Origin of the sequence: Rhodococcus yunnanensis NBRC 103083, assembly GCF_001895005.1 — a bacterium.
Lineage (GTDB): Bacteria > Actinomycetota > Actinomycetes > Mycobacteriales > Mycobacteriaceae > Rhodococcoides > Rhodococcoides yunnanense.
Genome location: NZ_BCXH01000001.1, coordinates 57,672 through 115,342, shown reverse-complemented (window position 1 = coordinate 115,342; position 57,671 = coordinate 57,672). Strand labels below are relative to the sequence as shown.

At 62.9% G+C, this 57,671-nt stretch carries 55 protein-coding genes and 2 pseudogenes (2 of these 57 cut by a window edge); 27 read left to right on the top strand and 30 right to left on the bottom strand.

All coding sequences use genetic code 11. The annotated features are described in order from the left end of the window. Nucleotides 1–759: the 3' portion of a FadR/GntR family transcriptional regulator gene (locus RY1_RS00585; RefSeq protein WP_072801590.1), read on the top strand. It extends 21 nt beyond the left edge of the window; 759 of the gene's 780 nt are visible here — the last part of the coding sequence; the start codon falls outside the window, past its left edge; it ends in the stop codon at nt 757–759. A gap of 3 nt (nt 760–762) precedes the next feature. On the opposite strand, the pseudogene RY1_RS00580 reads toward RY1_RS00585, so the two are convergent. Beyond that, nucleotides 763–2,028: pseudogene (locus RY1_RS00580) on the bottom strand (DUF3500 domain-containing protein). A gap of 93 nt (nt 2,029–2,121) precedes the next feature. Next, nucleotides 2,122–3,264 (bottom strand): helix-turn-helix transcriptional regulator, encoded by a 1,143-nt coding sequence (locus tag RY1_RS00575; protein ID WP_072802200.1) that lies wholly within the window; start codon nt 3,262–3,264, stop codon nt 2,122–2,124. 211 nt (nt 3,265–3,475) lie between these two features. On the opposite strand from RY1_RS00575, the gene RY1_RS00570 reads away from it, so the two are divergent. Further along, a complete protein-coding gene (locus tag RY1_RS00570) occupies nt 3,476–4,282 on the top strand; it encodes an MBL fold metallo-hydrolase (RefSeq protein ID WP_072801589.1) in 807 nt (268 codons plus the stop codon). Here the strand turns inward: RY1_RS00570 and RY1_RS00565 are convergent. After that, a complete protein-coding gene (locus RY1_RS00565) occupies nt 4,272–4,877 on the bottom strand; it encodes a DUF4232 domain-containing protein (protein WP_072802199.1) in 606 nt (201 codons plus the stop codon). The genes RY1_RS00570 and RY1_RS00565 overlap by 11 nt on opposite strands. Before the next feature lie 197 nt (nt 4,878–5,074). Between RY1_RS00565 and RY1_RS00560 the strand changes: the two genes are divergently transcribed. Further along, on the top strand, nt 5,075–5,506 hold the full coding sequence (locus RY1_RS00560) for a VOC family protein (RefSeq protein ID WP_072802198.1): 432 nt from the start codon (nt 5,075–5,077) through the stop codon (nt 5,504–5,506). 55 nt (nt 5,507–5,561) lie between these two features. Here the strand turns inward: RY1_RS00560 and pcaDC are convergent, their stop codons facing one another. From pcaDC to RY1_RS00520, 8 genes are all read right to left on the bottom strand, one after another. After that, the gene (gene pcaDC, locus RY1_RS00555; RefSeq protein ID WP_072801588.1) at nt 5,562–6,725 is read right to left on the bottom strand and encodes a bifunctional 3-oxoadipate enol-lactonase/4-carboxymuconolactone decarboxylase PcaDC; all 1,164 of its coding nucleotides are present in this window, start codon (nt 6,723–6,725) and stop codon (nt 5,562–5,564) included. Then, nucleotides 6,722–8,053, bottom strand: coding sequence for a lyase family protein (locus RY1_RS00550; protein WP_072801587.1), 1,332 nt, complete (start codon nt 8,051–8,053; stop codon nt 6,722–6,724). The genes pcaDC and RY1_RS00550 overlap by 4 nt, the downstream gene beginning before the upstream one ends. Before the next feature lie 16 nt (nt 8,054–8,069). Continuing rightward, nucleotides 8,070–8,858, bottom strand: a complete 789-nt coding sequence (pcaG, locus tag RY1_RS00545; RefSeq protein WP_084727051.1) for a protocatechuate 3,4-dioxygenase subunit alpha — start codon at nt 8,856–8,858, stop codon at nt 8,070–8,072. Next, nucleotides 8,851–9,573 carry a protocatechuate 3,4-dioxygenase subunit beta gene (gene pcaH, locus RY1_RS00540; protein WP_072801585.1) on the bottom strand — a complete coding sequence of 241 codons (723 nt, stop codon included), beginning with the start codon at nt 9,571–9,573 and terminating at the stop codon, nt 8,851–8,853. The genes pcaG and pcaH overlap by 8 nt, the downstream gene beginning before the upstream one ends. 45 nt (nt 9,574–9,618) lie before the next feature. Next, nucleotides 9,619–10,794, bottom strand: coding sequence for a 4-hydroxybenzoate 3-monooxygenase (locus RY1_RS00535; protein WP_072801584.1), 1,176 nt, complete (start codon nt 10,792–10,794; stop codon nt 9,619–9,621). Nucleotides 10,795–10,854: 60 nt separating this feature from the next. After that, a complete protein-coding gene (locus RY1_RS00530; RefSeq protein ID WP_072801583.1) occupies nt 10,855–11,607 on the bottom strand; it encodes an IclR family transcriptional regulator in 753 nt (250 codons plus the stop codon). A 95-nt stretch (nt 11,608–11,702) separates the two neighbouring features. After that, complete coding sequence (locus RY1_RS00525; RefSeq protein ID WP_072801582.1) at nt 11,703–12,137, bottom strand: hypothetical protein; 435 nt, start codon at nt 12,135–12,137, stop codon at nt 11,703–11,705. 142 nt (nt 12,138–12,279) lie between these two features. Then, nucleotides 12,280–12,747, bottom strand: coding sequence for a MarR family winged helix-turn-helix transcriptional regulator (locus RY1_RS00520; protein ID WP_072801581.1), 468 nt, complete (start codon nt 12,745–12,747; stop codon nt 12,280–12,282). A gap of 112 nt (nt 12,748–12,859) precedes the next feature. On the opposite strand from RY1_RS00520, the gene couN reads away from it, so the two are divergent. The 5 genes from couN to RY1_RS00495 all read left to right on the top strand — a co-directional run bounded on the left by couN (nt 12,860) and on the right by RY1_RS00495 (nt 18,580). After that, nucleotides 12,860–13,771 carry a 4-hydroxyphenyl-beta-hydroxyacyl-CoA dehydrogenase gene (gene couN, locus RY1_RS00515; RefSeq protein WP_084727050.1) on the top strand — a complete coding sequence of 304 codons (912 nt, stop codon included), beginning with the start codon at nt 12,860–12,862 and terminating at the stop codon, nt 13,769–13,771. Next, the gene (couO, locus tag RY1_RS00510; RefSeq protein WP_072801579.1) at nt 13,768–14,661 is read left to right on the top strand and encodes a 4-hydroxyphenyl-beta-ketoacyl-CoA hydrolase; all 894 of its coding nucleotides are present in this window, start codon (nt 13,768–13,770) and stop codon (nt 14,659–14,661) included. Before couN ends, couO begins: the two co-directional genes overlap by 4 nt. A gap of 8 nt (nt 14,662–14,669) precedes the next feature. Beyond that, nucleotides 14,670–15,140, top strand: coding sequence for a MaoC family dehydratase (locus tag RY1_RS00505; RefSeq protein ID WP_072801578.1), 471 nt, complete (start codon nt 14,670–14,672; stop codon nt 15,138–15,140). A 39-nt stretch (nt 15,141–15,179) separates the two neighbouring features. Then, nucleotides 15,180–16,712 carry an acyl-CoA synthetase gene (locus RY1_RS00500; protein ID WP_072801577.1) on the top strand — a complete coding sequence of 511 codons (1,533 nt, stop codon included), beginning with the start codon at nt 15,180–15,182 and terminating at the stop codon, nt 16,710–16,712. Between the two features lie 116 nt (nt 16,713–16,828). Then, nucleotides 16,829–18,580, top strand: a complete 1,752-nt coding sequence (locus tag RY1_RS00495) for a hypothetical protein (RefSeq protein WP_072801576.1) — start codon at nt 16,829–16,831, stop codon at nt 18,578–18,580. A 1-nt stretch (nt 18,581) separates the two neighbouring features. Here RY1_RS00495 and RY1_RS00490 read toward each other — a convergent pair whose 3' ends face one another. Further along, complete coding sequence (locus RY1_RS00490; RefSeq protein ID WP_072802197.1) at nt 18,582–19,046, bottom strand: MarR family winged helix-turn-helix transcriptional regulator; 465 nt, start codon at nt 19,044–19,046, stop codon at nt 18,582–18,584. A gap of 50 nt (nt 19,047–19,096) precedes the next feature. Between RY1_RS00490 and RY1_RS00485 the strand changes: the two genes are divergently transcribed. From RY1_RS00485 to RY1_RS00465, 5 genes are all read left to right on the top strand, one after another. Next, the gene (locus RY1_RS00485) at nt 19,097–19,861 is read left to right on the top strand and encodes an alpha/beta fold hydrolase (RefSeq protein ID WP_072801575.1); all 765 of its coding nucleotides are present in this window, start codon (nt 19,097–19,099) and stop codon (nt 19,859–19,861) included. Then, entirely contained in the window at nt 19,858–20,325 is a 468-nt protein-coding gene (locus RY1_RS00480) for a DUF3237 domain-containing protein (protein ID WP_072801574.1), read from the top strand. The genes RY1_RS00485 and RY1_RS00480 overlap by 4 nt, the downstream gene beginning before the upstream one ends. A gap of 141 nt (nt 20,326–20,466) precedes the next feature. Next, nucleotides 20,467–22,104, top strand: coding sequence for a flavin-containing monooxygenase (locus RY1_RS00475; protein WP_072801573.1), 1,638 nt, complete (start codon nt 20,467–20,469; stop codon nt 22,102–22,104). A 46-nt stretch (nt 22,105–22,150) separates the two neighbouring features. Beyond that, a complete protein-coding gene (locus RY1_RS00470) occupies nt 22,151–23,086 on the top strand; it encodes an SDR family NAD(P)-dependent oxidoreductase (protein ID WP_072801572.1) in 936 nt (311 codons plus the stop codon). 46 nt (nt 23,087–23,132) lie between these two features. After that, nucleotides 23,133–23,462 carry a carboxymuconolactone decarboxylase family protein gene (locus tag RY1_RS00465; protein ID WP_072801571.1) on the top strand — a complete coding sequence of 110 codons (330 nt, stop codon included), beginning with the start codon at nt 23,133–23,135 and terminating at the stop codon, nt 23,460–23,462. Nucleotides 23,463–23,472: 10 nt separating this feature from the next. Here the strand turns inward: RY1_RS00465 and RY1_RS00460 are convergent, their stop codons facing one another. From RY1_RS00460 to RY1_RS00450, 3 genes are read right to left on the bottom strand one after another with little or no spacing between them, the layout of a single operon-like run. Continuing rightward, nucleotides 23,473–24,540 (bottom strand): hypothetical protein, encoded by a 1,068-nt coding sequence (locus RY1_RS00460; RefSeq protein WP_072801570.1) that lies wholly within the window; start codon nt 24,538–24,540, stop codon nt 23,473–23,475. Continuing rightward, complete coding sequence (locus tag RY1_RS00455) at nt 24,504–25,187, bottom strand: hypothetical protein (RefSeq protein WP_072801569.1); 684 nt, start codon at nt 25,185–25,187, stop codon at nt 24,504–24,506. Before RY1_RS00455 ends, RY1_RS00460 begins: the two co-directional genes overlap by 37 nt. A gap of 35 nt (nt 25,188–25,222) precedes the next feature. Beyond that, entirely contained in the window at nt 25,223–27,205 is a 1,983-nt protein-coding gene (locus RY1_RS00450; protein ID WP_072801568.1) for a TerD family protein, read from the bottom strand. 176 nt (nt 27,206–27,381) lie between these two features. On the opposite strand from RY1_RS00450, the gene RY1_RS00445 reads away from it, so the two are divergent. The 3 genes from RY1_RS00445 to RY1_RS00430 all read left to right on the top strand — a co-directional run bounded on the left by RY1_RS00445 (nt 27,382) and on the right by RY1_RS00430 (nt 29,467). After that, nucleotides 27,382–28,167 (top strand): potassium channel family protein, encoded by a 786-nt coding sequence (locus RY1_RS00445; RefSeq protein ID WP_072801567.1) that lies wholly within the window; start codon nt 27,382–27,384, stop codon nt 28,165–28,167. A gap of 410 nt (nt 28,168–28,577) precedes the next feature. After that, nucleotides 28,578–29,054 (top strand): helix-turn-helix domain-containing protein, encoded by a 477-nt coding sequence (locus RY1_RS00435; RefSeq protein ID WP_306305342.1) that lies wholly within the window; start codon nt 28,578–28,580, stop codon nt 29,052–29,054. Then, complete coding sequence (locus RY1_RS00430) at nt 29,051–29,467, top strand: VOC family protein (protein WP_072801564.1); 417 nt, start codon at nt 29,051–29,053, stop codon at nt 29,465–29,467. Before RY1_RS00435 ends, RY1_RS00430 begins: the two co-directional genes overlap by 4 nt. Nucleotides 29,468–29,714: 247 nt before the next feature. Here the strand turns inward: RY1_RS00430 and fabG are convergent, their stop codons facing one another. Genes fabG through RY1_RS00415 form a run of 3 tightly spaced genes read right to left on the bottom strand, consistent with a single transcriptional unit; the run spans nt 29,715 to nt 32,872 of the window. Next, a complete protein-coding gene (fabG, locus tag RY1_RS00425) occupies nt 29,715–30,443 on the bottom strand; it encodes a 3-oxoacyl-ACP reductase FabG (protein ID WP_072801563.1) in 729 nt (242 codons plus the stop codon). A 33-nt stretch (nt 30,444–30,476) separates the two neighbouring features. Further along, the gene (locus RY1_RS00420) at nt 30,477–31,697 is read right to left on the bottom strand and encodes a CaiB/BaiF CoA transferase family protein (protein WP_072801562.1); all 1,221 of its coding nucleotides are present in this window, start codon (nt 31,695–31,697) and stop codon (nt 30,477–30,479) included. Then, nucleotides 31,694–32,872, bottom strand: a complete 1,179-nt coding sequence (locus RY1_RS00415) for an acyl-CoA dehydrogenase family protein (RefSeq protein ID WP_072801561.1) — start codon at nt 32,870–32,872, stop codon at nt 31,694–31,696. The genes RY1_RS00420 and RY1_RS00415 overlap by 4 nt, the downstream gene beginning before the upstream one ends. A gap of 86 nt (nt 32,873–32,958) precedes the next feature. Here RY1_RS00415 and RY1_RS00410 point away from each other — a divergent pair, with 86 nt between their 5' ends. Then, on the top strand, nt 32,959–33,852 hold the full coding sequence (locus RY1_RS00410) for a LysR family transcriptional regulator (RefSeq protein ID WP_072801560.1): 894 nt from the start codon (nt 32,959–32,961) through the stop codon (nt 33,850–33,852). Nucleotides 33,853–33,862: 10 nt separating this feature from the next. Here RY1_RS00410 and RY1_RS00405 read toward each other — a convergent pair whose 3' ends face one another. Beyond that, complete coding sequence (locus tag RY1_RS00405; RefSeq protein WP_442972248.1) at nt 33,863–34,312, bottom strand: helix-turn-helix domain-containing protein; 450 nt, start codon at nt 34,310–34,312, stop codon at nt 33,863–33,865. Nucleotides 34,313–34,474: 162 nt separating this feature from the next. Then, on the bottom strand, nt 34,475–35,581 hold the full coding sequence (locus RY1_RS00400; RefSeq protein ID WP_072801558.1) for a sigma-54-dependent transcriptional regulator family protein: 1,107 nt from the start codon (nt 35,579–35,581) through the stop codon (nt 34,475–34,477). 225 nt (nt 35,582–35,806) lie between these two features. Here RY1_RS00400 and RY1_RS00395 point away from each other — a divergent pair, with 225 nt between their 5' ends. From RY1_RS00395 to RY1_RS00380, 4 genes are all read left to right on the top strand, one after another. Continuing rightward, a complete protein-coding gene (locus tag RY1_RS00395) occupies nt 35,807–37,438 on the top strand; it encodes a flavin-containing monooxygenase (protein ID WP_072801557.1) in 1,632 nt (543 codons plus the stop codon). Between the two features lie 84 nt (nt 37,439–37,522). After that, complete coding sequence (locus RY1_RS00390; protein WP_072802196.1) at nt 37,523–38,893, top strand: NAD-dependent succinate-semialdehyde dehydrogenase; 1,371 nt, start codon at nt 37,523–37,525, stop codon at nt 38,891–38,893. Nucleotides 38,894–38,938: 45 nt separating this feature from the next. Then, entirely contained in the window at nt 38,939–39,988 is a 1,050-nt protein-coding gene (locus RY1_RS00385; RefSeq protein ID WP_072801556.1) for a 2,3-butanediol dehydrogenase, read from the top strand. Between the two features lie 48 nt (nt 39,989–40,036). Continuing rightward, nucleotides 40,037–40,810 (top strand): SDR family oxidoreductase, encoded by a 774-nt coding sequence (locus RY1_RS00380; protein ID WP_072801555.1) that lies wholly within the window; start codon nt 40,037–40,039, stop codon nt 40,808–40,810. Between the two features lie 330 nt (nt 40,811–41,140). Here the strand turns inward: RY1_RS00380 and RY1_RS00370 are convergent, their stop codons facing one another. The 3 genes from RY1_RS00370 to RY1_RS00360 form a co-directional block, all read right to left on the bottom strand. Continuing rightward, nucleotides 41,141–41,560 (bottom strand): ABC transporter permease, encoded by a 420-nt coding sequence (locus RY1_RS00370; RefSeq protein ID WP_139279684.1) that lies wholly within the window; start codon nt 41,558–41,560, stop codon nt 41,141–41,143. A 3-nt stretch (nt 41,561–41,563) separates the two neighbouring features. Next, the gene (locus RY1_RS00365) at nt 41,564–41,899 is read right to left on the bottom strand and encodes a DoxX family protein (protein WP_072802195.1); all 336 of its coding nucleotides are present in this window, start codon (nt 41,897–41,899) and stop codon (nt 41,564–41,566) included. 313 nt (nt 41,900–42,212) lie between these two features. Then, on the bottom strand, nt 42,213–42,425 hold the full coding sequence (locus RY1_RS00360) for a hypothetical protein (protein WP_072801552.1): 213 nt from the start codon (nt 42,423–42,425) through the stop codon (nt 42,213–42,215). A gap of 99 nt (nt 42,426–42,524) precedes the next feature. Between RY1_RS00360 and pcaD the strand changes: the two are divergent. Next, nucleotides 42,525–43,274 (top strand): annotated as a pseudogene (pcaD, locus tag RY1_RS00355) (3-oxoadipate enol-lactonase); the annotation flags it as partial. Between the two features lie 117 nt (nt 43,275–43,391). Here the strand turns inward: pcaD and RY1_RS00350 are convergent. The 4 genes from RY1_RS00350 to benA are packed head-to-tail and all read right to left on the bottom strand — an operon-like array spanning nt 43,392 to nt 50,717. Then, nucleotides 43,392–46,085, bottom strand: coding sequence for a helix-turn-helix transcriptional regulator (locus tag RY1_RS00350; RefSeq protein ID WP_218019759.1), 2,694 nt, complete (start codon nt 46,083–46,085; stop codon nt 43,392–43,394). Between the two features lie 39 nt (nt 46,086–46,124). After that, nucleotides 46,125–48,815 carry a benzoate 1,2-dioxygenase electron transfer component BenC gene (gene benC / locus RY1_RS00345; RefSeq protein WP_072801549.1) on the bottom strand — a complete coding sequence of 897 codons (2,691 nt, stop codon included), beginning with the start codon at nt 48,813–48,815 and terminating at the stop codon, nt 46,125–46,127. A gap of 40 nt (nt 48,816–48,855) precedes the next feature. Then, on the bottom strand, nt 48,856–49,362 hold the full coding sequence (gene benB, locus RY1_RS00340; protein ID WP_072801548.1) for a benzoate 1,2-dioxygenase small subunit: 507 nt from the start codon (nt 49,360–49,362) through the stop codon (nt 48,856–48,858). Then, entirely contained in the window at nt 49,359–50,717 is a 1,359-nt protein-coding gene (gene benA / locus RY1_RS00335; protein ID WP_072801547.1) for a benzoate 1,2-dioxygenase large subunit, read from the bottom strand. Before benA ends, benB begins: the two co-directional genes overlap by 4 nt. Nucleotides 50,718–50,920: 203 nt before the next feature. Between benA and RY1_RS00330 the strand changes: the two genes are divergently transcribed. Genes RY1_RS00330 through catC form a run of 4 tightly spaced genes read left to right on the top strand, consistent with a single transcriptional unit; the run spans nt 50,921 to nt 54,128 of the window. Beyond that, a complete protein-coding gene (locus tag RY1_RS00330) occupies nt 50,921–51,838 on the top strand; it encodes a LysR family transcriptional regulator (protein ID WP_072802194.1) in 918 nt (305 codons plus the stop codon). Then, complete coding sequence (locus tag RY1_RS00325) at nt 51,835–52,938, top strand: mandelate racemase/muconate lactonizing enzyme family protein (RefSeq protein WP_072801546.1); 1,104 nt, start codon at nt 51,835–51,837, stop codon at nt 52,936–52,938. Before RY1_RS00330 ends, RY1_RS00325 begins: the two co-directional genes overlap by 4 nt. 44 nt (nt 52,939–52,982) lie before the next feature. After that, complete coding sequence (catA, locus tag RY1_RS00320; protein WP_072801545.1) at nt 52,983–53,831, top strand: catechol 1,2-dioxygenase; 849 nt, start codon at nt 52,983–52,985, stop codon at nt 53,829–53,831. A gap of 12 nt (nt 53,832–53,843) precedes the next feature. Further along, nucleotides 53,844–54,128 carry a muconolactone Delta-isomerase gene (catC, locus tag RY1_RS00315; RefSeq protein WP_072801544.1) on the top strand — a complete coding sequence of 95 codons (285 nt, stop codon included), beginning with the start codon at nt 53,844–53,846 and terminating at the stop codon, nt 54,126–54,128. A 132-nt stretch (nt 54,129–54,260) separates the two neighbouring features. Here catC and catA (RY1_RS00310) read toward each other — a convergent pair whose 3' ends face one another. The 3 genes from catA (RY1_RS00310) to RY1_RS00300 are packed head-to-tail and all read right to left on the bottom strand — an operon-like array spanning nt 54,261 to nt 57,323. Continuing rightward, nucleotides 54,261–55,109 (bottom strand): catechol 1,2-dioxygenase, encoded by an 849-nt coding sequence (gene catA / locus RY1_RS00310; RefSeq protein ID WP_072801543.1) that lies wholly within the window; start codon nt 55,107–55,109, stop codon nt 54,261–54,263. Between the two features lie 14 nt (nt 55,110–55,123). After that, entirely contained in the window at nt 55,124–56,728 is a 1,605-nt protein-coding gene (locus RY1_RS00305; protein ID WP_072801542.1) for a 4-hydroxyphenylacetate 3-hydroxylase family protein, read from the bottom strand. A gap of 22 nt (nt 56,729–56,750) precedes the next feature. Then, nucleotides 56,751–57,323 (bottom strand): flavin reductase family protein, encoded by a 573-nt coding sequence (locus tag RY1_RS00300; protein ID WP_072802193.1) that lies wholly within the window; start codon nt 57,321–57,323, stop codon nt 56,751–56,753. A gap of 225 nt (nt 57,324–57,548) precedes the next feature. Between RY1_RS00300 and RY1_RS00295 the strand changes: the two genes are divergently transcribed. Further along, nucleotides 57,549–57,671: the start of an AraC family transcriptional regulator gene (locus RY1_RS00295; protein WP_072801541.1), read on the top strand. 831 nt of this gene lie beyond the right edge of the window; 123 of the gene's 954 nt are visible here — the first part of the coding sequence; its start codon is at nt 57,549–57,551; its stop codon lies off the right edge, out of view.

The window sequence follows — 57,671 nt, the reverse complement described above, 5'->3', positions numbered from 1 at the left end:
TTCGAACCAGCGGTACTGACCCGACGAGACGCCTCGGGTCAGATCGCGAGTCAGATCAGGCGGGGCATCGTCGACGGTGTGTGGCTGCCGGGTGAACGGCTACCCACGGAAATGGAACTGGCCGAGGCGTTCGACGTGGCACGCCCGACGGCCCGCGAAGCAGTGAAGTTGCTCGGTGCGACCGGAATGGTCGCCTCCACTCGCGGCGCCGGCGGCGGCACGTACGTCACCAGCCCGCACACCGACTTGGTGCGCGACCAATTGAGCGACTCGATGCGGCTGTGGTATCGATCCGGTGACGTGTCGGTCCGTGAGGTCGACGAAGCCCGGCGCATACTCGAGCTTCAATGCATCGAACTCGCAGCCGAGCGTCGAACGACCCTTGATCTACACGCGATTCGGACGCCCGTCGAGCTCTCCCGGGATCCCGCACTGACGTGGGGTGAATTTCTCGATCTCGACATCGACTTCCACACGGCCATCACCCGAGCTGCACGGAATCGGATCCTCGAACTCGCCATGACCTCGATCCATCTCTCCCGGCCTGCCACGAACACCGTCTTCCTCGAACACCTCGAGCGAGAGCGTGTCATCGACCAGCACTCCGATATATACGACGCCATAGCATCGGGCGACGTGACGGCCGCGCTGCGTGCGTTCACAACTCACGTGGACTATCTGGACGCCGTGCGGGATCGGGCTTTCGCCGCAGTCGATCTCGGTGACGTACCGGTGAATGTGCTCGGCCTCGAGCCGTGACGGTCAGGCAGGCGGCTGCATTCCGCCGGGACCGCCGCTACCCCCTGCTCCGCCACCGAACCCTGCGGCCTCCTGCTGCTCCACGCTGTTCGCGTAGTCGTTCGTCGGGTCACGGTAGATCGTGTGGATATGGCCCCACCCTGCCGTGACATATCCGGGGACGTCGGTGCCGGTCGAGGACTGCTGGTTCGCGAGCTCGATGTACACGTCGGGACCGGATATCTGGAAGTAGATGCCACTCCCCTGCGTCATGTCGTACGTCGTCGCGCCGGACCAGTTCACATATGTCTCGTCCAGTGTCGCTTCGATCGCGTCCAGCGCCGCGGACGTCGTCTCTGCGTCCGACATACCCGCCCACTTCGCAATCAGCTCCAGGAGAAGCTGCTTCTGCTCGTCGTTCAGATCTGACCCGGCGATGCCCGTTCCGGTGGGAAAATCACAGCTACCACCGGGCGCACAGACCAGGTCTCCGACGGCCTCACCCTGGTACAACGTGGTTCTCTGATCGTCGGTCAGGCTGTCGTAGAAGGCGAAAGCAGCCTGTTAGATCCCGTCGAACGGCTGAACCTCGTTGCCGTCGACGTCGGTGTACACCGCGGGCTGCGCGCCCAGATGTGTCGGGGCGAAGGTGATCGAATCGTCGGTCCCGCTCAACGTTGCATTGATACCGAGGTGATGTCCGCCGAATTGGACCTCCCATGCGCTGGTGTCCGACGGGTCACCGAAAAACGCAATGTAGTACTGCCCCAGCGCAATTTGTTCGGTGTTCGCGGCGTTCTCGCGCAAGAATTCGTCACCTCCCATGATGCCGGTGACGCGGGAGTATGCTTCGTCGCTCAGCAGCCCTTCGAGCACGGCCAGTGCCGCGGTCTTCTGCTCCTCGCTCAGGTCGGCCAAGTTCAGTCCAGCGCGATCGACGATGGTCACGGGGAAATTCGACCAGGAGGTCGTCTTGGTCTCGTCGTCGTAGCCGTACACCACTTGTTCACGCTGCTCGTCCGACAGAGTCTGCAGGAAAGCCTCGGCAGCAGCATCGGTGTCGGCGATGGTCTGGGCTGTGGTCGTCGAATCCGTGCCGGCACCGGAGTCGGAGTCGGAGTCGGATGAAGATTGTGAGGTCGCCGTTGCGGTCGACGTCGTAGAAGGTTGGCCGGCAGAGTCAGCCGAGCATCCGCTGAGCAGAAGACTTCCGACCAGAGCCAGGGAAGTCAGGCCGACACGTGCCCGATTGGATACGCGTGCTTTTCTTTTCAGAGGAGAGATCGTCATGTTCGCAAGAGTAGGAAGACAACCTGTACCTCCCCTGCAAGAACCCTGGGCAGTTCCTGGGAGGATTCCGCGGTCCTCGGACCGTGCGTTCGGCTACCGACCTACGTCTCCAGGGAAATCCGTCGGCCATGGACCGCCCCGGACCGGCCGGTCGGCAACCGTTCGTTTTTCGTTGTCGCGCAACCGTGGTTCGCAATGACGAAAGAACACAGTGCTGACCAGGTCGCGTCGGCTGCGAACACCTGTCTTGGCGAAGATGCTGTCGAGATGTTTCTGGACGGTGTATGCAGATACCGACAGTGCTGCCGAGATCTGCGACGTCGACGAACCCTGCAACACCATCGCGGTGACCTCCTTCTCGCGCTCGGTCAACCCGTACGCCGACATCAACAGGGGGTAGAGCCTGCTGGGGTGTGCAGGTTCGATGATGACGGCGACCCGTCGACGTCGTGTCGACGACAGGCACGCGCCATGTAACGCCAACCACGCACCCGACCTGGACAGCACTCGTGACAGCGCTATCTCACCGGGCTGATGACACTCCACCGAATGCAGCACTCGCGCAGCGAGAGCGATCACGGAGACAGGTAGCTCCCCGCTCGCCCAATCTCCGCCGGGAAGGTCCGCCATCCACCGGTCGACTCCCGGGGTAGCGGATTCGATGTTCCACTCGTCGTCGAGAACGAGCAGACCCGGTGAATCGGCATACTCCGGCTCCGTTGCCTGCCCGTACAGCAGCGCACGTCGCGCACCGCCTGCGAGAACCGGTGAAATCTCGTGGAGAAACGCTTTCTCCTTGTCGGTGAACAGTTGCGCGCCCTCCTCCCGGTACAGCGTCAGCGCTCCCCAGGTCTCACCGGATCGGGTGCACAGCCGGGTGATCAACTCCTGATCGCCGCCGAGTGTGCGGTTGCGCTGCCAACGCGGGCTGCGCGATGGATCACCGTCGGCCGCCTCATGAAGCGTGGAAAGGCCCGTGCGCGAACGAATCACAGCGGGCACCGACTGGACATCGTCCTCGCAGTACTCCGCGGCCAGCCATGCACTGGGGAACTCGTCCATGCCGAAGTGATAGTGACTGGTCATCAACAACGACGCCGGGTCGACCGTGAACCAACACGGCGTTCGGTAGTACGGGACCACCTCCGCCAGAACTGCCGACGCATCCTGCCACAACGCGACGACGCCGCGCGGTGCGGCGCACATTCGCGCGATCTTGTCGGCCGCGCACTGCACGGAATCCGTGCTCACCGATCAATCCTAGAAGCCCGGATCGGCCCCGTAAATACCAGAAATCTGCAATGGCATCTCGCCCCTTCCGCGCCTAGCGTCGAGAAGACGTCCACGATCGATACCGCGATCGTCGCTCGGATATCCACCTCACATCGGTGTCCGATCGCGCCGCTGCCGCTCGGTCGCCGATTCGGATGACCCAGGAGAATTTCCCATGCGCATCAACCGAACAAGCCCCGATATCGCGGTCCTCAGCGATGAACTCGAAGTGCCCGGTATCGGACACCTCCCGGTGAACGCCTATGTGCTGCTCGCCGCCGAACCCGTGGTCGTCGACACCGGACTGAGCCTGCCCGGCCGAGGCTTCATGGATGCACTCGAATCCGTAGTCGACCCGATCGACGTCGAATGGGTGTGGCTGACCCACCCGGACCGCGATCACACCGGCTCACTGTTCGAACTGCTGGACCGAGCGCCGCGCGCACGGCTGATCACTACCTTCGCGGCAGTCGGCATCCTGTCGTGCGAACGACAGGTCCCGTTGGACCGTGTGTATCTACTCAACCCGGGGCAATCCCTCGACGTCGGCGACCGTCGGCTGACGGCTTTTCGGCCGCCGCTGTTCGACAATCCCAGCACAGTCGGTTGTTTCGACGACCGCAGCAGTTCCTATTTCTCCTCCGACTGCTTCGGGGCTCCGATGGATACTGCCGAGCTCGCTACCTCCGATGACATCGGCTACTGCGGGTCCGCCTCGGTGCGTTCCGCCCAACATCTGTGGGCCACGGTGGACAGCCCATGGGTACACACCGTCGATCAGAGCAAATTTCTGACAACCGTCTCGGCTCTGCGTGCTCTCGAACCGCAGCGCATCCTCAGCACCCACCTCCCGCCTGCGGAGGGCCGCACCGAGGAGTATCTCGACATGCTCGCGTGTGCCCCGCACGCCGACCCCTTCGTCGGCCCCGACCAGGCCGCACTCGAACAGATGTTGACGGGTTTCGAGCCTGTCAGTCCGTGACCGGCTGCACGGCCAGTTGAGTGATCGAGCTGTCGTTCGTTCCGCACCCGGTCGTGGGGTAGGGAAGGTAGATTGCATCGGTTGTATTGGGCGAGTACACAGTCAAGCCGGACACCGCTGTTGGCTGGCATTGATCGGCCGGATAGTTGGCTACCACCGACGCTTTCACGGTGGCCGTCGCCGAAGTTCCGGGCGCCAGCTCGACCGGCGACATCGCGGTTCCGGTTCGCACGGCAGCCTGCCCCACCTGCGCACCACCTGGACTCGCTACATACGAGACGCCGGGATACCCGTCCAACGTGCAACTCGTGTTGCCCACGTTCGAGAACTGGATGGGTATCTCCGTCGAGCCCGCTGCCCCGCTTGGCGCTCCCAACGTCACCGACAGCTCTGCCGCAAGACAGTTCGATTCGCTCACGGCGGAAGACGGCGCACCGTGGCCGGTCGAGGTGCTCACGCCACTCGTCGGTCCTGCAGCAGTGGATGTAGTAGGCGCGGAAGCAGCAGTCGTGGTACCAGCAGAGGCTGACGGTGTCTCCGGCTGCGTCGCGACAGTGACCTCGTCCGATGCGCACGCGGCAATGGCTGCGATCATTCCGAAAGCCAGCGCGGCCCCGAAGATTCTGGTTCGTTTCACAATAAAAGAAGTTACCCCGATCACCCGTATTCAGGAGCCACAAGGCGGCCGAGTGCGCGCGGCGCCGTGCGACCGATGAGTTTCGGTCCCACTCGATGTCTACACGGTGTGCACCACTGTGAAGCCGATGCCGTACCCAACAGAGAGTGACCACCATGCCTGCAAAGATTTCCGTCAGTTTCCCGTCCGCCGACCTCGAGCGCAGTAAGAACTTCTACACCGCGATCGGCGCGACCATCGATCCGCTGTTCACCAGCGACGCTGTCGCGTGCCTGGTCTGGGACGACGACCTCCAGTTCATGCTGCTCGCACGCGAATTCTTCGCCACGTTCACCGACAAGCCGATCGCCGACCCCGCCAAGAGCGCACAGGTTCAGATCGCTTTGGCACTGGACTCGAGAGAGGCCGTCGACGCCGTTGTCCACGCAGGTCTGCACGCCGGTGGTTCCGAACCTCGGCCCGCCCAGGATCACGGATTCATGTACGACCGCGACCTCGAAGATCCGGACGGAAACAATCTGGCCTTCGTACACATGGCACTCCCTGCCGCCGAGCACTCCCAGGAAGAGACCATCGCTGCGTCGTAAGGCCGTCGGCTTCCTCCGCGTTGCACCATTTCGAGTGTCGCACAACAGTTTCAGATCATGTCGTGCGACCCTCGGCCAGCGCCGAATCGGCCATGGCGAATGCAGCGTTGCTGTTCGGAACTCCGGCGTAGACGGCGGTGTGAAGGAACACCTCGGCCAGCTCGTCGGGGTCGAGGCCTGCACGCAGAGCAGCCCGGATGTGCATGTCCAGCTCGTGCTGATTGCCCACCGCGGTCAGGATCGCCAAGGTGAGCAGTCTTCTCGTACGGTGGTCCAAGCCGTCCCTAGTCCAGATGTCACCCCACGCGGTGCGAGTGATGAAGTCCTGGAACGGCGCGGTGAAGTCACTGGTCCGCTCGATGCTGCGGTCCACGTGCGCATCACCGAGCACTTCTCGGCGCACCCTCATTCCCGCCGCGTACGCGGCGCGTCTGCCGCCGTCGTACGCACCTCCGCAGATGTGTTGGACGATCAACCGCGTCACCTCACCCGCCTGCTCCACGTTCGCCAGATGGGCAGCTGTCTCCACCACATGGAAACTCGATCCAACGATGCCGTCCGCGAGGGTGCGCATCTCCGACGGCGGCGTCGACGGATCCTGTGCACCCGCGATCACTATCGTCGGCGCCGCGATGCGACCGAGGTCGGCTGTGCCGTCCCAGCCGGCCAGCGCGTCGCAACAGGCAGCATAGCCCTCGTCCGACGTCGAGGCGATCATCGTCCGATACTGCTGCGCCAGTTCGGGATCGCGCGACAGAAGTTCGGGAGTGAACCACCGCGCCAGCACGGTGTCGGCGAGCGATTCGGTCCCGTCGCCGCGTACGGCAGCAGCCCGCTCTTGCCATGACTGCGCTGCCCCGAACCTCGCCGACGTACACAGCAACGTCAGACTCACCACCCGCGCTGGGCGATGCACCGCTATCCACTGGGCGATGGCCCCACCGAGGGACAGTCCCACCAGATGCACGCGGCGCCGATCCAACGAATCGAGAACGGCCAGAACATCGTCGGCCAGTTCGCTGATCGAATACGGCCCCGGTACCACCGGTGATTTTCCGTGCCCTCGGACGTCGAGGGCGATCACATCGGCTGTGTCGGCCAGGGCCCCGATCTGCGAATCCCACATCGACCGATCCGAGCCGAGCGAGCCGATGAGAACTACCGTCGGCGCTCCGCCCGCCGGTCCGGCAACGAGTTCATAGGACAATTCGACGGTCATGATTCTCTTTCGCTTCGAGCGTGGACATCGGCGAGCACCCGGTCGACGATATCGCCGGAATGCCCCAGATAGGCTGCGGGGTCGAGTAGTTCGCGAACCTGACCCGGCTCTAGATGTTCGATGATCGCTGGGTCCTCGTCGAGGCTGCGCCCCGACGCGCACGCGGCCGTGACGATCTCACGCGCCTCGCCGGAGTGCGGTGCCAGAGCTATGGTGACACGTTCGGCCAGCAGAAAACCATGCATGGAATCGAGATTGCGTTCCATTGCATCGGTGTGCACGAGCAATCCGGTCAGACTGGCCACCAGTCGGTTGGTTCCCCCTTCGACCAGACGAGCCGCATCGGCCAGGGATTCCCATTCGGCATGCCACGCTCCTGCAGCCCTTTGATGTTCGTGCTCCATCGATGAGAGCACCGTCGCAACCAACCCTGGCACTCGCCGCATCGCGGCCCGCGCGGTCACCGCCGCAACAGGATTGCGCTTGTGCGGCATCGAAGAGGAGCCACCGGACACCGATTCCTCCACCTCCCCCACCTCTGTCGAGGCGAGCAAGGTGAGGTCGAGGGCAGGTTTGGCGACGGCACCGGCCACCACCCCGAAAGCGCAGGCGATCTCGGCGATCCGAGTGCGATCGGTGTGCCACGGAATACCTTGGCGGGCAAGACCCAACTCGTCGGCGAGAGCATCGGCGATCGCCACACCGTGAGGGTATGTCGCCGCCGATGTTCCAGCGGCGCCGCCGAACTGGACAGCGATCACATCTCTCAGTCGGTCCAGGCCGGCGTCGGCTCGCAGCAACCCGGACGTCCATCCCGCTGCAACCGCACCGAACGTCGTCGGCAATGCTTGCTGCCCCAGCGTGCGTCCCGCCATCGGGGTGTCGCGGTAGTCTCGCGCGTGTTGTGCACCGGCGTCGACTGCAGCTCGCACCGAGGTTCGAATCCGCCTGACGGCGCCGCGCATCTGCAGCATCAGTGCAGTGTCGAGGATGTCCTGGCTCGTCGCCCCCGGATGCACCGCCGATCGCGGAACACCGTGCGGTGCAACCGCGTCACGCAACAGCGTCACCAGCGGGATCACCGGGTTGCCACCCGACGCGGCGGCAAGCCCCAACGACACGATATCGACGCCGCCGCTGCGACCGAGTTCGGCGGCAACGTCCGTCACTATTGTGGCGTGAACCGGGTCGACGACGCCGCAACGCGACGCCGCACGGCTCAGCGCCGACTCGACGTCGAGCAACGCGCTCACCCACGCCTGATCCGACATCAGCGCATCGTCGCCCCCACCGCCGAAGATCGGATCGAACAAGGCGCCGCGGGTCATAGCTCTCCTTCGCGCATCACAGTTCGAAGAACGGTGTCTCGTCACCGTTGGGGTCACTGTCCTGGAGGACCACATCGAGGTGGTAACCAGAGGTGGTGCGGTGAGCAATCAGTTTGGCACGCTCCTTGCCGTTCAGTGAGGACAACACCGGATCGGCAGCGTTCGCATCCTCCTCATCAGGGAAGTAGATCCGTGTGACCAGGCGCTCCAGCATGCCGCGAGCGAAAATGCCGAGGTCGATGTGGGGCGCTTCGACGAGATCGTCCTCGGCGGGCAGGGCCCCGGGTTTGACGGTATGTACCACCGCGGTTCCCGACGCGTCGGCCACGGCCCTGCCGAATCCACGTAATCCTTCCGGGACGGCGACGGCGGGACCACGCGGATCGTCAGGATGCTCGAACCGGCCTACCGCGTCGGCCTGCCAGGTTTCGATCATCGCATCGGTGACCGGGGTTCTGTTGCCGTCGACGATGGTGACGGTCACGTCGATGACGCCGTCGCTCCCCGCCGGGACGACGTCGGGGCCATCGGCCCATGGCAGCCCGATATGCAGGTATGGTCCGACCGTCTGCGACGGTGTCTGCCCGAACGGTGCCGTGGTGAAATCGCTCCCCACCGAAACCGGGTACCGCGGCGCGAAGACAGGGGCAAGCGAAGCGCCGGGAGAATTGACAGGGGCAAGCGAAGCGCCGGGAGAATTGACAGGGGCAAGCGAAGCGCCGGGAGAATTGACAGGGGCAAGCGGAGCGCCGGGGGAATTGACAGGGGCAAGTGGAGCGCCGGGGGAATTGGTGCCGTCAGTCATCGTGGTCTTCGCCTTCGAACGGTGTTGCGTTTCGGCCGCGCAGAACGATGTCGAATCGGAATCCGAGAGCCCAGTTGTCTTGTGTCGCTGCATAGTCGAAGGTGCTGACCATTCGCGCTCTGGAATCTTCGGGCGCGGAATTGTAGATCGGATCCTGGAAGAACATCGGATCGTCCGGGAAATACATCTGTGTGACCAGGCGCTGAGTGAATGCCCTACCGAACAGTGAGAAGTGAATGTGCGCTGGACGCCATGCGTTGTGGTGGTTGCCCCAGGGATAGGCGCCGGGCTTGATCGTGGTGAAGCTGTAGTTGCCGTGTGTGTCGGTCAGCACGCGTCCGACGCCGTCGAAATGGGGGTCGAGCGGGGCGGGCCAATTGTCGCCCGCATGCCGGTACCGGCCGCCCGCGTTGGCCTGCCAGACCTCCACGAGGGTATTCGGCACTGCGCGGCCGTCACTGTCGAGAACCCGCCCGTGCACGATGATGCGCTGTCCCTGGGCCTCACCACCGTTCACCACGGTCAGATCCGCGTCGGCCGCGGACACCCGGCCCTCCCCGAGCACCGGTCCGGTGATCTCCGTGAGGCGTTGCGGCAAGAGCAGCAACGGCTGCTTCGGATGACGCAGCGTCGTGGTGCGGTAGTCTCCGAAATCACGTGGCGCGTTGACACCCGTCTGGTCGCGGTAGGTAGGTGTGCGGAGGATGTGAACCATGTCTGCGATCCTTGATCTATCGAAAGGCGTTGTCCGGCAGCGTGCTCAGAATCCGATGGGCAATCCTGCGTAGTTCTCGGCCAATCCGGTCGCGCCTGCTTCGCTGCCGGCGACCCAACGCAGTTGCGAGAGCTGAAGTTGCGCGTCGAACGGGTCGTCGCTGGTGTGGAGCATCGTGGTCATCCACCACGAGAAGTGCGTGCATCTCCACACGCGGCGGAGCGCGTCATCGCTGTAGGAATCGGCCAAGGAGCCGTCGTTCTTGCGTAACAGTGCCGTCAGAGCCGGCGCCAGGGTCGCCACGTCTGCCACTGCAAGGTTGAGTCCTTTGGCACCTGTCGGTGGAACGATGTGCGCGGCGTCGCCTGCGAGAAACAGCCGACCGTGACGCATCGGTGTCTGCACGTAGCTGCGCATGGGCAAGACGCTCTTGTCGGTGATGGGGCCGGGCTGGAGTGTCCACCCGTTCTGACCGTGACCGAGCCGCGTCGAGAGTGCATCCCAGATCCGGTCGTCGGACCAGGTGTTCACGTCGGTGCCGTTCGGCACCTGAAGGTACAACCTGCTGACCGTGGCCGATCGCATGGAGTGCATCGCGAAACCGTCCGAGTGCCAGGCGTAGATGAGCTCGTCCGTCGAGGGTGCGACGTCGGCGAGTACGCCGAGCCACGAGTACGGATACGTCCGCTCCCAGGTCTGCCGGACTCGGTCCGGCACGGCCGCGCGAGATGGGCCGAAGGACCCGTCGCATCCGGCGATCACTGCGGCGTCGATTCGTACGTGCCGGCCCGAAGAGTCGACGAAACTCACGTAGGGAGATTCGGTGTCGACCTCGTGCACGGCGGTGTCGGTCACCTCGTAGAAGATCTGCTGACCTGCAGCTTCTCGTGCCGCCGCCAGGTCTTTGGTGACCTCGGTCTGGCCGTACACCCATACGCTGCGATCGACCAGCTCGGTGAAGTCGATGTGGTGCCGCTCCTCCGGCCACTGCAGATAGATTCCGCGGTGCTGCTGACCCTCGGCGCGTAACCGCGTACCGAGCCCTATGTCGTCGAGGAGCTGAACGGTGGAGTGTTCGAGGATCCCTGCTCGAATCCGAGACAGGACGTAGTCCTGGCTTCGCGTCTCGATGACCACCGAATCGATTCCCTGCTCGGCGAGCAGATGTGACAGCAGTAGTCCGGCCGGGCCGGCGCCGATGATGGCGACCTCAGTGCGCATGAGGAGCAGTACACACCGTGATTGGGGCCACCACCACGCAGTTCTTTCACTCAGTGAAAGTCAGCTGCGAAAACTTCGGCCGATGCCCTGCGATGCAACATGGAGGGCTGCACCCAATCTCGCCCGGTCTCGACCCAAACTGGGAACGACGATCCCGAGCGCCGCGATCACGGTGCCCGTCGTCGACCGCACAGGTACCGCCACCGAGCAGGCGCCGAGCGACATTTCTTCCACCGTCTGAGCGAAACCCTCGCGGTGAACCCTGCGCAATTCGCTGCCCAACTTGCCTGCATGAGTGATCGTGTACGGGGTGACCCTCGTCAACGATCCGAAGACTCGGTCTCGGACGTCCGCGGGAGCGAATGCGAGCAGCACCTTACCGACGCCCGTCGCGTGCAACGGCAGACGGGAGCCGACGCGACTGACCACCGGCACCGATGCGTGCCCGGCAAGGCGATCGAGGTACAGCACTTGATCCCCGTCGCGGATCGCCAGGTGGACCGTCGCGAGCGTGGCCCCGTAGAGGTCGTGCAGAAAAGGCGACGCGACCTCGCGCAGGTCGGACTGGTCCGGGGCCAGCATGCCCAGCTCCCACAATCGTCGACCGACGACGTACTCGCCGGTGCCGGCTCGCACCAACGCACCCCACGCGGACAGCTCGGCAACGAGCCGATGTGCCGTGGGAACGGCGAGTCCCGCCCGTCGTGCGATGTCGGTCAACGTCATCGAGCGATGGCTCTCGTCGAACACCGCCAGCACCGCGAGCAGCCGCGACGAGACCGACTGCCCTGGCACCGAGGTGTTTCCCGCCATTCACACACTCCACCACACCCAGGCACGATCGACGCCTACGCGATGCGCGCACGTGAGAATGTCATCGCCGACCGCCTACGCGCGAAGGGACCTGTCTAGCAGGAACGAGCCGGTATCTGACCCGGCCGGACGTGTGGGCGACTCCGCGGTCCGGCAGTGCCGGCTCGGTGGTTCAGCGCCGACGGCCTCCCCGAGGACACCGCAGATTTCGGCCGCTCAGCTCGTTCGCTCACCACGTCGGTCTGCATGTCGATCGCGGGTGCGACGGTTCCGTCGACGCGGAGCGATAGTTCGTAGCGTCCCGGCGCAAGGGCGAAGGTAGGGATCGTAATGCTGGTGCGCCCCTCGGGTACCGACACTCGATGGCTCAGGGAGAACACACCCCCGTGCAGGACCTCACAGACCTGACCTGGACGCACATTGTCGATATGAACGGTGATCACGTTCGCGACATTGTCTGGTTCGAGGATCGAAGCAGAGATGTCGGCTCGATGTCCGACAAGCCTCAGATGGTTCCTGTCGCCCCGCATGAACTCGCTCCTCGCTGCCTACCTGCACCCACGGCGTCGACCGAACGCCTCTGTGTATGCATTCGGCACCCACTGCTGGAGGTATTGGTTTGCGGTGATCATTGCCGTCGCCGGTATCACCAGGGCACGCAGAGCCGACCGATCAAGCCTGCCGGACAGTGCGTGTGCCGATGGGTGCCGCCTCCGGAAATGCCAGCCCCGAGAGCACTGTCCGCATCTGGTCGAGAAGTTCTGCATCCACATCCGCGAACAGCCGGGTGGACACTGCTGCGACGAGTTCGCGTGCCTGCTCGCACAACGCGCGTCCGTCGGCGGTGGCGACGATGAGTTTGTTGCGTCGATCGCCGGAATCAGGGGTCCGAACAACCAGATCCCGAGATTCCAGATCGTCGATGAGCCCGACGATCTGACTGGGATCGAGACCCATGTCGGCCGCGATCCGGCGCTGCGCGACGCCGCCGCCGTCCTCGCACGCCAGAGAAAGCACCGTATACGGGCGCACTTTGAGATCGACCGCTGCCAACGCGGTGTTGGCCTCACGCACCATGGTGGCTCCGGCGCGGGTGAGCAGGAAACCCAGGTCGTCCTCGAGCACTGGCCGATGATTCATGTCTCTGCCTTTCATCGACCACGAATGTTACCATTTCGTCAATCATTGACTTTGTCAATTATAGATGATTCCATGGGCCCGGCTTACATCGATGCAACAACGGGGGTCATTCGTGGATCTGAGCAACAAAGTCGCCGTCGTCACCGGTAGCGGGCAGGGACTGGGGCTCGCGTACGCACGCGACCTCGCCGCCCATGGAGCCGCAGTAGTGATCAACGACGTCAACAAGACCACCGCGGACTCCGCCGTCGCCGACATCGTCGACGCAGGCGGGCGCGCAGTTGCGGTCGTCGCACCCGTCGGGAGCACCGAGACCGCCCGAGCCCTCGTCCGCGGAGCTGTCGAGGCCTTCGGCCGTCTCGACATCATGGTCACCAACGCAGGAATTCTGCGTGACAAGGTCTTGTGGAAAATGACCGACGACGACTTCGATGCCGTGATCGACGTCCATCTGCGAGGGACGTTCACCTGCGTCCGCGAAGCCGTGCTGACGATGCGCGAGCAAGGAGACGGCGGCCGAATCATCTGCATAGGCTCGCCTGCCGGACAGCGCGGCAACTTCGGCCAGACCAACTACTCCGGCGCGAAGGCCGCGATCGTCGGCATGGTCCGAACCTGGGCCATGGAACTCGTCCGCGCAGGAATCACCGCCAATGCCGTCTGCCCGGTTGCGGTCACTGCGATGACCGAGACCGTGCCCATTTTCGCCCCGTACATCGAGGCGGCCAGGACCACCGGCGCCCTCCCCCCGATCATGCGACGCGAAGTCGGCATGGGTTCACCGGAGGATGCAGCAGGCATCGTCTCGTTCCTCGCCTCCGAATCGGCATCGGGGATCACCGGGCAAGCCTTTTCCGTCGGCGGTGACCGCCTCGCACTGTGGTCACACCCGGAGCTGACTGCGCAGTCGTTCCACGACAACGGGTGGTCGGCGGACGACATCGCAGGCCGGTGGACCGCCGATTTCGACGCCGCACTCCAGACCGTCGGCGAGCAATTCCCAGCAGAGTTGACGGCGAAGTGACCGACAAATACGACTACGCAATCGATTTCGATTCCATCGCGGCGATCGATATTCACACTCACGTGGAGATCGACGGATGCGGGCATCGATCGCTCGACGACGAGCTGATGGACGCCTCTGCCAAGTACTTCAAGTCCGGCGAGGACCGCACACCGACCGCGCAGGCGATCGCCGATCATTACCGTGCGCGGAACATGGCCGCGGTGGTCTTCACCGTCGACGCACAATCGGCCACCGGGCACCCGTCCAATTCAGTGGAGGAAATCGCCGAACTCGCCGCCGCCAACAACGACGTGTTGATTCCGTTCGGTTCCGTCGACCCCCTGCAAGGCAAAGCTGCGATCACGCGCGCCCGACGTCTGGTCGACGAATACGGAGTCAAGGGATTCAAGTTTCATCCGAGCATGCAGGGATTCGAACCGAACGACCGCAGGTACTACCCGCTGTACGACGCGATCACCGAAGCCGGCGTTCCAGCGCTCTTCCACACCGGTCAGACCGGAATCGGAGCCGGCCTTCCGGGCGGCCATGGAATCAAACTCCGCTACTCCGACCCGATGCTCATCGACGACGTCGCGGCCGATTTCCCCGATCTGACCATCGTGCTGGCTCACCCGTCGGTGCCGTGGGTGGACTCCCAGATCGCCATCGCCACCCACAAGTCGAACGTCTACATCGATCTGTCCGGTTGGTCACCGAAGTACTTTCCGCCCCAGCTGGTTCGCGCAGCGAGCGGCATGCTTCGACACAAGGTTCTGTTCGGATCCGACTTTCCCGTCATCCAGGTCGACCGATGGATGAAGGACTTCGCCGATCTCGACATCAAAGCCGAAGCAGTACCGCTCATCTTCAAGCAGAACGCGATGCGCGTTCTCGGCATCACTCGATAGGAACCCACATGCCATTGCAGACAACAGCAGTCGCTACGCTGGCCGACCTCGAGCCCCTCGTCGGAACCGTCCTCGGCACCAGCGACTGGATCGAGGTCGCTCAAGACCGAATCAACACCTTCGCCGACGCCACCGACGATCACCAGTGGATTCACACCGATCCGGAGCGAGCGAAGAAGGAAAGCCCGTTCGGTGGCCCGGTCGCGCACGGTTACCTCAGCTTGTCGCTGATCATTCCCATGTGGGAACAAGTGCTCGAAGTGCGCAGTGTCACCACCGCGGTCAACTACGGCCTGAACAAGGTCCGCTTCACCAGCCCGGTGCCGGCAGACGGTCGCGTTCGACTTCAGGCCACACTCAAGGCTCTCGAGCAACTCCCCAAGGGCGGCGCCCAGCTGACCGTCGATGGCCTCATCGAACTCGAGGGCAGTGAACGCCCCGCCGTCGTAGTCGAAGCCATCTACCGTTTCTTCGAGTGACGACTTCCGCCGAGCTGCACCTGACAAGGAGACAATCGCGTGCTCAACAACGGCATCGGGTCCTGGCCCTATCGGCGCGCTCGGCAGTCACCCGACGCGGTCGCGATCAGCTATCGCACGGTGGACTACACATATCGACACCTCGCCGAGCGAGCCACCCGCCTCGCACATGCTCTGCGCGGGATGGGTGTGCGCGCCGGTGATCGCGTCGCCCTGCTCAGTCCCAACCACCCTGCCTACCTGGAAGCCCTCTTCGCAACGGGCCTGATCGGTGCAGTTTTCGTACCCCTGAACGCTCGCCTGACGGCGCCGGAAGTTGCTTATGCTCTGCGTGATTCGGGCTCGGGCATCTTGCTCCATGCCGCGGCCCTGTCAGGGGTATCCATCGAAGCAGCCGAGAGCACCGTTCGACGAATCGTGCTGGACACCGACCCCAGCACAGACCTCGACACTTCTGTGCTCGACTACGACACCATCATCGCGGCATCGTCCACCGACCGAATCGATGTCGCGGTCACGCTCGACGACCACTGCATGATCATGTACACCTCGGGAACCACAGGACGCCCGAAAGGCGTCGTTCTGAGCCACAACCTGGTCCTGTTCGCCGTCTTGAACACCATCATCGATCTCGATCTCACGAGCGATGAGGTCGCGTTGGTCATGGCTCCCCTGTTTCACACCGCCGCGTTGAACACGGTGTCGCTACCGACGTTACTCAAAGGTGGCCGGTTGATCATCGAGGAAGGCTTCGACCCGGGCCGTGCCCTCGCGATCATCGAGTCCGAGAAGGTGACGTACTCGTTCGGTGTACCGACGATGCTCGACGCGATGGCAAGCCAACCACACTGGAGCACAACCGATGTGACGTCGATTCGACGCTGGGTGGTCGGCGCTGCTCCGGTGCCGCCGCGCACCCTCCGCACCTACACTGCGCGAGGAATCAACCTGTGCCAGGGCTACGGCCTGACCGAAACCGGCCCGGGCGCGTCACTGCTCGGTCCGCGCGACGTCGAACGCAAACTGGGCACGACGGGTACGCCTCAGTTCTTCACCGACGTGCGCGTGGTGGATCTGGACAACAAACCGGTCGCCACGGGCGAGCGAGGTGAAATCCAGATCTCCGGCCCCAACGTCACGAAGGAGTACTGGAATCGCCCTGATGCGACGGCCGATGCCCACACCGAGGACGGCTGGTTCCGTTCCGGTGACGTGGGTACCGTCGACGACGAGGGATACTTGACGGTCGTCGATCGCCTCAAGGACATGATCATCTCCGGTGGCGAGAACATCTACCCCGCCGAGGTCGAAGCCGAGGTGCTGAACATGCCAGGGGTCATCGGGTGTGCCGTGTTCGGAATCAGTGATGCGAAATGGGGCGAGGTCGGTTGCGCTGCAGTCACTGTCGAAGGTGGGGTCACCATCACCCATGAATCGATGGTGGCGTTCCTGATGCCTCGGTTGGCCAAGTACAAGATACCCAAATCGCTCGTCGTGCTCGACGACATCCCTCGCAATGCAACGGGAAAGATTCGCAAGGATCTCCTGCGGGTTTCGTACGAATCCCACTGAAATTACACCCCCTCGCGTACGGACCGTTTGTGAACCATGACCAGGATTCGACGTGTACGTAGTGAGTTGGAAAGTCTTTACCCTCGTAACCTGAAGAACATGTAAGGATCCCTGTCATGAGACGGTCCCGATATCGATCCGACGCAGTTCGGCTCCTAGTGTCCTCTGCTGCAACTGCGGCCCTGATAGCGCCGCTGATCGTCGTGACCGGATCCACCGCCGCCGCGGATCCGTCCCGGACCGAGACCCCGTGGGCGTCGAGTTCCACGGTCGACGGCGTCATCAGCTCCGAGGTCACACTGCGGGTGCCGTTGCCTGCAGAGGTGGCCCCGCACCCGGATCGGTGCGACACACTGTCCTACCTTCGTTGGCGCTCGTCCTCGGGCCCGGAGGACTCCGCTGCCGCAGACCGCATCCTCGTCGCACAACCAGGCGTCTTCGAAGGTGCGGGGGCGTTCGACAGCGTGGCACGCAACACCGTCGCAGCCGCAGCGGCCGAAGGCAATTCGGTCGAGTTCTGGGCACTCGACCGCCGATCGAACTGCCTCGAAGATCACCACGGAGTTCAAGCAGCGCTGAAGACCAGAGATTTCGACACAGCCGCGAACTACTACTTCAGCGGCGAGGAAGTCGACGGCAGAACGTTCGCCGGATACGCGGACGGACCGGACACGCGATGGCTCGAGAGCCAGGGCCTCGAACAGACGTTGAGGGACCAGTACGACATTCTCCGGCTGGAGCTGCCCGACCCCCGGACGCGCAAGGACAAGGTGCTCTGCGGCGGACACTCGCTCGGCGGATTCCTCACCGGATACTTCGCGGAGTGGGACTTCGACGGTAACGCCGCCACCACCGACGATGCCGGATACAACCAGTGCAGTGGGTACTTCGCCCTCGACACAGTCATCAAAGCCGGGCTGCCCGCGGCGGGCGCCCCGGATCTGGGTGCACTACCGCCGTTTCTGACGGGGCCGCTGGAACAAGCATCTCTCGCACTCGACAGCGCCTACCCCGTGCTCCGGCTGCCGGCTGTGATCAACCCGGAGACGACCAACCTCCTCGCTCTTGCAGGCCTGGCCGCGACGTTGGACCCCGACGGCGTGAACGCACTCCTCGACCGTGCACCGAAGAACACCAACATCGATCTGACTCTCCGTACGCTGCTGTCCAAGGACGCCGCGATGGCAGTCACCGGGTCTCCTGATGTGCGGAACCTCAGGGCCACCAACGAAGCCACGGTCGGCGCCTTGCTCGACGACAATTCACAGCCCCTCGGTTTCCTGCAATCGAGCATGGGCTTCTTCACCGGAGGACCCGTCGTCGACAAGTCGTTCCCGCTGCCGTCCCAGATCGCACTCGGAGACACCGGGAGCGGCGCTTTCGGCGACGCCCACAAGGCGTCACCCGCGGTATACGGCAACCCCGACGTCACCTATCGGTGGCTGGACTACGACGAGGTCGGTACCGCTGCATCGCTTCCCGACGAAGGCTCCTACACGAACCGAGACAGCGAGGTGTCCTCCGTCGCCGAGGTCGCACGTAGCCTCAGCGAACCGCCCCTCGACTTCACCGAATGGTATTTCCCGTCGCGGTTGAACCTGGATCTGGGCCAGGCGGGCGCGCCGTCCATCGCCGAGAACCACCTTCATCTGGACGGCGTGAACCGAAATCCGATAGTCACCTTCCACGGTGGTGGCGGTATCGCGTTGCCGGAATCGAACAACCCCGCCGACGTCCCCATCGTTCTTCCCGGCTACAACCACATCGATGTTCTGACAGCCGCGCCGGTTCAGAACAACGGTCGCCCGGAGGTAGTGTCCACGACACTCGCCCGGTTCGCCGCCAACCCCTCGGCCGGTGGGCGCTAGTTCATGAACCGTCGAGCGCACGCCGGCATTGGATCAGATTCTCGCGCAGACCATGTCGTTGCTCGTCGGACAAGCCGCCGAGCATGTGCTGCTCGAGCTCTCGGACGCCGGCGTCGCATCGTGCCAGCAGCTGTCGACCGGCGTCGGTCAAATCGATGTGCATCCGACGCCGGTTCGACGCGTCTGCTCGACGCGCTACCATGCCCTTGGACTCGAGGTTGGTGACCATTTCTCCCATGGTCTGTGCCGTGACGAACGAATTTCGAGCCAACTCGGCCGAGGACACACCGTCGCGGCGAGCCAATACGGTCAACGCCGTGTACTGCAACACGGTGATGTTCATCGGTTTGAGTAACTCGTCGAGACGGGCACGTACAGCCAACTCCAGCTGCTTGACGACATACAACATCGTCGGCGGTTCGGTATCGAGCAGGGCTGCGCCCGTCTCCGGTTCCGACTTCTGCATCTGGGCCACACCCGGCACGATACCGTCGCCTTTCAGACTCTAGGAGACCGATGAGTACACAACCCCCACTGCTTCTTCTGCACGGAGTAACCATGTCCGCTGCGGCGTGGGACACGGTCGTACCGCTGCTCGATGGGAGGTTCGACCTGATCGTTCCCACGGCACTCGGGCATCGCGGGGCCCGGCGGACAGAAGGACGGGCCACCATCGAGGCCTTGACCGACGCGACCGAATCACTCCTCGACGAGCGCGGTCTCACCACCGTCCACATCGCTGGAAATTCGCTGGGTGGGTGGATGGCCATCGAGCTGGCACGACGTGGCCGCGCGACGACGGTGTGTGCACTGTCCCCTGCCGGACTCTGGGAGCCGGCCGAGACGCCGGGTCGCAGCCGGGAAACGTTGATGCGCACCAAGAAACTGGCCGACTCCACGCGTCTGCTCACCCCGTCGCTGATGCGGTCGGCCCGATTCCGCCGGAACTCGTTCAGAAATATTGCGCTGCACGGCGATCGGCTCACGGTGGAACAAGCCAGGACGTCCTTCCACGACCTGGTCGGGTGCAACGCAGCCATGGACCTCTTGACCACCACCGAATACCTGCACCCCCTCGTGGACCCGACGTGCCCCATCACGGTGGCATGGTCGGAGAGCGATCGCATCTTCCCGCCCGACGAGTTCGTCCCCATCGCGCGCACGCGCCTGCCGAACGCGCATTTCGTCACCCTGCGCGGTGTCGGTCATGTCCCGATGATCGACGATCCGGCTTCGGTCGCCCAGGCGATCGTCGACTCGATCGATGGACACGCCGCATGACACCACCGCCTGCTCCGGCGCTCATCCACGTTCTGCACCTCGAGGTGACAGTTGCCGCGGCCGTCGAGGTGGGCAGCACACCGAAGGGCCTTCGGCGCCTCGTACCCATCACCGGAGGCCACGTCAGCGGGCCGTTGTTCTCGGGTCGAGTACTACCGGGCGGCGCCGACATTCAGCACGTGCGATCCGAGATCGAGACGCATGTATTGGCCAGGTACACCGTCGAGTCGAACGAGGGAGAAATTGTGCTGATCGCGAACTCCGGAATTCGAACGGGCTCCGCCGAGGACATGGCCCGGCTTCGACGGGACGAACCCGTCGATCCTGCCCACATCTACTTCCGCAGCACCCCTGTCTTCGAGACTGCTGCCCCGAGGCTCGCGCGGCTCAACAGTCACATCTACCTCGGTTCGGGTTCACGACGCGCAGGACTCGTCGTCTTCGACATCTTCGAAGCGAGCTGAGCCGGCCCGCTCCATCCCGGCGTCGCACACGCCGTTCGTGGCGGTTCGCCAATTGGCGAGTTTCCTGCGCCGCCTGTCCGCTGACGGATCGGATCGGTGCCCCCAAGATGGAGAGATGCACGTCACTTTTGGGAGGATTTCGTGACCACAGCACAAGAAGTGGATCAGACCGTGGACGCCGTTGTCATCGGCGCTGGTTTCGCCGGGATGTACGCGCTACACCGACTACGCGATGATCTCGGGCTCGACGTCCGGGTCTTCGAGCGCGGCAGTGGCGTCGGCGGTACCTGGTTCTGGAATCGGTATCCAGGAGCCCGTTGCGACGTCGAATCGATGTACTACTCGTACTCGTTTTCCGAGGACCTCGAGCAGGAATGGCAGTGGACCGAGCGCTATCCCACGCAGCCGGAGATTCTCGACTACGCAAACCACGTCGCCGATCGGTTCGGCCTACGGGACACCATTACCTTCGACACGTCCGTCGATCGAGCCGATTTCGACGAAGGCAGCAATACCTGGGTCGTCACCACCGATGCCGGAGAAGTTGTTCGCGCCAAATTCCTGATCACCGCTGTCGGTTGCCTGTCGACGTCCCAGCTCCCGGCGATCGACGGCCTGTCCGACTTCACCGGTCGAATTCTTCATACCGGCCAGTGGCCGCACGAGGGCGTCGACCTCGAAGGCAAGCGAGTCGCGGTCATCGGTACCGGTTCCTCGGGTGTGCAGGCCATTCCGGAGATCGCCCGCCAGGCACAGCACCTGACCGTGTTCCAGCGGACGCCACCGTTCGTGTTGCCTGCAGGTAACCGCCCTCTCGATCCCGAGAACGTCGCGGACATCAAGTCCAGATACCGGGACATTCGCGAATCGGTCAAGAACTCCGTCGCGGGCACGATCGTGGAGTACCCGATCGGCAGCGCTCTCGAACTCGACGAGGAGACGCGTCGTCGCGAACTGGATCGCCGTTGGGCAGTCGGCGGCTCCGACATCATGGCCACCTTCACCGACACCTCGGTGAACCTCGAAGCCAACGCGGTGCTCGCCGATTACGTCCGCGAGAGAATTGCCTCGGACGTGAAGTCACCCGATCTTGCGGCGCATCTGTCTCCGCAGACCTACCCCATCGGAGCCAAGCGAATCTGCATCGGCACCGACTACTACACCACCTACAACCGCGAGAACGTCACCCTCGTCGACATTCGTAATTCGCCGATCACCGCCGTCACCGCACAGGGCATCGTCGCGGGCGACGAGGAGCACGAGGTCGACGTCATCGTGTTCGCGACCGGATACGACGCGGTCACCGGCGCGATCAACGGCATCGACATCAACGGTGTCGGTGGTCGGTCGCTCCGTGAGACATGGGAGACCAACCCTCAGGCCTATCTCGGTCTGTCCAGTGCGGGATTCCCCAACCTGTTCTTCATCACCGGCCCCGGCAGTCCCTCGGTTCTGGTCAACGTGATCGTCTCGATCGAACAGCACGTCGACTGGATCCACGATCTGTTGATCCACGTCCGCGACAACAACATCGATCGCGTCGAGGCGCAGCCCGCTGCGCAGGACGACTGGTCCGCGCACATCGCGGAGCGTTCACAGAGCTCGTTCCTGTCCAAGACCGCGAACTGGCAGACCGGTGCCAACATCCCAGGCAAGGCGCAGGTCTTCCTGCTCTACGTCGGCGGGATGGGGCCCTACCGCAAGACGTGCGACGAGGTCGCTGCAGCCGGCTACACCGGATTCACGCTCACCCCTGCGCGCCAGTCGGCAATTGCGTGATAGTTGGCTACACACGATGTGATTCGTACAGTTTCGAGGAGAGAGCATGACTGAACATTTGGACTTCACCGGCCGAGTCGCCGTGGTCACCGGCGCAGGCCAGGGTATCGGCCGCGCCTACGCCGAACTGCTCGCCGCACGAGGCGCGAGCGTCGTGGTCAACGACCTCGGAACAGGGACCGCAGGCAGTGGCGTCGACGGCTCACGTGCGCGCTCGGCCGCGGATGCCATCGTTGCTGCGGGCGGTTCGGCCGTGCCGGATACTTCCGACATCTCGACTCCCGAGGGCGCAGCTCAGGTGGTCCAGACGGCCATCGACGCCTTCGGCAAACTCGACATCGTCATCAACAATGCCGGTATTTTCGCTTTGGCTGTCTTTCCCGACATCGAGCCGGACGATCTTCGACGCATGTACGACGTCCACATCGCGGGCACCTTCAACGTCACGCGGGCAGCGTGGCCGCATCTGGTCGACTCCGATGCAGGGCGCGTCGTACTGACCATCTCCACGAGCACGTTCGGCGCCGCGAACACCATGGCGTACGGGATGGCGAAGGCGGGCATTCTCGGGATGGGACGGGCCATCGCCCTGGCCGGAGAACCTGAAGGCATCAAGGTCAACATGGTTGCGCCGCAAGCGATGACCCGCATGATGAGCACCGGTATGGGCATCGGTGAGGACTTCCCGGACGCACCCGACCGGGTCCCGGCACTCGTAGCCCCGTTGGTGGCCGTCCTCAGCCACGAGTCATGTCCGGTCAACGGCGAGTCGTACGTGAGCGGGATGCGTCGTGCATCGCGAATGTTCTTGGGCGAGTCGGACGGTTATGTCCATCCCAGTCTCGATCTCACTCCCGAAGACATTCTCGAACACTGGTCCGAGATCAGCGACAACGGTGCAGAAGCTGCGGTCTCCGATGTGATGAAATTTTCGGTGCGACAGGCCTCGCTGCTTCAGGCGACCACGGTCGCTACGTCGTGACACCGGGTATCAGTTGTTTCGATTTTCCTGAGAGGACTTCCATCGCATGACCGATGACACCGCGGTACCGTCACGCTTCGCATACGTCGCGCAGCAACGTCCGGACTGGGCCAAGGCATTCGGCGGATTCTTCGGTGCGGCGTACCGCCCGGAGAATCCCACGTTGACCGAAGCCGAGCGTGTGCTCACCTACCTCACCGTCTTGACGGCAGCGGGTTCGGTCGACAGCTTCCGCATCCATCTCGCCGATGCCGCGAAAGTGGGTCTGAGCCGCGAGCAGATCCTCGAAGCGCTTCTGCTCGTGACCCCGGCTTTCGGGTACCAGAAGGTCATGGATGTCGTCGATCATCTTCGCGACTACGAGCCCGACGCCTGATCGACCAGCGTCACAACGAAAGCTCGCCGGCCATGAAGGAGTCGGCGAGCTTTTCGCTGTTCTCGAGAAGTACGTCCCATGTCGGCGCCGCAAGGTTCGCCTTGTCTCGTCGGTCGCCGAGAACACTCAGTGCGAGGCTCCCCACCCGAAGAAGCAACGGCACATTCAGGTGCCGCAACGCCATCGGGCTCTTCTCCAAGAACACCATCCGAGCTACGGTCTTTCCCAACGATGCTGCGCCGACGAGTGAATGCGCGGCAAGTAACAATTCGTCGCGCAACACTGTACTGGCGGAGTCGAGATCCGGTGATCCTGTTTCTCTCCACGCGCGGCCGTGCACGTGCGTACGGATGACCACTTCGGTGCTCACCACACACATCGCCGGAGCGACGACCCCCGACCTCGCATTCAACCCGCTGCCCAACGCCGACCCTTGATAGACGTCGTGGGCAAACGTGCGCGCGTCTCGCCACGGCAATTCGTACAGCAAGGTCCATCCCGGCAACGGCAAGCTCATCGGCGTGACCACATCGGCAGCCAGATGTTTTGCCCAGACGACCAAAGCCTCTGGCACCGAATTCACTTGACGAAACCTCGCTAGTTCTACGTGCTCGACTGCGCGAACTCCGTCGGTCCACTCGATTCCCTCGAAGCGGCCATTCATGATCTGCCGCAACGCAGCGAACGGCCGTCCCAGATCGTGACCGGATGACCGAACTCTGTGCCCCGGGCCCCCAAAACCAGGACCGGTGTAATCGATGGGAAGTCGAGTGGCATCACGCTCCCAACCGGACAGCAGGTCCGAGGATTTCACGCTCCCGAGCATGTCCGCCACTGCGGTGTCGAGCGTCGTATCGAACCATGTCGCAGCACAACCGATTACTGCCGAAAAACCTACAGCCAGAACATCGTCGCAGTCCCACTGTCGACGCTGCCGGCCGCACCACGCGAGATATTCGGCGCGCTGCTGCGGACTCAACGCTGCGTCGAGAGCAACTGTCGTCCAGCCTTTCTCCGCCCGAACACTGTCGTTGTCGGCGGTCAGACGGTCGTAGCGCTCGGAGCGCAGATTCCGCACGGATGCCGGAATGTCGATGCCTTCCCCGTGCTCCAAGGCATCAGAGCGGCACCGATCAAGGGTGCTGCAGCTCCTGCCGAAACGACACCGACACCGAGACCTGCAATCGACACCGCTGCGACGCGCCCCCATTTGATGGACTTGCGCCGCAACTGTCGAACGACTGCGTCGTACTCCGACGCCACCGTGTCGACGTCGCGTGGCTCCAACCCCGCGCACCAGTCGGCAACCTGCTTCAAAGACTCCTTCCGCCTCCCGTCTGCCCACCGGGCTCTACCCGCCCACGGACCGAACGTGAACAGATCGATCAAGATCAGAAGCGCACGGGAACGACGATCGATCCGGCCGAGCACCTCCTCGACGCCGGCAGACAACACAGCGCAGAAGGTACTCACCGAGCGGCCTGCGGTATCTTTGCTGACTGCCCTGGCCCAGTCTGCTTGACCGAACGCTGGATTCGTGATGTGTTCGAAGGCGTGGTGCGCGAACTCCTCCCGGGCGTCGATCTTCAGTTCACGAGCCCTCACGGACTTGGTTGCCTCGATATCTCGGTCCATGAGGTGAATGCACGCAGCGGTCAGCGCAAGCTGCTCATCGTCGACCAGTGCCAATTGATCTGCAACATCGCCTGTGCTGTCCCCCGACAATTATCCTCTTCACTTTCTGATCGATGAATCGTGTTTCATTCCGGATCGATCGAATTCGTCGTCGACTCCGGCGCGGACGGCACCCAAGGTTTCAACGGTTGCACGACGTCGCGGTAGAACGCGTCGACTCCGTCGGTGACGCTGCCGATGAAACCGGCAGCCGACCCCGATCGCTTGCTTCCCATCTTCGACGGCGACGTCAGCGTGAATCGTCGCAGCTCACTGACCCGCCCGGATGTCAATGATTTCGTGTCAGCCCGAACAGTCGCCAGATTTTCACACGACACTTCACTTGCGTCGACGAACACTGCTTCGACGAGAACATCTGCCGGCGCGTCCTTGAGCTGCTTGAGCAACCATGAGGCACGTCGAAAGGCGGTGACGCCTGTTGGTGCATCGACGCTCGTGCTGCACTGAATCTTGTTGGTACGCAAATCCGCTTCGACAGTGACGTCCCCGGCCGCATCCGGAATCCGCAGTGTCGCGGCCAGGCAACCGGTCGTTGCGAGTTGCTCGACGATGTACTCGTTCCGCGCCTGAGGATCACTGCTCAGGTTCCTGGGCAGATGATGCTTCACCGTCACGCCCAGATCAGCGGTCATCCGCAGTGCCAGATGCCTCGACAGCGACGCCCACGTGTTCGCCACCGACAACGCCTTCACATCGCTCGCCCGAAGTGTCCCGGCAGCGACCGAATCACGCACGGCTACCCAATGGCGGCCCATGTCGACGAACTCGGTAGCGCCGGACTTCGGATGGGTCAGATACCGAACGAACTCGCTCAAGATCCACACCTGCAGCGAATCTGCAAGATCGCCGTGCGACAACAACATCCGAGCCTCGTGAATCACTTCGGACCACGAAATGTGTCGCAACGAAACCTTGTTGAGCTTTGCCTTGTTGACCTGAACGGGAAGCTCACCCACCGACGCAGGGATGTCGTTGGACAAACTCAGCACGACCTCGTACCTGTGGCGCTTGGCGACATCGAGATAGTTCTCGAGCTGCTCCTTCGTCAACTTCCCGGTGCCGGTCTTGACCTCGAGCAGCGCAGTCCATACATGTCCGGCGCGCGATACCCGGAAGACCCCGTCGGGGACGACCTTGCTCTCCCCTTTGACGAACGGCACCTCGAGATATCCTTCGAACGGACCCGACGGGGCCCCGGCGCGGGTACAGATCGCGCGAGCAAACGGCCGCACAGCTTGCATCGTCGCAATCAGCGCGGACGTTGCGCGTTTCTCCTGCTCTTCCCCCGAACCGACACCATAAACGGAGAACAAGCGCGCAGCATGCCACCCCTCGCCACCAGCAAGTGTGAACTGAGGGAGTGCGGCCTTCTTCGCGACCGGCTTCTTCGTCCGGACACCGCGTTTCGGTGGATCGACGTCGACGATCGAGACATCGACTACCTCACCCGTCGTTGTCGTAGCCTGCGCATGCGAGCCTGCGACTTCCACTACGACTACGTTGTCGATCGTGTCGTTCTCGTCGACGTCGACACCGAAATCCTGCGCCAACCCAGCCAGGCCGGAATCCCACCCCTGTCCAACGGCACGCAGCCTCCACGCACCGTCCCGTCGGTATACCTCACCGAAGACGAACGCACGCTCCGACGTCGCGTCTGCGGTGAAGTATTCACCCAACACCGAACCGGACCGATCACGCACCTGCAGGGCCAGTTTGCCGAATTCACCCAGAGTGTGTTCGTCCGAACTTCCTGCAATAACGACCTTTTCGACGTCGGTGGGCAAAGAGTTCAGATAGATCGACACGCGCTGCTGCTTGCCTTCATCTGTACTGCTGCTGCCCAGATACCGCACGGCTGCCTCCGGCGACTCGGGTTGGTTGTAGAAGACGAAGTCAGCGTCCGACCGAACACGGCTGTCCGCGCCCACCAGCAGCGCCGACGCATCGAGATCGCGTTCGGGGTCGACCCACGACACGATGACGTCCAATTCGGTCACCTCGGCCGGAAGCGTGATGTTCTGGCCCTTGGTCAGAATCGGTGAATTCACCTGTACACGCTCCCCCTGTCGGACAAAACGAACTCCGACTGGACAGACTATGCACAGCGCGCGATCGACGCGCCCTCTCGCGCAACTTTCATTCGTTCGACCGACTGAATTGGTCCCTCGCAAGCCCATCGAACTACCTCACTGACATCGATACCTCGCCAGTACAGTGCCCGTTCATGAACTCTGAGAGGTGGGAGCGAGCGACGGAATGGCCGCTCGCCGGAGCAGCTTTGCTTTTTCTGGCTATCTACAGCTGGACCGTGCTCACCCAGCCGACCGGCATCGGCGAACGCCTCGCCGAGCATGCCGTACTGGCCATCTGGGTGCTGTTCGGTGTCGACTACCTCGTCCGACTCATGCTGGCGCAAAGACGAACTCACTGGTTCGCCAGCCACCTGCACGAGCTCGCAATCGTCGTACTGCCGGTGTTACGACCTCTCCGGCTACTACGCCTTCTCACCCTCGTGAGCCTCCTACAACGCTCGATCGGCGGAGCACTTCGAGGACGCGTCGTCGCCTACGCCGTCACCGGAACCTTGCTGCTGGTGTTCGTGGCATCACTGGCCATGCTCGATGCCGAACGCTCGGCACCGACGGGCAACATCAAGTCCTTCCCCGACGCCCTCTGGTGGGCCGTCGCCACCGTCACCACCGTTGGATACGGGGACTACGCGCCTACCACCGCCACCGGTCGATGCATCGCAGTCGGTCTGATGATCGCCGGGATTGCTCTACTCGGTGTCGTCACTGCCACTCTGGCGTCCTGGCTCGTCCACAAGGTCGCCGAACAGGACGACGCGAACCAAGCCGTCACCCAACATCAGATCGCCGAGCTGACCGTTCAAATCGCATCGCTGCGAAGCGAACTGGCATCACAGTACACAACGAGACCCTCGCCACGGCCTGCGTCGAAACTCGAACCGTCGAGCAGAACAACCTGCCACATCGACCGCTGTTCGTGAGCAGCGCAATTGTCCTATGCAGTTCGAGCTCTTCGACGACCACGACCACGACCACGACCGGCACGCGATGATGCCGGCGTCGGTGTGTGGGCCGTCCGAGGGAATTCGCGAGTGCGACGCTCCAAGCGGCGTCGAGAGCTCTAGCGCGGTGGACATTCGGGCATCGAGTGGGTGTCCAATGCGGACGTTCGAGAAAGCCACGCGTCACGCACCCGCCCTGCGTCGGTCATATGCCCGATTCGCCCTCCGACAAAGGTAAACGTTGCATTTCCTGGTGGTCTACCGAACGACAGGGCGACCGAGGCAATTCTTCTACTCGACAAACTAAAGTGATATCTGTGCTGCGCCTGTAGTACGCCCTGCACAACGACGAACTCCGCTGGCGAGCGGAGGTCCGCTACGGTGGCTCTGTGCAGCTGACACCGCGTGAGGACGTCAATCGGCGGATGCTCCGAGCGCGCGACGCGATGGACCGCCGCTATGCGGAGCCGTTGGACATACCGACACTCGCCGCTATCGCGCACCTGAGTGCCTCGCAGTTCGGCCGGGTGTTCAAAGACGTGTTCGGTGAGACACCGCACCGCTATCTCCAGCGTCGACGAGTCGAGCGAGCCATGACGCTGCTGCGTCAGACCGACCGCCCGATCACGACAGTTGCGTGGGATGTCGGCTTCGCGAGCCTGGGTACGTTCAGCAGAACGTTCACCTCGATCGTGGGCTGCTCACCGTCGCAGTTCCGGGTGCGACACAAGCCTGTACACGTGCCTTCGTGCTTCATCGCCGCGTGGACCAGACCGCGGACCGTCGCTCCGTCGGTCGTCGCAACGATGGATAGCGGTTTCGGAGAAGCGAGGCCGGCCAACGGCCCACTAACGTCGTCGTCATGACCACGAACCACATCACCTCCGTCAGCATCAACAGCGTCCCTGTACTCGACCAGGACGAGGCGCTCCAGTTCTACAGCACGCACCTGGGTTTCGAGGTCCAGGACGACGTCGACCTGGGTTTCATGCGATGGCTGACCGTAGCTCTGCCCGGCGGCGGAGTGCAGCTTCTTCTCGAACTCGTCGGCGGTCCTCAGCAGGACGCCGACACCGCAGCTCAGGTGCGGGAGCTCGTCACCAAAGGCGCGCTGGGTGGCCTGTTCCTCACGAGCAGCGATGTACATGCCACCTTCGCCGCACTCCGCGATGCTGGGGTCGACATCACCCAAGAACCGGTCGAGCAGCCGTACGGAACCGACTTCGGTTTCCGTGATCCCTTCGGCAATCACATCCGAGTCAGTCAGCCCGCCGGGTAGCTCTCCCAGGAATCAGGCCAGTGTTTCGATGCCATGAACCGCTCGATCCCGTCTCATCTGTCAGTGCCGCCCGGTCCTCGACCGGGCGGCACTGTCCACCAACCACTGTCGCTACTCGACTGCAGTCACCAACTGATTCGAACAGAACCGTCCACCTCTCTCACCTCCGAGAGAGGTGTCGAAGCTGAATATCTCCGACGAAACGATCGCCGAACCGGATGTCACGGATTTCTTGATCCGGGCGCTGCTACATGTAGCGTCCGCCGGTGACCTCGGAGACCGTTCCGGTCATGTACGACGACAGGTCGGATGCGTAGAACAGAGCTACCGAAGCCACTTCGCGTGGATCACCCGCCCGCTGCATCGGGATCTCCGACATCTTCTGATCCCACGCTTTCTGCGGCATCGCCTCGGTCATCGCGGTCTTGATCAATCCGGGTTGAATTACGTTGACTCGGACACCCAGGTGCGCAACCTCTTTCGCGGCCGCCTTGGACAGTCCGACGATTCCGGCTTTCGCTGCCGAGTAATTGCTCTGGCCCACGAATCCCACCTTCGCCGAGATCGAGGACAGGTTGATGATCGATCCACCCCCGCTCTCGCGCATGACCCCCGCCGCGATCCGCGTACCGTTCCAACATCCCTTCAGATGAACATCGATCACCTGATCGAACTGATCCTCGGTCATCTTCCGCATCGTTGCGTCACGAGTGATACCTGCATTGTTGACCATGATGTCGATCGACCCGAACGCAGACACCGCAGTGTCCACCAAGGCCTGTACGTCCTCGGACGAGGTGACATTGCAGCGAACGCCGACTGCATCGGTTTGCAGAGCGTCAGCTGCTTCCTTGGCCTTCGACTCGTCGAGATCACCGATGACGATCTTTGCGCCGTTCTCCGCGAACAGAGTCGCGATCGCCAAGCCGATGCCCTGGGCTCCGCCCGTGATGACCGCTGTGCGTCCTTTGATCATGAAAGTTCCTTCTCATAGGTCCATGAGCGTGCGTCAGCGCGTGGACGCCGCATCCAATGCCGATCTGTCGAATGCTGAATTCTGGACGGCGATCCCGTCACGCAGGAGAACATCGGGGTCCTGCCCGGCCTCGATCAGCAACGCCCGGGTGTGCTGCCCGAGCGCGGGAACATCACCCATAGGAGCTTCGTGATCAGCGAACGTACTCGGCGGCAACAGGGCTCGCGCCGTGGCATGTTCGGTGTTCACGATGCGCCATCGGTCCCGCTCGACGAGTTGCGGATGATCGACGACCTGATTCATCTGCTTGACCTGGGCCGCTGGAATACCTGCTGCAGCCAATTTCGCGTCGAGGGCTTCGGTGGTGAACGTCGCCGTCCGCTCGGCGACGACGGCATCGCATTCGGCCCGGTTCTGCACGCGCAGAACGTTGGTGGCGAAACGAAGATCGTCCGCCATCTCGGGAATCGCGAGGACGTCGTCGACCAGGGTTCGCCATCCACGGTCGCTCTGAACCCCGATCAATATCTGGCCGTCCTGCGTCGGGTACCTGTCGTACGGCGCAATGGAGACGTGGCTGACGCCCATGCGAGGCGGCTGCACTCCGGTGTACATCTGGGTGTACATCGCGTGCCCCAGCCATTCCACCGTCGAGTCGAGCATCGAGACGTCGATCGTGGCACCCTCCCCTGTTCGGCCGCGCCGTAGCAGTGCTGCGAGAACCGATTGAGCGCAATACATTCCAGTGGCGATGTCGGCCGTCGGGATGCCGGTCTTGGCGGGCTCGTCGGGGGTACCCGTGATGGAGATCAAACCGGACTCGGCTTGGATCAACATGTCGTAGGACTTGCGGTCCTGCATCGGTCCGCCGTTGCCGAAACCCGACATGTTCACCACGACCAATCCGGGCTGCGTCGCTCGCAGTTCTTCGGCGCCGAGGCCGAGCCGTGCGGCCGCACCCGGCGCAAGGTTCTGGATGAACACGTCAGCGTTCCTGATCAACTCGAGCACAACTGCCCGCCCCCGCGCGGACTTGAGATCCACCGCGAGAGACTCCTTGCCACGGTTGAGCCAAACGAAATGAGCGGCCGTTCCGTGGACGGCATGGTCGTACCCGCGGGCGAGATCGCCGCCATCGGTTCGCTCGACCTTGATCACCCGGGCACCGAGGTCGGCAAGGTTCCTGGTTGCGAGCGGCGCCGCGACGGCCTGTTCGATCGCGACGACGGTGAATCCGTCGAGTGGGGCGTTCACTTGGTGCGCTGCTGTTCCGCGCGGATCAGTCCGCCACCGACAATCAGACGCTGAATCTCGCTCGTACCTTCGTAGAGACGGAGCAGACGAACGTCACGGTAAATACGCTCGACGGGCACTTCCCGCATATAGCCTGTGCCGCCGTGGATTTGAACAGCAAGATCAGCGACCTTACCCACCATCTCCGTACAGAACAGCTTCACAGCGGAAGGCGCGATGCGGCGGTCGGTGTTCTCGACCCAAGCTCGGGCCGCCTCGCGAACCATTGCCCGACCTGCCATCACCCCGGTCTGCTGATCGGCGATCATCGCCTGAACGAGCTGGAAATTACCGATCGGCTCACCGCCCTGAGTCGACGCCGCGGCATATGCGACGGATTCGTCGAGTGCACGCTGCGCCTGACCGACCGAGAGCGCCGCAATGTGAACACGCCCGCGCGCCAACGACGTCATCGCTGCCTTGTAACCGATCTCTGCGTTTCCGCCGACCAGCGACTCGGCGTCGACCAACACGTTCGTGAAGGTCACGTCTGCTGTGGCCGATCCTTGCTGGCCCATCTTCGCGTCCTTGACCCCGACCTCGATCCCGGGCGCATCCGCCGGCACGAGGAAGACCGCGATACCGTTGCCGCGCTCGGGTTTCGGGTCGAGCTTGGCGAAGACGACGAACATGTTCGCATTCGGGGCGTTGGTGATGAATCGTTTGCTGCCGTCGATGGTCCATCCCGCCCCGTCGGCCTTCGCCGTCGTCTTCAGACCCGCGGGATTCGACCCCGCTCCGTCCTCGGTCAACGCGAAGGACGCGACGATGTCACCCGCCGCCATGCCAGGCAACCACGTCGCCTTCTGCTCCTCGGTCCCGAATCCGACGAGGACCTGACCCGCGATTCCGTTGTTGGTGCCGAACATGGACCGCAGCGACAGAGTCGTGTAACCGAGCGCCATCGCCAACTCCACGTCTTGGATGAGGTTCAGTCCGAGTCCACCCCACTCCTGTGGGATGGCGTAGCCGAACAATCCCATCTCGGCGACCTGTGTGCGCAGATCCGCCGGGATTGCGTCGTCGTTCATGATCTCCAGCTCACGCGGAACCACTCGGGACCGAATGAAGTGGGAGACCTGCTTCAGTACATCCGCGAAGACGTCGTCGGGGACGTCGGGGTTCAGCATGCTCATGTACCAATAGTCACCGCAGGATTAGAATCAGTCCAATACCTAATTGGCACTTCTGTAATACTCAGTTGTCAATAAAGGAGCGTTTTGTGGAACTAGACCAGCTCAGAGCGTTCCTGGCGGTCGCCGAAGAACTACACTTCGGTCGCGCAGCCGAGCGGTTGCATGTCGCACAGCCGCCGCTCAGCCGTACGATCAAAAGCCTCGAACGGCATGTGGGCGCCACCCTGTTCGATCGAAACACTCGCTCGGTGAAGTTGACCGCCGCTGGTGCGGCCTTGATCGAACCGGCGCGTGCAGTCCTCGATGCTGTGCGTATCGCGGAGGATGCTGTCCGGTCGGCCGACGGCGGTGAGTCAGGTCTGGTACGCATCGCATTCGCGGGCGTGTCCACTCACCGCATGGTGGCCAGGTTGGCCCGTACCGTACGCGCCGAACATCCTGGTATCCAGTTGGAACTGTCCAGCCAGAACTTCGCACAACCTGCAATGAAAAAGCTGCTCAGTGGCGACACCGACATCGCGCTCGGTAGATGGGACGCCATTCCAGCTGGCGTGGAGTCCGAAATCGTCATGGCTGACCACCTCGTCATCGCCCTTGCCGACACCCACCCACTCGCCGATGCTCGCCGCCTGAACATCGAGAGTTTGTCCGAAGAACAGTTCGTATCGCTTCCGCTGCACGAGGGCTCGGTACTTCCCGACCGCTTGCGCCGGCTTGCCGACGCCCACGGATTCGTCGCCGACGTCGTTCAGGTCGCTCCGGACACCCAGACAGCTTTGGCGTTGGTCGCAGCGGAGGTAGGCTGCCACCTCACGCTGGCCTCGGTGGCGAACAACGTCACCGATCCCCATGTGGTCTTCGTGCCCCTCACCGACGCAACGGCGGAAGTCGACATGCGGGCCGCGTGGCGTCGGGACAATCCCAACCCCGCACTGCGAGTCGTCCTCGACAAGGTCGTCTCACTCGAACAAGACATCTGAGGGTGCTTGATCACAACGATCCCTCCCCTTCGTCCAATCCGAAGTGCCGCATTCGCCTGTACAGGGTTGTGCGGCCGATACCCAACAGCTCGGCGGCCTGAGACTTGTTACCGCTCGCGGTAGCCAACGCTCGTGTGATGGTGTCGCGTTCGGCTTCCTCCAACATCGTCATCTTTCTGCGGGACTGGATCGTCTGAAGCTGTTCCGGAAGGTGACTTCGCTCGATGACCGTGGATTGAACATCGGCCGCAACCGCGGTGAGGACCTCGACCAATTCGCCGATGTTGCCCGGCCAACTCCACTGAACCAGTGATTGCAATGCAGTCGGCGACATCGAGTGCCGTCGCGTGGTGTCCACACGATCGAGGATCGAACGAACCAAACCCGGAATCCGATCCGGTGTGTCCCTCAGGGGCCGGGTTCTGTCCCTGACTCCCCACTGTTCGATCAATCGCTTCACGACAGGTGACGCGGACTCGGTACACACCGTCAGCCACAACGAATTCGCTCGTCCCGCGTGCACCTCGCGACGGTGACCTTCCACTAGCTCCGATAGGCGGTCAGCATCGGAATCCCCCAGATTCTCGAGCCGGCGGACAAGGACGTCGCGGCCGCCACTCAACTACTCCGCGACCGCGTCCCAGGGTGTCTGCGTGTGCCTCGACAACACGACAGCCTCGAGTTGGTGGACCGTCCCATAGTCCCGTCGCATGTCGAGTGCCCGGGTCGCTCGACCGGAACCGGACGGGCCGTCGACGATCACCGTGCCGGTGCGCTCGATATGACTCGAAGCATTGCGCGCTGGTCGAACGCCCGGTTTCGCGTCTGCCGAACCAGCTTGTGGAACTGCGGCGAAATGAAGCACGTAGTACACCCGTGATCCCTCCACCACGCGTCGGGCGGATACAGACACAGCTGCATCGTCCAGCTCGAAAATCGTTGCAGCACTACCTGACCAGTCGTGCGCGCCCAACCGATTCCAGAGAAGAACGTGCGAGTCGACGCTGATGTAGGGAAGTCCCGGGGTATTTGCAAGCAAAGTCTCGTTGTCCATGATCACAGTCGGCCGCTGTGAGTTCGCGTACCGCATGAACGACATGGCCAACGCCACGTCCTGGGGGCGACTGGCCGCCTTGAGTCGCTCCTCGATTTGTTGGCCGATCTCCTTCGTAAGCGTCAGCATCAACGAATTGGCGATATCGAGCGGTCCACCGAGGGACACCGACCCGATGACCAAACCCGACGGTGTATACACCGGTACCGCAGCGCATGCGAGCACTGCCAATGAATCGTTGAAGTGCTGACTGCCTTCGATGTACACCGCGCGGCCTTCGACCATCGAAGTTCCCAGGCCGTTCGTGCCGATCGCGCGTTCGGAGTAATCGAAGCCCTCTGCCGCGTTGACTCGATCGAGCTTTCGCCGCAGCGTTCTGTCGCTCGCGCGCCGAGCAACGATGCTGCCCGCCCGATCACTGAGAAACAGGGTGGTCCCGGTGTCGACCAAATGATCCTGCCATCGGTCGAGTACCGGATCCGCCGCACGACGCAAGATCGATTCGGTGTCGATCTCATCGAATTTCTGCGACGGCAAAATGCTATCGGCACTGCTACCGATCGACCGACGCCAGCTCCGCATCACGAAGTCCGGGACCAGACCATCATCCGGGATCTGCCCCAACAGACCGACGCGCATCAGGTGCTGTTTCGCGTGCCGTACTGCCTCGTCCACCTCAACTCCTGCCTAGTCGTTCGAAGCAGGTCCAGCACCCCACATCCCACTCCAAACGAATGCCAAAGCTCGCCATTATTACCGATCAGGCATAAATCCAGCTCAGAGGCCACCTTTCCCACTGTGCCAATGTGGAACACCCAGCCTTCGTGTGCCCCACCTCACCATTGTGAGCAGAGAACGTGAACTACACCACAAAGGTCGCACGACCGAAGGAGCAATCACATGCAGACACACCACCCCGAGCAGATCCGCGAGCTCGACGCCCTCGTCGTCGGGTGCGGCTTCGGTGGCATCTACATGCTCTACAAGCTACGCCGTGAGCTCGGATTGAATGCCGTCGCAATCGACAAGGCTTCCGGAGTCGGCGGTACCTGGTTCTGGAACAAGTATCCCGGTGCACTGTCGGACTCCGAAAGCTTCGTCTACCAATACTCGTTCGACCGCGACCTGTACGACCAGACTTCATGGAATACCAAGTTCGTACAACAGCCGCAGATCCTCGAGTACCTCGGCGGCGTCGTAGACCGATATTCTCTGCGCGACGATGTTCAGCTCGAGACCACGATGACGTCGGCCAGCTTCGACGACGTCGTTGGCATCTGGACGGTCACCACCGATCGCGGAGTCACCTACAAGGCCAAGTACCTCGTCAACGGCCTCGGGCTGCTCTCGGCAACCAACGTTCCGAACTTCCCCGGCATAGAGAACTACGAAGGCAAGCTCATCCATACCGGAGCATGGCCCGAGGACCTGGATCTGACCGGCAAGCGCGTCGGCGTCATCGGCAATGGTTCGACCGGAGGGCAGGTCATCACAGCAGTCGCACCGATCGCGGGACACCTGACCTCATTCCAGCGCACACCTCAGTACAGCGTACCTGCAGGCAACCGTGTGCTGTCGAACGAGGAACTGGCTAGCCAGAAGAAAAACTTCGAAGCCAACTGGAACCAGGTCCGCAATTCCAGCGTCGCCATGGGATTCGTCGAAAGCGAAGTCGAGACCTTCAGCGTCTCGGCCGAAGAGCGTCAACAGATCTTTCAGCGCACGTGGGACGAAGGCGGTGGATTCCGCTTCATGTTCGAGACCTTCTGCGACATCGCGACCAATCCTGATGCGAACGAGGAAGCGGCGAAGTTCATTCGGTCGAAGATCGCCGAGATCGTCAAGGACCCGGAGACTCGCCGAAAGCTGACACCTACAGATCTCTACGCACGTCGGCCACTCTGCGATTCGGGATTGTACGAAACCTTCAACCGGGAGAACGTGTCCCTCGTTCACGTCGGTGAGAACCCCATACGTGAGCTGACGGCGGAGGGCATCGTCACCGAGGACGGAGTGCTGCACGAGATCGATGTTCTCATCTGCGCAACGGGATTCGACGCCGTCGACGGCAACTACGTCAAAGTCGATATCCGCGGACGAAACAACGAAAGCTTGAAAGAACACTGGCAGGACGGCCCGACGAGCTACCTCGGCATGGCCACCACAGGATTCCCCAACATGTTCATGATCCTTGGTCCGAACGGACCTTTCACGAACCTGCCGCCATCGATCGAGGTACAGGTCGAGTGGATCGCGGACACCATCAAGTCGATCGAGGACAACTCCACTGGGTGGATCGAGGCCAAGCCGACCATCGAAACCGAGTGGACCGATATCTGTTCCGATATCGCCGACCAGACGTTGTTCCCGAAGGCCGCGTCCTGGATCTTCGGCGCGAACATTCCCGGCAAGAAGCGCACGGTGATGTTCTACCTCGGCGGCATCAAGGAGTACCGATCCGTTCTGGACACCGAGAAGGCGTCGGGCTGCCCGAGCTTCCTGACACAGTCGGACGTTCTGAAGCCTGCTTGATCTCGAAGTCCCGACGACACCGCATCGATATCGCCGGCCGCAGCCTTGTTCCCCGGCCGGCGTCCTGCCACGAAAGACATGCTGATGAGCAAATACGCAACCACCGATCCCACAACCGGCACCGTCGTGGCAAAATTCGAGACGCTGTCGGACGAACAGGCTTCGGCGTCACTCGGCGCCGCGGACGAGGCTTACAGGGCGTGGCGCATCACAGAGGTCGGCGAACGCGCTGCGGTTCTGCACCGCGTGGCCGACCTGCACCGCGAACGCGAAACCGAACTTGCCGAACTGATGACGCTCGAGATGGGTAAGCCGATCGCGCAGGCCCGCGGGGAAGTGAAACTGTCCGCGTCGATCTTCCGGTACTACGCGACCAAGGGCCGAGACCTGCTGGTCGACGAGGAACTCGACATTGCCGGTTCTGGACGAGCGTTGGTGCGCACGGTCCCCATCGGAGCTCTGGTGGGGATCATGCCCTGGAACTTTCCCTACTATCAGGTCGCACGCTTTGTCGCTCCGAACCTACTGCTGGGCAACACGATTCTGCTCAAGCACGCCAGTAACTGCCCACAGCAAGCTCTGGCGATCGAGGCCTTGCTGCGTGATGCCGGCAGCCCAACGGGCGTTTACCAGAACATCTTTGCCTCCAGCGACCAGATCGCCGGCTTCATCGCCGACCCCCGTTTGCAAGGAGTCTCGCTCACCGGATCGGAACGTGCGGGAAGCATCGTCGGCCAGCTGGCTGGGAAACACATGAAAAAGGCCGTACTCGAGCTCGGCGGATCCGACCCTTTCCTTGTACTCCGGAGCGCCGATGTGAACGACGCCATTTCCGCCGCAGTCCCCGGCCGATTCGGCAACGCCGGTCAGGCCTGCACATCGTCGAAGCGGATGATCGTCGATGCCACCGTGTGGGACGATTTCCTCGAGGGGTTCGTCGATGCCGCTCGAACCTGGACGATGGGCGAGCCATCGGATCCCGCGACGCGGTTGGGACCTATGTCGAGCGTCGATGGACGCGACGAAATCGCCGAACAAGTCGCCGACGCTGTCGCCAAAGGCGCGACCGTCCACCTCGGCGGGACCGTGCCCGACGGCGACGGCGCCTACTACCCTGCCACCGTGCTTTCCGGCGTCACCCCGCAGATGCGCGCATATCGCGAGGAACTGTTTGGACCGGTCGCGGTACTCCACAAGGTCGAATCGACCGACGCCGCAATCGATCTCGCCAACGATTCAGCATTCGGGCTCGGGAGTGCGATCTTCACCACCGACGACGCCGAAGCCGCGTACGTCACCGACCGGCTCGATGTCGGCATGGTCGGAATAAACACGACGATCAAGAGCGCACCCGACATGCCCTTCGGCGGGGTCAAGACATCGGGCATCGGCCGCGAACTCGGCCGCTTCGGACTCGACGAATTCGCGAACAAGAAACTCGTTCGCACCCTGTGATCTTGCGTCTCGAGACAACCAGCACCGGACTAGAAGGAGTAAGCCATGCGCGCAGCTGTCTACTACGGCAACCACAAAGTCGAGGTCGAAGACGTTCCCGAGCCCAACCCCGGACCAGGACAGGTCAAGGTCGAAATCGCACGTAACGGCATCTGCGGCACTGACCTTCACGAATATTACGACGGTCCGATCTTCATCTCACCGTCCGAACCACACCCACTGACCAACAGAGCAATGCCGGTGGTCCTCGGCCACGAATTCTCGGGCATAGTCGCAGCTGTCGGCGCAGGCGTCGTCGACGTGACCGAAGGCGATGCGGTCACCATCGAACCGATCTACCGATGTGGCGAATGCCGTCCCTGTCGCAATGGTCAGTACAACCTGTGCAAACAGATCGGTTTCCACGGACTGATGGCCGACGGCGGAATGGCGGAATACACAGTGGTGCCCCGCAACCAGATTCACAAGCTGCCCGACGCCATCCCCGTCGAGATGGGCGCCCTTGTCGAACCTCTGTCGGTCGCGTATCACGCGGCAGTACTCGGTGAGGTCGGTGACCACAGTCGCGCTCTCATCTACGGCGCGGGCCCGATCGGAATCGGTATCTGGTTCGCACTCCGCGGAATGGGCCTCACCGAGATCGACGTCGTGGAACCTTCGGCAACCCGGCGCCGTTCGATCGAAGCACTTGGTGCCCGCACACTCGACCCACTGGCGGTCGACGTGCCGGCCTTGATCGCAGATCGGACCAACGGCGACGGCGTCGACGCTGCATTCGACGCCGCCGGCGTCACTCCAGCCATCGAGTCCGCACTCAACTGCGTCGGCGAGCGGCGGCCACTGATCAGCGTCGCCATCTACGACAAGCCCCTCACCACGCCCCTGCTCAACCTCGTCCTTCAGGAACGACGCATCCAGGGCACCATCTGCTACACCAGCGACGACTACCGCGCAGTAATCGACCTGATGGCCAAGGGACACTACGACACCACCGGTTGGGTCGACACGATCGCACTCAGCGACGTCGTCGACGGCGGATTCGAAGAACTCCGCGCCGGACGCAAGATGAAGCTACTCGTCGATCCGACGGCCTGAGAGTCGACTCGTTTCAGTTCTCGTACAAACGAATTCAGGAGGAATACAATGACGGTCGCACACATAACGGGGTCGGCACGCGGCATCGGCAGATCGATCGCACTCCGACTCGCGCAGGACGGTCACGACATCGCCCTGTCCGACCTCCCGTCGATGTCCGAAGCACTCGAGAAGACCCAGAGCGAGGTCGCAGCACACGGTGTACGCACCGTCGCACTGAGCGGTGATGTCAGCGATCACGAGTCCGTGCGTGCACTCATGACGGACACCGCTGCCCGGTTGGGTTCCCTCGATATCATCGTCGCCAATGCCGGCATCGCCCAGACGAAAGCCCTGCTCGACGTCACCCCCGAAGAGTACGACAAAATCCACGCAGTCAACGGCCGCGGAATGTTCCTCTGCTACACAGAAGCTGCCCGCGTCATGATCGCGCAGGGCACAGGCGGCAAGATCATCGGAGCATCCTCGATCGCCGGCCACAAGGGATTCCCGCTTCTCGGCGTGTACAGCTCGTCCAAGTTCGGTGTGCGCGCTCTGACGCAGGCCGCAGCGCAGGAGTGGGCCGAGCACGGCATCACTGTGAACGCATACTGCCCCGGCATCGTCGATACCAACATGTGGGTAGAGGTCGACCGCGACCTCGGAGCAATCAATGGCGTCGGCAAGGGCGAGTCCATGAAGGCCATGGCAGCGGGGATCACCCTAGGACGCGTCTCGACCGGTGAGGACGTCGCAGCGTACGTGTCCTATCTCGCCGGGCCGGACTCCAACTACATGACCGGACAGTCCGCCCTCATCGACGGCGGAATGCTCTTCGTTTGACGGTCGCTCTACTCACCGTGGAGGAATGATCAACTCGCTCAACCCTTCTGAATCGAAGAACCAAGTCGGGCCGCTACACTCGGATTCGAATCCCGATTGGTCGAGCGAGCATCATTTCGCCTGGGGCGACTTCGCCTCGTCGCACTCGGCGGTGGCGGACGCGTTCGGCGCCAAGTGGGACGTCATCCCACCTGCCCAAACGTCGAGTAAGAGATGCTCCTGGTCGACCATGTGATTGCGGCAGTGGGCGATAAGCACGCGCGCAGCGCGGTCGATTCGCAGCCTCACAGCGTCCGGCAGCATGTCCGCGATCGGTCGGACCGCCGGGCGTCATGATCGTTCGGGCCTCGAGACGCGCACGGCGGTATCGACCATGACGGCCACAGAACCTACGCCTGCGAGTGGTAGCGCGACCAAGAGCAAGATCCAGATCGTCGTCCACATGGCCAGCCCCGTCAGACCCACCACAACGAGTGCCACGACCGCGAGCCACCAGACGGACCTTCGCCTCGAAAACGCTGCAAGCAGAGGTGGACCGGACAACAGCGCGCCCAGCAGGACGAGCCGCCATGCGCCGAATACCTGAGCGATCGAATCATCGCATCGCACAGCAGTGTCGGCGCCGTATTCCCCAATCTTTGCGCACCCGAGTGACACCCCGGAGACCGGATCGCCCGCGCTGGAGACGGCGTACCCCACCGCAACCACCGAGATAACTAGCCAGACGACCCGCACGACCACTCTGTCCAACCCTCAGGCTCCCCGTCGGATGGCCAGGGCACTGGTAATCATCGGAATCTGAAAGGGAAGGCGCGCGAGTGCGGCGGCGCGCAACCAAGGCCGGTCCCAATTCAGACGCACCATGTTCAGATTGGCAGGATAGACAGCGACGAACAAAGCTACCGCGGCGGAGGCTGCGTGTCTGCGGGTCTTCGGGTGCAGCAACCCTGCGCCGATTGCCGCCTCGGCGACACCCGACACGTATGTCAGAGTGCGAGGCTTGCCGGGAATCACGGGAGGGATCTGCTCATCGAACTTCTCCGGCACAGCGAAGTGCAACACGCCCATCGCTAGCAACCCCGCACCCATCAGCGCCGCATGCCGCGCGGAATCGGTGCGGGGTGAAACTGCAGGGACGCGCTGGCGATCGGCATCGATAGTCATGCCACCACTATGCCCATACGATTGCATCGACGGCGGCACTTCGCAGTAGAACGTCTGCGAAGTAGTGCTACACGGATGGGAGCACCTCGGCTAGCCGGATGCGGAGTATCCGAAGCGGCGACATCGAAACCGACACCGGTAGGCCGATCGGAATGCGCACTTGGCGAACATCTTTCGACGCCAGAATCTGCGAGGTGTCCGCACGCTGGACGTGCCGTGGTTCGATCCAGCGTGCAGACTACGCAAGAAATCCAAGGTACCGCCCAGGGTCGGCCGAGAACTCCCTCGTCGTACGCCCCGGAGAAGCAGTGTCGTACTCGATGTCTTCGATCGTGCCGTCGTCGGAGATCTCGCATATCGTCGCTCCCGGTAGCGCCAGCACGATCGGCGAGTGCGTTGCGATGACGAACTGGCATCGCTGCTCGACGAGGTCGCTCAGCCTGGCGAGCATCGCGGGGCACGCATGGGGCGACAACGCAGACCTGATTTTGTCACGATGTGCGTTATGTGAACATCCCGCCGCTATACGAACATGAGCTAGACTGCAAGCATGCCTGTCGAACTGGCCTACGACCTCGTCGAAGCAGCTCCCCCGTCCACAGTCACCGTGGTGCTGATCGGATCACTCGGTTCCGACCGCTCGATGTGGAACCCGCAAGTCCAGGCGCTGACTGCCGTAGCCGACGTCGTTGCCGTGGACCTGCGCGGCCACGGGCTCTCACCGGTACCGACAGGCCCGTATACCGTCACCGAACTCGCCGACGATGTTCTTGCCGTACTCGATTCGCTCGGTCGTGAACGAGTGCACGTCATTGGGCTGTCGTTGGGCGGTGCAGTCGCTCAGTGGCTCGCTGTGAATCATCCCGGCCGTGTGGACTCGTTGACCCTGTTATGCACGTCGGCGCGATTCGGCGAGCCCCAGGGCTGGCTCGACCGCGCTGCGACGGTGCGAACCTCGGGCACGCAATCGCTTGCCGACGCGGTCCTCGCGCGCTGGTTCACCACGGAATTCGACGGCGACACAATCACTTTCCGCCAGATGATCGCCTCGACCCCCGACGAGGGTTACGCAGCCTGCTGCGAGGCCCTCGCTGGATGGGACAGCCGGGCAGATCTCGGCAAGATCACCGCACCGACCCTCGTCATCGCCGGCGAACACGACCCCGCGACGACGCCGGCCGACATGCGCATCCTCGCCGACGGTATCCCCGACGCCGAGTTCCATGTCCTCTCCCCTGCCGCGCATCTCGCGAACATCGAACAGTCCGAGCAGGTGTCGCGCCTGATCATCGAGCACGTCACGACAGCGATGAACAGATGAGCGAGCGCGAGCCGGCAGTCCTCTGGTCGGACTACGCCCAGTCGCTCGGACGCGGCCCGGCGGTCATCCGGGGGTTGTTCGAACGAGTCGGCTGACTCAGCTCTCCGCCTCATCGCCGGCTCTGCTCCGCGCCGCCAGTTCCGCCCTCGACCGGATACCCAACTTCGAGTACACACGGGTGAGATGGAACTGAACGGTCTTGACGGACAGGTACAGCTCGGCGGCGACTTCACGATTGGTCAAGCCGGTCGACACGAGACCGGCCACGGCCTCCTCCTGCGGAGTCAGCGCGTCGTGCGAGCGGTCCTTCAAGACAGCGTTCATGCCACCGGCCTTGAGCTCTCGGTCGCATCGGCTCACGTAGGTCGATGCACCGAGAGCCGAATAGTCTTCTCGCGCAGCCGAGACGATGACATCTGCCTCACGGCGCTTACCTGCACGCCGCAGGGTCAGCCCGTAGACGTAATTGACACGAGCGCGATCGTAGATCAGCGGCAGGGGCGCGAGGGCGGCGAGCGACTCCTCGAACGACACTCGTGCAGCATCGAGTTCGCCGCGCGCCCCATGCCATCGGCCACGTGCACAGGCCAGTCGTGCCAGCGCCGAACGATGCCCTCTCGCGAGGGCGATCTTCTCGTGGTGGGACAGGAACGTGTCGGCCTCCGACAACCGACCTTCGACGACCAATGCATTCGCATACACGTCCGGCCACGGCCAGAAACCGGGTTCGGAGACGTCGGCCTGCGCCCAGAGTTCGGTCAGTGGTGCCAGAGCTCGCAGCACACCCGTGTAGTCCGCCCGTGCCTCGGCGATGGCGGCACGGCCGAGAGCCGCGGGAACTCGCATGATCTCGTACTCACGAGCACCCGCGTCACCCAGTCGGGCAGAATCCGCTGCTGCCTGCCAATCGCCGCGCAGAGCGTGGATCTGAGTCACGGTCCACTGCAGCAACGGAATGATCAGCGCCGCACCCGATCTCTCCACCAGGTCGGCGCCCGAGGTCGCTGTCCGCAGGGCCGCGTCCCAATCGCCGGTCACGAAGTACGCTCTCGCCAACCATGCCTGCGCCCACGACGAAATTCGTGTCGACCCACCGAGAAAGTCGGTGGGCGCGGCGGCTTCCAATTCGCCGCGCGCGACATCGATACGGTCCGTCGCCAGATGCAACCATCCGGCGCCCATCTGTACTCGTTGTCCCACGGCACCGGTATTCGCCTGCTGCCACAGGCTTTCATAGCTGCTCAGCGATTCCGGGATTCGGCCGGTACTTCCCAACCCGAGACCACGGATGGATTGCGCTTCGATGGCGGTCGGATCGTCCGCACCCACCAACTCGACAGCTCGATCGGCCCATTCGACCAACCGGGCACCGTTGCAGCGAGCGAGATTGTGCAGTACCTGCCGGTGACAGATGACTGCAGCGACGCCGGGTTCGTGTCTGCTCCGAACGAGTTCCCATGCCCGGGCGAGGCGCGCCTCGGCCTCCTGTGGTCGGCCACGCAGAATTGCGAGGTATCCGAGAACGACACTTCGCATGGGGGTTTCGCGGAAACTCTCGATTTCGGCGACGTATCCGGACGCTGCCGGTATGTCACCGGCGCCGATGAGGGCGTCCACCGCGAGAACGAGCCGGTCGTCGCGCGTGTGGGTGTCGCGGCTCGATCTGCTGGACAGCGCGTACAACCGTGCCGCCGATGCCCATTCGCCCGTCGCCGCCCGTTCGACGGCCAACGTCGCCAGCTGATCGGACAGGGAGGAATCGGGTCCGGACGCCGCGTCGACCAGGTGTGCGAGTACGTCAGCGCGGTCTTCGACGACCGACGCCGCCACGCGATGCAGCGCGCTCTGCTCGACGCGGCCGAGCGCAGCGAGTATCGCAGCCCGCACCATCGGGTCGGGACACGCGAGGACCGTCGAGGTCGATCGCTGCTTCACCGTGATCAATCCTGCTCGTTCCGCGTCGTCGATCGCCGACCATGGATCGCCGTCGATCCCCGCGACTGCAGCGACGACGGGAACAGCCGCTACCTCCAACACGGCTGCAGCACTGCACAATCTGCGCGCGTTCACATCGAAGGTAGAGAGCGACTCATGGACTGCCGATGACACGAACTGCGGCGCGGGAAGGCCGGGACGAATTCCCGTCCACGTGTCCGGCGCCAGTTCGGCCAACAATGCCGCGGTGTGGCGCGGCCGTCCGCCGGTGTGGAGCGTCAGATGTGCGGCCGCGGACTGCGAGAGGACGATTCCGCATCGAGCGGCCAGGTCCGTGACCTCTGCAGTGTCCAGCAATCGAATCGGAATCGTCGACTCCGCTGCTCGGCCCAGGACATCGTGCGCCGACGAGAGTCCGCCTGGGCCGAGAGTCCGCGTGCACACCACCGCAATCGGCAACCGGCGGTGATATCGAACGAGCGACGCGAGCAGCTCGAGCGAATCGGTGTCGGCGTTCTCGGCGTCGTCGACGAGTACGACAACACGGCGTCGATCCATCGCGCCGAGTGCGGTACTCATCCGAAGGACCAGCGTTTCGAGCGAATCGGTCCCGTCCCATACGTCTTCGGTTTCCACGACCTGTCGGACGATCCCATACGGCAGGGACGCTTCCCACGGGACCGCGCGGACGCGTCGTACATCGGTGTCGGTGAGGCTTCGGATTCGATGCTCGACGGCATCCAGCGCCGACGTCTTGCCTGCACCCTGGACGCCCTCGATCACGACGAACGCCGAGCGCCGGTCACCGAACGCAGCCACTACCGCGTCGACGATCGATTCACGACGGTGATTCACTCCACCACCGTATCCACGAACCGACACCGATACCGCCGATCAGCCTAGGTCACCGCCTGCCACGGGAAGCACCGTACCCGTGATGTACGACGCCTCGTCGGACGCCAGGAAGCAGATCGCTGCGGCTTGTTCGTCGAGTGTCCCGTATCGCCCGAGCGTCGACGAGCCGACTGTCTGATCGACGAGCTGCTGGTACCACTGCTTCTCCTGATCGGTCGACGGGCCAGGACCGCGGGCGATGCGCCTTGTAGGCGCATCGGTTCCGCCGGGAGCGGTAGCGACGACACGGACTCCGTACGGCGCGGCTTCGAGCGCAAGATTCGAGGTGATGGCGTTGACTCCGCCCTTGGCTGCGCCGTACGGAACTCGATTGATGCCGCGGGTGGCGACGGACGAGACGTTGACGATGGTTCCGCGCCGACGCTCGATCATGTGCGGAACGACCGCGCGGCACGACCACAGCGTCGGGAACAGGGACCGCGAGATCTCCTTCTCGATCTGCTCCGGCGGATACTCGGCGAAGGGCTTGGCCCAAATGGTGCCGCCGACGACATGTATCGACACGTCGATGCGGCCGTGACGCGCGATCGCGGCATCGACGACGGACGACGCACCCTCCCACGTCTCGAGGTCTGCCAGCACTCCGTGTGCGCTCGCGTCGTCGTGATCGAGTTCGCCTGCCAGGGTCTCCACGAGTTCCGACCTGTCGGCGAGGACGAGATCTCCTCCCTCGGCAGAGATTCTTCGTGCGACCCATTCCCCGATTCCCTGCGCCGCACCGGTCACGAGAACGACCTTGCCTGCGAATCGGCCGGGATGGACGAACGCTGGCCGCTTGCTGCGAGCCATGTCCTCCATCGCGCGTTTCATCGTGATCTTGGATCGATCGGCATGCTCGGCGATGAGAGTGCGCGCACGCTCTCGGTCCTGCGATTCGAATGCATCGACGATGTCGAGATGATCCTGGGCGCACAACGGGTCGCACCAGACGGCATTACGCAGCGTCTCCGCCATCGCCGCTTTCACCCCGAGTGCCTGATACGCCTGCAGCAGATGTTCGTTTCGGGTCTGGGTGAACAGATAGTCGTGGAACGCGGCGTTGGTTTCGGTGTACGCAGCGGCGTCGACGAAGCGATCGCCGTCGACGTACTTCGTCGTGGTTTCCGCGAGCAACCGATATCCGGCGATCTGCTGCGACGACAGCCTGCCGATGACGAGTTCCAGCGCTCCCAGTTCGAGGGCACGTCGGGCTTCGAACACGGCGTCGGACTCGTGCACCGACGGGTGCTCCTCGCCGATTTCGTAGTCCGCGGAGACGGGTTCTGCCCGTTTGATGGCCGGCGCGATATCCCGCTGCGGCCACACGGACTGGCCAGCGACCGAGCGGGCATCCGCGGCAACGACGATGGGGCCGTCTTCGTCGAGTGGAATCGAGGGCCCGTCCGATCCTGCGACCCCGACGCGTTGGCCCGCAATGGTTCGGAGCGTGGCGATCTCGTCTGCTGCAGCCACCGGCTGCACGGACGACGGACATGCGGCGACGTCATACCGCTCGAAAAGAGTTTGTCCACAGAGGTTTCGGGATCCCGTGGTGACTTCGGGTTCGTCCTCCGAAGCGTCGGCCAGAACACGCGGTTCGACGGCTGGGGTATCTATAGTGGGGACTTCTACAGCGGGGGTTTCGACAGCGGGGGTTTCGAGAGCCGCAGGCTTTTCTTCGGTCTTCGCGGACGGCGCGAATTTTTCGTAGTAGAACCCTGTCGGTTCGACGCCCTCGTCGGAGAAGTAGGTGCGCACTGCTTCGACCATCGGCGGTGGTCCGCAGAGGTACACAGCGACGTCGCCGTCGTTCAGGTGATGCGGTTCGATGAATCCGGTGACGTAGCCCTTGTTGTCGGCCGTGGTGTTCGGATCCGAGACGCAGTGGCTCCAGGTGAAGTTGTCGAGACTCTTCGCCAATTGGTCGAGCTCATCGAGTTGTACGACGTCGTCGTCCGTGCTCGCGCCGTAAACGAGGTGCAGGGTTCGAGAAGAATTCTCCGCGTCCAGTCTGCGCAGGATCGACAGAATGGGCGCCAGGCCGGTGCCTCCGGCGAGGAGCAGTGCCGGGCGCTGGGCTTCACGCAGGAAGAAGCTGCCGTGCGGGCCGGTGAACGAGATGCTGCCTCCCTCGGCGGCCCGCTCGTCCAAGAAGGTCGACATGACACCGCCAGGGGTCAGTTTCACCAGGAACTCGAGTTCGCTGGACCCCGGCGTACAACTGAACGAGTACGACCGGCTCTCGTCGCTGCCCGGTACCGCGATGTTCACGTACTGGCCGGGGAGGAATGCCAGATCGACGCCTGCGGGCGACTCGACCGCAAACCGAACCGTCGTCGGCGACAGTCGTTGTACTGCAGTGATCTTCGTGGTGTGCGTGGCCGCCTGCGTCTTGGCCACCGCGGACGTGCTGGCGATCTGCAGAACGAGGTCCGACTTCGGCGTCATGCTGCACGGTAGGCAGTAGCCTCGGCCGGATTCGTCGTCGGACAACGCATCGTCGAGATAGGTGCCACCGTGGTAGTCACCCGACTCGCACAGCGCCTTGCACGTTCCACAGGCGCCGTCGCGGCAGTCGAGCGGGATGTTGATCCGCGAGCGGTACGCCGCGTCCGCGACCGTCTGCCCGTCGGTGCACGTGATGAAGCGGGTGACCCCGTCCTCGAAAGACAGGGCGACACGGTGACTCATGGGATTCCTCTCTCACAGTTCTTCGACTGAAGAAGAACGGTCAGAAGTGGTAGATGTCGACGACGTGGTGGATGTAGTCGTTCTTGAGCACCACTGTCTTCCGACGAATGAGCGGTGACTCACCGGAGAAGTCGATGGTGTAGAAGGATGTTCCGTAGTACGGGTCGATGGTCTTGTAGCGGAAATACATCGTGTGCCAGTTGAATCGGATATCGACGACGTCTCCGCGTCGTTCGATGACCTCGACGTTGCTGATGTTGTGGCTGGTCCTGGGCTCCGGAATGGATGTGGCGCTGGAGCGTTCGGTGCGAATACGGAACACTCGGTCTTCGAGGCCGCCCTTGTTCTCGTAGTAGATCAGCGAGATGTCGGTCTGTGGGTCCTCGGTCAACAGGTCGTCGTCGCCCCAGCTCGGCATCCAGTATTCGACGTCGTCGGCGTAGCACGTCAACCACTTCTCGAATTCGCGATCGTCGAGATAGCGAGCCTCGCGATAGAGAAACTGCTCGATGGCTGTCTGCGTAATTTCGTGCGTCGCAGTGGTCATTTCACACCCCGCTCGCGCTCGATAGCTGCCAGCATCGTCTGTTTCCAGTAACCATGTTGGACGGGGTAGAGCCCTTCGTCCTCGTTCTTGACTCCGGCCGAGATCACGCCGTGCATGTCGAGCGCTTCGGCAACGGGGTCGGGTCCGGTGAGCCAGTGCTCGGCGCCGCGGCTCATGTCGTTCCACGGCGCGTTCGTGGCCTGGAATGTCAGCTGGCATGACCGAAACTCCTCCAGGTCGTCGGGAGTTGCCATGCCCGACGCGTTGAAGAAGTCCTCGTATTGGCGTATGCGATGCGACCTCGCCGTCTTGCTCTCACCCTTCGGGGCGATGCAATAGATGGTCACCTCGGTCTTGTTCGGCGCAATGGGCCGGAAATGCCGGATCTGCGTGGAGAATTGGTCCATCAGATAGACGTTGGGGTACAGGCAGAGGTTACGCGAACCCTTGACCATGAACTCACCCTTGGCGTCCCCGTGCTCTTTCTTGAGGTCGTCCATCTTGTCCCACAGCGGCCGGTCCTGGGGATTGGCCGCCCACGTCCACAAGCAGAGGTGACCGTTCGGGTAGGACCAGTACCCGCCGCCCGACTTGCCCCAGCCACCGGCGTCGAGTGCCTTGGTCGTGTTCGTGGATTCGCCGTTGCTGCGACGCGACGTCGTCGCCGCATAGTTCCAGTGGACCGCACTGACGTGATAGCCGTCGGCACCGTTCTCCGCCTGGACTTTCCAGTTGCCGTCGAACGTGTAGGTCGACGACCCCCGCAGCACCTCCAGTCCGTCGGGCGACTGGTCGACGAGCATGTCGATGACCTTCGTCGTGTCCCCCAGATGCTCGGCGAGCGTCGAGACGTCGTCGTTCAGGCTGGCGAACAGAAACCCCCTGTAGTTCTCGAACCTCGGCACCTTCGTGAGGTTGTGCGAGCCGTCGACGTCGAACGTTTCGGGATAGCCGGCTCCGTCGGGATCTTTGACTTTCAGCAGGGTTCCGTCGTTGCGGAACGTCCAGCCGTGGAACGGGCAGGTCAGCGTCTTCCGGTTGTCGGTCTTGCGGCGGCACAGCATCGCGCCGCGGTGCGCACACGCATTGATCAGACAGTGGAGCTCGCCGTCCTTGTCCCGCGTGATGACGACGGGTTGGCGGCCCATGTGCACCGTGAAGTAGTCACCGTTGTTCTTCAGTTGACTCTCGTGGGCGATGTAGATCCAGTTGCCCTCGAAGATGTGCTTCATCTCCAGTTCGAAGATCTCTTCGTCGGTGAAGATGCTGCGGTTCGCGCGGTAGATGCCCGCATCGGGATCGTCGACGACGGCGCCTGCGACCGTGTCGTGCACGTGATCGAGAATCTCGGTCATTGGTCCTCCAAGGGATGTTTGTCCGGTACCCCGACCCTGTCAGCACGTGGCGCCGGTCACACCAGGGCTTTACCTAGACCCCACCTAGGCAGACATTGATAAGTAGCAGCGATCAATAGGACGGTGCTAGGTCTTTGTCAGCGATGGATTCGCCTTCTACTGTGGGTTGGGTCACGAAGGCGACCGAAGGAGGTGGCATCACAGTGGAACTTCGACACCTGAATCACTTCGTCGCGGTGGCCGAGACGCGCCACTTCGGCCAGGCGGCCAAACGACTCTTCCTTGCTCAGCCCGCGCTGTCGCAGTCCGTTCGCCAGCTCGAAACCGAACTCGGCGTCACCTTGTTGGCCCGCACGACACGGCAGGTCAGTCTCACCCCTGCAGGCGAATTCTTCTATCGCGAAGCAATTCGGATCCTGGAGAGTCTCGACGAGACCGTGCGCGGCGTCAGGCGGATCACCGAGGGTCGTCTCGGCCTGGTGCGCATCGGTTTCACCGGTACGGCAGCGTTCGACCAACTACCGTCGATCTCCCGTGCATTGAAGCAGCGGCTCCCCGGAATTGCGCTGGAGGTGCACGGCGACCTCCTCACTCCTGCACAGGTGGAGGGCTTGCGCTCGGAACACCTCGACATGGCTGTTCTGCGTCCTCCCGTTGCAGGCGACGATCTGGTGGTGCGCACCATCTCCACCGAATCACTCGTTCTCGCCGTCCCAACAGACCACCGACTTGCCGATCAACCGGCACTCGAAGTTCTCGACGTCAGTTACGAAGACTTCGTCATGTACTCCGACAGTCATTCGGCCGTCAACGACGCCGTCGTCCGTAGTTGTCGTGCTGCAGGTTTCACACCGAGGCGCGAGCACGAGGCGCCGGACACGTCCGTACTGCTCGCCCTGGTGTCCGCCGGCCTCGGCGTCGCGCTGGTTCCCGAATCGGTTCGCGCCTTGAAACTCGACGGCGTCACCTTCCGCGATATCAGCGGGGCGACGACGATCGATCTCGCCCTCGCGTGGCGCCGCGATCACTCGTCGCCACTCGTGGACTCCCTCGTCCAAGCACTCGAAGATGCGGATATTCTGCCGCCGAACGATGCGCAGACCCTGAAAGACATCTCATGAAAATCACTGCAGTCGAAGCGATTCCATATTCGATCGACTACTTGAAGCCCCTGAAATTCGCTAGCGGCGAAGTCCATGCCGCGGAGCATGTCCTCGTCAGAGTCCACACCGACGACGGCATCGTCGGTGTCGCCGACGCGCCCCCACGGCCGTTCACCTACGGCGAGACCCAGCGCGGCATGGTCGCCGTCATCGAGACGATCTTCGCCCCTCAGATCATCGGGTTGACGTTGAACGAACGTGAAATCGTGCACGCCCGGTTTTCGCGAACCGTAGGCAACCCCGTCGCGAAAGCCGCTGTCGACATGGCGATCTGGGATGCGCTCGGACGCACACTCGACGTCTCCGTCACCGATCTACTCGGCGGGTACACCGACCGAATGCGCGTGAGCCACATGCTCGGTTTCGACACGCCGGAAGCGATGGTCGACGAAGCGACCAGAATGCGCGAGACGTACGGCATCGAGGTGTTCAAGGTCAAAGTCGGCCGTCGGCCGGTCTCGCTCGACACCGCGGTCGTACGCGCACTCCGAGAAGGCCTGGGCGACGACGTCGAACTCTATGTCGACGGCAACCGCGGCTGGAGCGCGTCGGAATCCGCCAGGGCGATGAACGACATGTCTGACCTCGGACTGACCTTGGCCGAGGAATTGTGCCCCGCCGACGACGTACTCGGACGGCGCTGGCTCGTCGGACAATTGAACGTCCCGTTCGTCGCCGACGAGTCCGCGGTGACCCCGGCCGAGGTGACGCGCGAGATTCTCAGCGGGTCGGCGACGGCGGTCAGTATCAAGACCGCGCGAAGCGGGTTCACCGGATCGCGCCGTACACACCATCTCTGCGAGGGACTCGGAGTCGAGGTCGTCATGGGCAACCAGATCGACGGCCAGCTCGGATCGACGTGCACCGTCGCCTTCGGATCCGCGTTCGAACTCACCTCACGCCGTGCAGGCGAACTGTCGAACTTCCTCGACATGAGCGACGACCTACTCACCGAGCCGCTCGACATCCGCGACGGCGTACTCACCGTGCGACCGGGCTCCGGGCTCGGCGTCGAGATCGATCCCGACAAGCTCGCGCGCTACCGGCTCGACCTGTAAACCTTCCCGCACAGCCTGATTCACCTTCGATTCAAGGAGTATCCATGAGCCTCGATCATGCACCAGAAGCCGCCACCGCTGCCGCATCGGGAGCGAACGCAACCCAGCGCTTTTCCTCGGACAAGTCGTTCGCCGCGTCCACCCCGCCCGAACGCGTGAGCCTGCTTGCACGCGAAGTGCTTTCGGCGGTCCACAAGACCATCCGCGACCACGATGTCACGTACGACGAGTACAACGCCCTCAAAGCCTGGCTGATCAACGTCGGCCAGGACGGTGAATGGCCGCTGTTCCTGGATGTGTGGGTCGAGCACGTCGTCGAGGAAGTCGCGAGCGACACCCGCAAAGGCAGCAAGGGCACCATCGAAGGCCCGTACTACGTGCCGGATGCACCCGAACTCGGTTCGGAAGCAACGCTTCCCACCCGTGAGGGTGAGCACGGCACGCCGCTGTTGTTCCAGGGACAGGTCACCGATGTCTCCGGAAACTCGATCCCCGGTGCACTCGTCGAGATCTGGCACGCCGACGCCGACGGCTTCTACTCACAGTTCGCACCCGGCATCCCGGAATGGAACCTGCGCGGCAGCGTGACCGCCGACGACGAAGGCCGCTTCCAGATCCACACGCTGAAGCCTGCCCCGTACCAGATCCCCACCGACGGAGCCTGCGGCAAGCTCATCTCCGCCGCCGGATGGCATCCGTGGCGTCCGGCACACCTGCACCTCAAGGTCGGCGCAGCAGGACACCAGCAGATCACCACGCAGCTCTACTTCCCCGGTGACGCCCACAACGACGACGATGTCGCCGACGCTGTCAAGCCCGAGCTCATCCTCGACCCGCAGGACGCCCCGAACGGCCAGCAAGTCGTGTACAACTTCGTTCTAGACAAGAACTGAGAGGAAAGGTACATGCTGTACGCCGTGAAGATGGACGTCGCACTCCCCCTCGATCTCGATGCGGACGTGCGCACCGATACCCTCGCGAAGGAGAAGGCGTACTCACAGGAGCTCCAACGCGGGGGTGAGTGGGTCAACATCTGGCGACTCGTCGGGCAGTACTCGAATCTGAGCATCTTCGACGTCCGAGACAACGCACGACTCCACGAGATCCTCTGGAACCTACCGTTGTTCCCGTACATGACGATCGAGGTGACCCCGCTCGCCCAGCACCCGTCCGACATCGACGCGACCTGAGTCGAAGGGATACGGATCCCCGTCGAGCAGTGCAACGAAGTCGATGTGGGTTGTGTCTGTATCCATGTTCTGTCCTCATGTCCTGACGGGTACTGCCCGGGTGAAGTCCTTTCACCCGGGCAGCAACGGTGTTCAGTACAGTGCCGGGTCCAGCTTGAAGTCGTAGTCGACGACCTTCCGGCCTTGCTCGTCGAGCTGCGGATCGAGAAGCAGTTCCGGCTTGGTGGCAGATGCGACGTCGTCGTCGATCCACTCACCGCCGGCGAAGTACAGCTGTGTGATGATCGGCTGCTTGTCCGGGAACGTCACGCGAAGATGCAGGTGCGCCGGTCGCCACGGATGCCACCCTGCAGCTTCGATGAACTGCCCGGTCGGGCCGTCGGTCGGAATCTGGTACGGCGCAGGCTGAATCGTGGTGATCTCGTACCGTCCGTCGGAATCCGTGACGACGGTTCCTCGCAGGTTCCACTCCGGCAGATGTGGTGCGAACTGCGAGTAGAACCCCTCGTCGTCCGCGTGCCACAGCTCGATGACGGCGCCGCCGAGACCGTTCGACCGAAGATCGGTCACCTGCCCACGCAGAACCAGAGCAGGGTGCGCACGATCCTCGTCGCGCATCGGCAACGTGCACCGCGCGGGAAGGACAGGCGCACCGGGCACGTAGTAGGGACCTTCGATGCTTCCCTTCGTTCCCTCGAGCTGGCGAGAGTTGACTTCTTCGATGTCGTGCTCGACGAAAACGTCCAGTAGCAACGGCCATTCACCACCCTCACCGACGTCGATGAGCCATTGTTTGAGCACGCGATACTCGGGATAGGTGATCGCATGCTTCTGGATCAGCGCGGAGAATCCAGCGAACGCCTCGGTTGCAATGGCGGACAACCGTTCTGGAGTCGTCTCCGCGGTGAACTTCGCACCCTTGAACTTGTCGGTCGCGGCAGTCCCGGAGCCTGCTGCAGTGGGGTTCTCGATAGTGGTCATGATGTGCTCCTGTTCTATCCGCGACCGAAGTACGAGACGTCGTCGTTGCCGATCAGGTCCGGCACTGTCCAGCCGTCCAGGTCGTATTCGGCCAGGCACTGCTCTGCGAGGCCCTTCATGGAGCTGACGGTTCCGCGGTTCTCGGCGAACATCAGCAGTTCCGCCTTTACGCCTTCGTGGTTTCCCGCGTAGTTGCGTTCGTACAGTTCGTGACGACCACCGAACTCGCTGCCGATCGAATCCCACAGCGCCTTCATGATTTTCACGCGGTCGACCGCTGGCATGCCCTCGGAACCTCGGACGTACTTGTCGAGGTACGGTCGGACCTGCGCGCTCTTGAAGTCTGCCGACGAGGACGGCAGATAGATCAGTCCGGATGCGACGTCTTGTTCGATGATCTCCTTGATGCGCGGGTAGCCCTGCTGCATGAACATGCGGTAGGTCAGGCCGTACTCCAGTTTGGGGATGACGGTGTCGCCCACCCAGGGCTCTGGGTCGCGGACCATCGATTCGGTGAGCGACCAGAACAGGTTTCGCCATCCGATGACCTCGCCGACACGGGTTTGCACACCTCGGAATCCGCCTGCGCCGGTGGCATCGAGAGCTTTCATCAACAAACCGGCGATGAAGTCGAGCTTGACTGCGAGCCGCGTGCATCCCTGGAGAGTGAATCGGGGCAGGAATCCGGACTGCGGGAAGAACGCATTGATCTTCTCGACGTCGCCGTACATGAAGACGTTCTCCCAGGGCACGAGAACCTTGTCGAAGATGAAGATGGTGTCGTTCTCGTCCATTCTCGACGACAACGGGTAGTCGAACGGACTGCCCATCACCGCGGCCTGCTGTGTGTACGACGTGCGGCAGATCAGCTTGACGCCCGGGGCGTCCATCGGGACGGTGCAGATCAGAGCGAACTGCTTCTTCTTGATGGGCAGACCGTAGTGAGCGATGAAGTTGTAGTTCGTGATCGCCGACCCCGTCGCGACGACCTTCGCACCCGAGACGATCAACCCTGCATCGGTCTCTTTCTCCACCTTCATGAAGACGTCACCGACCTCGTCCGGGGGGAGCTGGCGGTCGACCGGAGGATTGATGATCGCGTGGTTCCAGTACAGGACCTTCTCCTGCGACTCCTTGTACCACCGTTCGGCGTTGTCCTGGAAGGGCGAGTACAACTCCTTGTTGGCGTGCAGGGTGCCGAGGAAGGATGCCTTGTAGTCGGGTGAACGGCCCATCCAGCCGTAGGTCATGCGAGCCCATGTGGCAATCGCGTCACGGTCCTTCAGCAGGTCGTCCGAGTTCTTCGGCGCCCGGAAGAACGGCATCGTCACACCCCCGCTACCGGTGTCGGTCGGCGTCGTCAGAGCATCGACGTGCTCGCCGGTGTGCATCGCGTCGTACAGTCGGGCCGTCATCCGGATCGGGTTCCGGAACGCGGGGTGCGTGGTGACGTCCTTGACCCGTTCACCGTGCAGGTATACCTCACGGTCGTCTCGCAGCGATTCGATGTACTCGTCGCCGGTCATCGGCTTTGTCGCGAAGTGCTCGGTCTTGTTGGCGTCACAGTCTGCGGCGACGTTGACCTTGGTGCGGTCGACGTCCGTCTCGGTGATGGTCATCGTGTTCCTTTCGGACGGATTTTCAGGAGGCAACTTCGACGAGGGGCTGACGAAGCGGTGTGAACGAGGTGGCGGCGTCGAACCAGCCGCTGTTGGGGTCGTCGAGGCAGCCGTTCCAGGCAGTGGTCCCCGATGCGACTCCGAGATCGTGAAAAGTGCTGCGATAGAACAGTAGTGGCTCTGAGGTGGCATCGACATGCGCATCGACGATCTCACCGATGAAGATGACGTGATCCCCGCCGTCGTACGACGCCCACGGCGCGCAGATCAGGGTCGCCGCGTTACCCACCAGCGCAGGCGCGAGGCCGTCGTGGTTCCAACTCGGTTCGGTGCGTTGGGGTTTGCCCGCGAAGTGCATCGCTGTGTCGAGTTGATCGGCAGCGAGGATGTTGACTGCGAACGGTGTGTCGCTCAAATAGCTGCACGCCTTGGACTTTCGAGTCATCGTCACCTGGCAGAGGCGCGGTTCGATCGACACGGCGGTGAACGCGGTGACCGTCGCTCCATGTGGATCCCCGTCGCCGTTCGAGCAGGTGATGACTGTGACGCCACTGGCGAACTGCCCGAAGATGTTACGCAGAGTGCGCTGGTCCATTGTGGTGACCGCCTTTCCGGCGCGAATCGTGCGATTGCCTCCACGATCGGAGGCACCTGCACAACGTATGACGCCGGTCACAGCCCGTCGATCCGTTTCGCGAACGGTTGGGCCGGATTGCGAAACGGTGATCGACCGGACCTTGCAGTGACGTGCATCACAAGCGATGCTAGGGTCAGAACCCGCCTCTGTGCGGACACAGCGCACGGCTGGAGGTTTGTTTCAGTGCACGATCGAGGTCAGCTCGAAGGACCCGGCTTCACCGATTGGGACGAAGTCCACGAGGTTGTTGCCGACGCGTACTTCCCTCACGCATTACACCCGTTGTCGCATGACTCCGCGGCGCGG

Coding starts and splice junctions, on each gene's coding strand:
- RY1_RS00570 (WP_072801589.1), top strand. CDS start 3,476: ATGCGCATCAACCGAACAAGCCCCGATATCGCGGTCCTCAGCGATGAA.
- RY1_RS00565 (WP_072802199.1), bottom strand. CDS start 4,877: ATGATCGCAGCCATTGCCGCGTGCGCATCGGACGAGGTCACTGTCGCG.
- RY1_RS00560 (WP_072802198.1), top strand. CDS start 5,075: ATGCCTGCAAAGATTTCCGTCAGTTTCCCGTCCGCCGACCTCGAGCGC.
- pcaDC (WP_072801588.1), bottom strand. CDS start 6,725: ATGACCGTCGAATTGTCCTATGAACTCGTTGCCGGACCGGCGGGCGGA.
- RY1_RS00550 (WP_072801587.1), bottom strand. CDS start 8,053: ATGACCCGCGGCGCCTTGTTCGATCCGATCTTCGGCGGTGGGGGCGAC.
- pcaG (WP_084727051.1), bottom strand. CDS start 8,858: ATGACTGACGGCACCAATTCCCCCGGCGCTCCACTTGCCCCTGTCAAT.
- pcaH (WP_072801585.1), bottom strand. CDS start 9,573: ATGGTTCACATCCTCCGCACACCTACCTACCGCGACCAGACGGGTGTC.
- RY1_RS00535 (WP_072801584.1), bottom strand. CDS start 10,794: ATGCGCACTGAGGTCGCCATCATCGGCGCCGGCCCGGCCGGACTACTG.
- RY1_RS00530 (WP_072801583.1), bottom strand. CDS start 11,607: ATGGCGGGAAACACCTCGGTGCCAGGGCAGTCGGTCTCGTCGCGGCTG.
- RY1_RS00525 (WP_072801582.1), bottom strand. CDS start 12,137: ATGCGGGGCGACAGGAACCATCTGAGGCTTGTCGGACATCGAGCCGAC.
- RY1_RS00520 (WP_072801581.1), bottom strand. CDS start 12,747: ATGAATCATCGGCCAGTGCTCGAGGACGACCTGGGTTTCCTGCTCACC.
- RY1_RS00505 (WP_072801578.1), top strand. CDS start 14,670: ATGCCATTGCAGACAACAGCAGTCGCTACGCTGGCCGACCTCGAGCCC.
- RY1_RS00495 (WP_072801576.1), top strand. CDS start 16,829: ATGAGACGGTCCCGATATCGATCCGACGCAGTTCGGCTCCTAGTGTCC.
- RY1_RS00490 (WP_072802197.1), bottom strand. CDS start 19,046: ATGCAGAAGTCGGAACCGGAGACGGGCGCAGCCCTGCTCGATACCGAA.
- RY1_RS00485 (WP_072801575.1), top strand. CDS start 19,097: ATGAGTACACAACCCCCACTGCTTCTTCTGCACGGAGTAACCATGTCC.
- RY1_RS00480 (WP_072801574.1), top strand. CDS start 19,858: ATGACACCACCGCCTGCTCCGGCGCTCATCCACGTTCTGCACCTCGAG.
- RY1_RS00470 (WP_072801572.1), top strand. CDS start 22,151: ATGACTGAACATTTGGACTTCACCGGCCGAGTCGCCGTGGTCACCGGC.
- RY1_RS00465 (WP_072801571.1), top strand. CDS start 23,133: ATGACCGATGACACCGCGGTACCGTCACGCTTCGCATACGTCGCGCAG.
- RY1_RS00445 (WP_072801567.1), top strand. CDS start 27,382: ATGAACTCTGAGAGGTGGGAGCGAGCGACGGAATGGCCGCTCGCCGGA.
- RY1_RS00430 (WP_072801564.1), top strand. CDS start 29,051: ATGACCACGAACCACATCACCTCCGTCAGCATCAACAGCGTCCCTGTA.
- fabG (WP_072801563.1), bottom strand. CDS start 30,443: ATGATCAAAGGACGCACAGCGGTCATCACGGGCGGAGCCCAGGGCATC.
- RY1_RS00415 (WP_072801561.1), bottom strand. CDS start 32,872: ATGAGCATGCTGAACCCCGACGTCCCCGACGACGTCTTCGCGGATGTA.
- RY1_RS00395 (WP_072801557.1), top strand. CDS start 35,807: ATGCAGACACACCACCCCGAGCAGATCCGCGAGCTCGACGCCCTCGTC.
- RY1_RS00390 (WP_072802196.1), top strand. CDS start 37,523: ATGAGCAAATACGCAACCACCGATCCCACAACCGGCACCGTCGTGGCA.
- RY1_RS00385 (WP_072801556.1), top strand. CDS start 38,939: ATGCGCGCAGCTGTCTACTACGGCAACCACAAAGTCGAGGTCGAAGAC.
- RY1_RS00380 (WP_072801555.1), top strand. CDS start 40,037: ATGACGGTCGCACACATAACGGGGTCGGCACGCGGCATCGGCAGATCG.
- RY1_RS00365 (WP_072802195.1), bottom strand. CDS start 41,899: ATGGGTGCGGGGTTGCTAGCGATGGGCGTGTTGCACTTCGCTGTGCCG.
- RY1_RS00360 (WP_072801552.1), bottom strand. CDS start 42,425: ATGCTCGCCAGGCTGAGCGACCTCGTCGAGCAGCGATGCCAGTTCGTC.
- benC (WP_072801549.1), bottom strand. CDS start 48,815: ATGAGTCACCGTGTCGCCCTGTCTTTCGAGGACGGGGTCACCCGCTTC.
- benB (WP_072801548.1), bottom strand. CDS start 49,362: ATGACCACTGCGACGCACGAAATTACGCAGACAGCCATCGAGCAGTTT.
- benA (WP_072801547.1), bottom strand. CDS start 50,717: ATGACCGAGATTCTCGATCACGTGCACGACACGGTCGCAGGCGCCGTC.
- RY1_RS00325 (WP_072801546.1), top strand. CDS start 51,835: ATGAAAATCACTGCAGTCGAAGCGATTCCATATTCGATCGACTACTTG.
- catA (WP_072801545.1), top strand. CDS start 52,983: ATGAGCCTCGATCATGCACCAGAAGCCGCCACCGCTGCCGCATCGGGA.
- catC (WP_072801544.1), top strand. CDS start 53,844: ATGCTGTACGCCGTGAAGATGGACGTCGCACTCCCCCTCGATCTCGAT.
- catA (WP_072801543.1), bottom strand. CDS start 55,109: ATGACCACTATCGAGAACCCCACTGCAGCAGGCTCCGGGACTGCCGCG.
- RY1_RS00305 (WP_072801542.1), bottom strand. CDS start 56,728: ATGACCATCACCGAGACGGACGTCGACCGCACCAAGGTCAACGTCGCC.
- RY1_RS00300 (WP_072802193.1), bottom strand. CDS start 57,323: ATGGACCAGCGCACTCTGCGTAACATCTTCGGGCAGTTCGCCAGTGGC.